46 protein-coding genes and 4 tRNA genes are annotated in these 54,400 nt (G+C 63.7%); 24 read left to right on the top strand and 26 right to left on the bottom strand.

The genetic code is table 11. From position 1 onward, the window contains the following. Positions 1-254 precede the first annotated feature (254 nt). Positions 255-1,004, top strand: coding sequence for a carbonic anhydrase family protein (locus MOV80_RS22045; protein WP_019101561.1), 750 nt, complete (start codon positions 255-257; stop codon positions 1,002-1,004). A gap of 28 nt (positions 1,005-1,032) precedes the next feature. Here the strand turns inward: MOV80_RS22045 and MOV80_RS22040 are convergent, their stop codons facing one another. Continuing rightward, entirely contained in the window at positions 1,033-1,524 is a 492-nt protein-coding gene (locus MOV80_RS22040) for a DUF523 domain-containing protein (RefSeq protein ID WP_043594189.1), read from the bottom strand. Next, positions 1,515-2,972 (bottom strand): PLP-dependent aminotransferase family protein, encoded by a 1,458-nt coding sequence (locus tag MOV80_RS22035; protein ID WP_043594187.1) that lies wholly within the window; start codon positions 2,970-2,972, stop codon positions 1,515-1,517. Before MOV80_RS22035 ends, MOV80_RS22040 begins: the two co-directional genes overlap by 10 nt. Before the next feature lie 91 nt (positions 2,973-3,063). Here MOV80_RS22035 and MOV80_RS22030 point away from each other — a divergent pair, with 91 nt between their 5' ends. The 3 genes from MOV80_RS22030 (at position 3,064) to MOV80_RS22020 (ending at position 5,717) form a co-directional block, all read left to right on the top strand. Further along, positions 3,064-3,447 carry a rhodanese-like domain-containing protein gene (locus tag MOV80_RS22030; protein ID WP_081575537.1) on the top strand — a complete coding sequence of 128 codons (384 nt, stop codon included), beginning with the start codon at positions 3,064-3,066 and terminating at the stop codon, positions 3,445-3,447. Positions 3,448-3,458: 11 nt separating this feature from the next. Then, positions 3,459-4,190, top strand: coding sequence for a GNAT family protein (locus tag MOV80_RS22025; protein WP_249605486.1), 732 nt, complete (start codon positions 3,459-3,461; stop codon positions 4,188-4,190). 78 nt (positions 4,191-4,268) lie between these two features. Continuing rightward, positions 4,269-5,717, top strand: coding sequence for a hypothetical protein (locus MOV80_RS22020; protein ID WP_019101566.1), 1,449 nt, complete (start codon positions 4,269-4,271; stop codon positions 5,715-5,717). 302 nt (positions 5,718-6,019) lie between these two features. On the opposite strand, the gene MOV80_RS22015 is transcribed toward MOV80_RS22020, so the two are convergent. The 6 genes from MOV80_RS22015 to MOV80_RS21990 all read right to left on the bottom strand — a co-directional run bounded on the left by MOV80_RS22015 (position 6,020) and on the right by MOV80_RS21990 (position 15,460). Continuing rightward, positions 6,020-7,480 (bottom strand): NAD-dependent succinate-semialdehyde dehydrogenase, encoded by a 1,461-nt coding sequence (locus MOV80_RS22015; RefSeq protein WP_043594184.1) that lies wholly within the window; start codon positions 7,478-7,480, stop codon positions 6,020-6,022. 63 nt (positions 7,481-7,543) lie between these two features. Then, positions 7,544-8,809: a 4-aminobutyrate--2-oxoglutarate transaminase gene (gabT, locus tag MOV80_RS22010; protein WP_107732869.1), complete on the bottom strand. Its 1,266-nt coding sequence runs from the start codon at positions 8,807-8,809 to the stop codon at positions 7,544-7,546. A gap of 506 nt (positions 8,810-9,315) precedes the next feature. Continuing rightward, positions 9,316-10,626, bottom strand: coding sequence for a TolC family outer membrane protein (locus tag MOV80_RS22005; RefSeq protein ID WP_043594180.1), 1,311 nt, complete (start codon positions 10,624-10,626; stop codon positions 9,316-9,318). A 50-nt stretch (positions 10,627-10,676) separates the two neighbouring features. Continuing rightward, a complete protein-coding gene (locus MOV80_RS22000) occupies positions 10,677-13,730 on the bottom strand; it encodes an efflux RND transporter permease subunit (protein ID WP_043594177.1) in 3,054 nt (1,017 codons plus the stop codon). A gap of 7 nt (positions 13,731-13,737) precedes the next feature. Continuing rightward, positions 13,738-14,802 (bottom strand): efflux RND transporter periplasmic adaptor subunit, encoded by a 1,065-nt coding sequence (locus tag MOV80_RS21995; protein ID WP_043594174.1) that lies wholly within the window; start codon positions 14,800-14,802, stop codon positions 13,738-13,740. A gap of 1 nt (position 14,803) precedes the next feature. Next, positions 14,804-15,460 (bottom strand): TetR/AcrR family transcriptional regulator, encoded by a 657-nt coding sequence (locus MOV80_RS21990; RefSeq protein WP_043594172.1) that lies wholly within the window; start codon positions 15,458-15,460, stop codon positions 14,804-14,806. A gap of 170 nt (positions 15,461-15,630) precedes the next feature. Between MOV80_RS21990 and argB the strand changes: the two genes are divergently transcribed. Together argB and MOV80_RS21980 are read left to right on the top strand one after the other, a co-directional pair. Further along, a complete protein-coding gene (gene argB, locus MOV80_RS21985; RefSeq protein WP_118266542.1) occupies positions 15,631-16,512 on the top strand; it encodes an acetylglutamate kinase in 882 nt (293 codons plus the stop codon). Between the two features lie 161 nt (positions 16,513-16,673). Next, positions 16,674-17,108 carry a CBS domain-containing protein gene (locus MOV80_RS21980; protein ID WP_019100867.1) on the top strand — a complete coding sequence of 145 codons (435 nt, stop codon included), beginning with the start codon at positions 16,674-16,676 and terminating at the stop codon, positions 17,106-17,108. A 169-nt stretch (positions 17,109-17,277) separates the two neighbouring features. Here the strand turns inward: MOV80_RS21980 and MOV80_RS21975 are convergent, their stop codons facing one another. Continuing rightward, complete coding sequence (locus MOV80_RS21975) at positions 17,278-18,045, bottom strand: IclR family transcriptional regulator (RefSeq protein WP_043594167.1); 768 nt, start codon at positions 18,043-18,045, stop codon at positions 17,278-17,280. A gap of 162 nt (positions 18,046-18,207) precedes the next feature. Here MOV80_RS21975 and MOV80_RS21970 point away from each other — a divergent pair, with 162 nt between their 5' ends. From MOV80_RS21970 to ylqF, 8 genes are all read left to right on the top strand, one after another. After that, positions 18,208-19,395, top strand: coding sequence for an acyl-CoA dehydrogenase (locus MOV80_RS21970; protein WP_043594164.1), 1,188 nt, complete (start codon positions 18,208-18,210; stop codon positions 19,393-19,395). A 109-nt stretch (positions 19,396-19,504) separates the two neighbouring features. Further along, positions 19,505-20,698, top strand: coding sequence for a CaiB/BaiF CoA-transferase family protein (locus MOV80_RS21965; RefSeq protein ID WP_118266544.1), 1,194 nt, complete (start codon positions 19,505-19,507; stop codon positions 20,696-20,698). A 214-nt stretch (positions 20,699-20,912) separates the two neighbouring features. Then, a complete protein-coding gene (locus MOV80_RS21960) occupies positions 20,913-23,144 on the top strand; it encodes a mechanosensitive ion channel domain-containing protein (RefSeq protein WP_162896973.1) in 2,232 nt (743 codons plus the stop codon). 101 nt (positions 23,145-23,245) lie between these two features. After that, positions 23,246-24,865 carry an electron transfer flavoprotein-ubiquinone oxidoreductase gene (locus tag MOV80_RS21955; RefSeq protein ID WP_118268586.1) on the top strand — a complete coding sequence of 540 codons (1,620 nt, stop codon included), beginning with the start codon at positions 23,246-23,248 and terminating at the stop codon, positions 24,863-24,865. A gap of 288 nt (positions 24,866-25,153) precedes the next feature. Continuing rightward, on the top strand, positions 25,154-25,723 hold the full coding sequence (locus MOV80_RS21950) for a hypothetical protein (RefSeq protein WP_019100861.1): 570 nt from the start codon (positions 25,154-25,156) through the stop codon (positions 25,721-25,723). A gap of 40 nt (positions 25,724-25,763) precedes the next feature. Next, positions 25,764-26,102 (top strand): DUF4870 domain-containing protein, encoded by a 339-nt coding sequence (locus tag MOV80_RS21945; RefSeq protein WP_039754276.1) that lies wholly within the window; start codon positions 25,764-25,766, stop codon positions 26,100-26,102. 246 nt (positions 26,103-26,348) lie between these two features. Continuing rightward, complete coding sequence (locus MOV80_RS21940; RefSeq protein WP_019100859.1) at positions 26,349-26,561, top strand: DUF3820 family protein; 213 nt, start codon at positions 26,349-26,351, stop codon at positions 26,559-26,561. Between the two features lie 4 nt (positions 26,562-26,565). Continuing rightward, positions 26,566-27,501 (top strand): ribosome biogenesis GTPase YlqF, encoded by a 936-nt coding sequence (gene ylqF, locus MOV80_RS21935; RefSeq protein ID WP_039754268.1) that lies wholly within the window; start codon positions 26,566-26,568, stop codon positions 27,499-27,501. 64 nt (positions 27,502-27,565) lie between these two features. On the opposite strand, the gene MOV80_RS21930 is transcribed toward ylqF, so the two are convergent. The 6 genes from MOV80_RS21930 to MOV80_RS21905 form a co-directional block, all read right to left on the bottom strand. Continuing rightward, positions 27,566-28,252 (bottom strand): response regulator transcription factor, encoded by a 687-nt coding sequence (locus tag MOV80_RS21930; protein ID WP_249605485.1) that lies wholly within the window; start codon positions 28,250-28,252, stop codon positions 27,566-27,568. Further along, on the bottom strand, positions 28,230-30,143 hold the full coding sequence (locus MOV80_RS21925) for an ATP-binding protein (RefSeq protein ID WP_043594159.1): 1,914 nt from the start codon (positions 30,141-30,143) through the stop codon (positions 28,230-28,232). Before MOV80_RS21925 ends, MOV80_RS21930 begins: the two co-directional genes overlap by 23 nt. 174 nt (positions 30,144-30,317) lie before the next feature. Further along, complete coding sequence (locus MOV80_RS21920; RefSeq protein ID WP_043594158.1) at positions 30,318-30,773, bottom strand: DUF3592 domain-containing protein; 456 nt, start codon at positions 30,771-30,773, stop codon at positions 30,318-30,320. Next, positions 30,770-31,288, bottom strand: coding sequence for a DUF3592 domain-containing protein (locus MOV80_RS21915; protein WP_081575527.1), 519 nt, complete (start codon positions 31,286-31,288; stop codon positions 30,770-30,772). The genes MOV80_RS21920 and MOV80_RS21915 overlap by 4 nt, the downstream gene beginning before the upstream one ends. Before the next feature lie 7 nt (positions 31,289-31,295). Beyond that, entirely contained in the window at positions 31,296-31,733 is a 438-nt protein-coding gene (gene ruvX, locus MOV80_RS21910; RefSeq protein WP_043594155.1) for a Holliday junction resolvase RuvX, read from the bottom strand. Continuing rightward, on the bottom strand, positions 31,717-32,280 hold the full coding sequence (locus tag MOV80_RS21905) for a YqgE/AlgH family protein (protein WP_043594153.1): 564 nt from the start codon (positions 32,278-32,280) through the stop codon (positions 31,717-31,719). The genes ruvX and MOV80_RS21905 overlap by 17 nt, the downstream gene beginning before the upstream one ends. 133 nt (positions 32,281-32,413) lie before the next feature. On the opposite strand from MOV80_RS21905, the gene smc reads away from it, so the two are divergent. From smc to MOV80_RS23575, 3 genes are all read left to right on the top strand, one after another. Beyond that, positions 32,414-35,899 (top strand): chromosome segregation protein SMC, encoded by a 3,486-nt coding sequence (smc, locus tag MOV80_RS21900; protein WP_118266548.1) that lies wholly within the window; start codon positions 32,414-32,416, stop codon positions 35,897-35,899. 284 nt (positions 35,900-36,183) lie between these two features. After that, entirely contained in the window at positions 36,184-37,560 is a 1,377-nt protein-coding gene (locus MOV80_RS21895) for a nitrite extrusion protein (RefSeq protein WP_019103189.1), read from the top strand. 386 nt (positions 37,561-37,946) lie between these two features. Next, on the top strand, positions 37,947-38,231 hold the full coding sequence (locus MOV80_RS23575) for an energy transducer TonB (RefSeq protein WP_161784633.1): 285 nt from the start codon (positions 37,947-37,949) through the stop codon (positions 38,229-38,231). Positions 38,232-38,336: 105 nt separating this feature from the next. Here the strand turns inward: MOV80_RS23575 and MOV80_RS21885 are convergent, their stop codons facing one another. Next, complete coding sequence (locus tag MOV80_RS21885) at positions 38,337-38,804, bottom strand: MarR family transcriptional regulator (protein WP_019103187.1); 468 nt, start codon at positions 38,802-38,804, stop codon at positions 38,337-38,339. A 275-nt stretch (positions 38,805-39,079) separates the two neighbouring features. Here MOV80_RS21885 and MOV80_RS21880 point away from each other — a divergent pair, with 275 nt between their 5' ends. The 6 genes from MOV80_RS21880 to MOV80_RS21855 all read left to right on the top strand — a co-directional run bounded on the left by MOV80_RS21880 (position 39,080) and on the right by MOV80_RS21855 (position 46,121). Continuing rightward, positions 39,080-39,373: a hypothetical protein gene (locus MOV80_RS21880; RefSeq protein WP_157222152.1), complete on the top strand. Its 294-nt coding sequence runs from the start codon at positions 39,080-39,082 to the stop codon at positions 39,371-39,373. Between the two features lie 13 nt (positions 39,374-39,386). After that, positions 39,387-40,565 (top strand): cell division protein ZipA C-terminal FtsZ-binding domain-containing protein, encoded by a 1,179-nt coding sequence (locus MOV80_RS21875; protein ID WP_019103186.1) that lies wholly within the window; start codon positions 39,387-39,389, stop codon positions 40,563-40,565. Between the two features lie 125 nt (positions 40,566-40,690). Further along, on the top strand, positions 40,691-43,111 hold the full coding sequence (gene ligA, locus MOV80_RS21870; RefSeq protein ID WP_118266550.1) for an NAD-dependent DNA ligase LigA: 2,421 nt from the start codon (positions 40,691-40,693) through the stop codon (positions 43,109-43,111). Between the two features lie 14 nt (positions 43,112-43,125). Beyond that, positions 43,126-44,550 (top strand): tetratricopeptide repeat-containing glycosyltransferase family protein, encoded by a 1,425-nt coding sequence (locus MOV80_RS21865; RefSeq protein ID WP_118266552.1) that lies wholly within the window; start codon positions 43,126-43,128, stop codon positions 44,548-44,550. A gap of 73 nt (positions 44,551-44,623) precedes the next feature. Next, positions 44,624-45,496 carry a UTP--glucose-1-phosphate uridylyltransferase GalU gene (gene galU, locus MOV80_RS21860; protein ID WP_039755999.1) on the top strand — a complete coding sequence of 291 codons (873 nt, stop codon included), beginning with the start codon at positions 44,624-44,626 and terminating at the stop codon, positions 45,494-45,496. Between the two features lie 82 nt (positions 45,497-45,578). Then, positions 45,579-46,121 (top strand): hypoxanthine-guanine phosphoribosyltransferase, encoded by a 543-nt coding sequence (locus MOV80_RS21855; RefSeq protein WP_019103182.1) that lies wholly within the window; start codon positions 45,579-45,581, stop codon positions 46,119-46,121. A 213-nt stretch (positions 46,122-46,334) separates the two neighbouring features. Here the strand turns inward: MOV80_RS21855 and MOV80_RS21850 are convergent, their stop codons facing one another. From MOV80_RS21850 to MOV80_RS21825, 6 genes are all read right to left on the bottom strand, one after another. Then, on the bottom strand, positions 46,335-47,150 hold the full coding sequence (locus tag MOV80_RS21850) for an ABC transporter ATP-binding protein (RefSeq protein ID WP_019103181.1): 816 nt from the start codon (positions 47,148-47,150) through the stop codon (positions 46,335-46,337). Further along, the gene (locus MOV80_RS21845) at positions 47,143-48,129 is read right to left on the bottom strand and encodes an iron ABC transporter permease (RefSeq protein ID WP_162896977.1); all 987 of its coding nucleotides are present in this window, start codon (positions 48,127-48,129) and stop codon (positions 47,143-47,145) included. Before MOV80_RS21845 ends, MOV80_RS21850 begins: the two co-directional genes overlap by 8 nt. Further along, complete coding sequence (locus MOV80_RS21840; protein ID WP_191186307.1) at positions 48,126-48,836, bottom strand: ABC transporter substrate-binding protein; 711 nt, start codon at positions 48,834-48,836, stop codon at positions 48,126-48,128. The genes MOV80_RS21845 and MOV80_RS21840 overlap by 4 nt, the downstream gene beginning before the upstream one ends. A 214-nt stretch (positions 48,837-49,050) precedes the next feature. Then, on the bottom strand, positions 49,051-50,094 hold the full coding sequence (locus MOV80_RS21835) for a ChuX/HutX family heme-like substrate-binding protein (RefSeq protein ID WP_118266557.1): 1,044 nt from the start codon (positions 50,092-50,094) through the stop codon (positions 49,051-49,053). 60 nt (positions 50,095-50,154) lie between these two features. Then, a complete protein-coding gene (locus tag MOV80_RS21830; protein ID WP_107732863.1) occupies positions 50,155-52,335 on the bottom strand; it encodes a TonB-dependent hemoglobin/transferrin/lactoferrin family receptor in 2,181 nt (726 codons plus the stop codon). A gap of 81 nt (positions 52,336-52,416) precedes the next feature. Next, a complete protein-coding gene (locus MOV80_RS21825) occupies positions 52,417-52,590 on the bottom strand; it encodes a hemin uptake protein HemP (protein ID WP_081555510.1) in 174 nt (57 codons plus the stop codon). Between the two features lie 163 nt (positions 52,591-52,753). On the opposite strand from MOV80_RS21825, the gene MOV80_RS21820 reads away from it, so the two are divergent. Further along, on the top strand, positions 52,754-53,440 hold the full coding sequence (locus MOV80_RS21820; protein ID WP_081575518.1) for a 4'-phosphopantetheinyl transferase superfamily protein: 687 nt from the start codon (positions 52,754-52,756) through the stop codon (positions 53,438-53,440). Between the two features lie 78 nt (positions 53,441-53,518). Here the strand turns inward: MOV80_RS21820 and MOV80_RS21815 are convergent. The 4 genes from MOV80_RS21815 to MOV80_RS21800 all read right to left on the bottom strand — a co-directional run bounded on the left by MOV80_RS21815 (position 53,519) and on the right by MOV80_RS21800 (position 53,842). Further along, positions 53,519-53,593: transfer RNA gene (locus MOV80_RS21815), tRNA-Glu, on the bottom strand. An 8-nt stretch (positions 53,594-53,601) separates the two neighbouring features. Continuing rightward, positions 53,602-53,678 (bottom strand) — tRNA-Arg (locus MOV80_RS21810). A gap of 3 nt (positions 53,679-53,681) precedes the next feature. Beyond that, positions 53,682-53,756: transfer RNA gene (locus MOV80_RS21805), tRNA-Glu, on the bottom strand. A gap of 9 nt (positions 53,757-53,765) precedes the next feature. Beyond that, positions 53,766-53,842: transfer RNA gene (locus tag MOV80_RS21800), tRNA-Arg, on the bottom strand. Between the last annotated feature and the right edge of the window lie 558 nt (positions 53,843-54,400).

Raw genomic sequence — 54,400 nt, 5'->3', positions numbered from 1 at the left:
AATGGGAGGCTTTCGTGCGTCTGAGGCAACTCGTCTGCGCCGGTTTCTTCCGTTTGTTTTCTCTATTTCCTTCTTTTCTTCTTCTTTTCTGTGTCCGGCAGCTGGCTGCGGGAGAGGGCTTTTCATCTCCATGTCCTAATTGCGTGTGCAGTGAACTAAGTCGCTAACTATCATCTAATTAGATAGTTACTAAATAAAATTAAAAAACTTTATACCACTGTACCTTTATGTCACTACACTAGGAAAGGACGCGAATGAGCGAGCATCTGTGTCGGGAAGTGAATTGCGGCGAGTCTATCGGCCGACGGACGGTGATGAAAACCGCCTTGGGCGCCGCGGCGCTATTTGCCATGGGTGCCGGCGGGGGCCTGAACGGCGTGGCGTATGCGGCGTCTTTGAGCAAGTCCCAGCGGGATGCGATGACGCCGGAGCAAGTGCTGGCGGAGATGGCGAAAGGCAATGAGCGCTTCCGAAGCGGCAAGCCGATGCAGCACGACTACCTGGCGCAAAAGCGTTCCAGCGCGGAGGGGCAGTACCCCTCCGCGGTGGTGCTCAGCTGCATAGATTCGCGCGCGCCGGCGGAAATCGTGATGGATGCGGGCATCGGCGAAACCTTTAATTCCCGGGTTGCCGGCAATGTGGTGAATGACGATTTGCTGGGTAGCATGGAGTTTGCTTGCGCGGTTGCCGGGGCCAAAGTAGTGCTGGTGATGGGGCATACCGCCTGTGGCGCCATCAAGGGGGCTATCGACCATGTGGAGCTGGGCAACCTGACGGGGTTGCTGGCGCGCATTCGGCCGGCGATTTCTCTGACCAAGTACGATGGCGAGCGCAGCAGCAAGAATGCGGAGTTTGTCGATGCGGTGGCACACAGCAATGTGTTGCATACCATCGATCAGATTCGCAAGCGCAGCGATGTGCTGGCCAAGTTGGAGAAAGAGGGCCGGATCAAGATCGCCGGCGCGATGTATCACTTGAGCGGCGGCCGCCTCGAGTTTCTGTAAAGGTCGTTCACGAGAGCGTCTAGGGGATTTAGTCCCCAGGCGCTTTCAGTAATTCTTCCATGTGGTCCTCCGAACAGACCTTGATGCCAGCCTGTCGCAACAGGCTGGCGGTCACGCCTTCCCCATTCTTGAGCTGGCCGGAAAATTCGCCGTCGTAGATGCGGAGCGTGCCGCATGAGGGGCTGTTGGCCTTCAACAGCGCTTGCCGGCAGCCATGGGCCTGAGCCAGGCGCAGGCTGGCCTGGGCTCCGCGCACAAAGGCGGCGCTGACATTTTCGCCGGCGGCGGTTTCAACCGTGGCCTGACCGCGCAGCGCGGCAGCGCCGTCGCCTCCGCGCAGCTCCGCCGCGGGCCTGGGCGTAGGTAGGCCGCCCATGCATTCTGGACAGGCGGGGATCAGGGTGAATTCCCGGCGCAATCGAGTCCAGGCATGTTCAGCCAGCGGTTTGGCTTGGCCATCGTAGCGTACGGGCTGCCCCAGCAGGCAGGCGCTGACCAGCAGCGTAGGTTTCACTTCCATCGCGTTTCCAATAGCGCCGCCAGCTTGAGCGCGGCGGCGTGAAGTTCCTGTTCTTCCACTCCGGCGTAGCCTAGCACTAATCCGTTGCGGTCCACCGGGCCGATGAAGTGCTTGGTCAAAGGACGCAGCCATAGTTGCTGCCGGGCGGCGGCGGCGCTGAGTTCCCATTCATCGAAGCCGGTCGGCAACTGAGCGACCAAGTGCAAGCCGGCCTCGCCGGCGGACAGCGGCAGCGCGTCGCCCAGCGCGCGCTGCAGAGTGCCGCGCAGCAGGTGTTGCCGCAATTGGTAGAGCTCGCGCATATGCTTGATATGGCGGGCGAAATGACCTTGTTCGATGAAGTCGGCCAGCGCGGCTTGCACCTGGTAATTGCCCTCCCGGTACAAACGCGCCTGGACGCGGCGGAACGGCTCCACCAGCGTTTCGGGCAGGATCAGGTAGCCCAGCCCCAGCGCGGGAAACATGACTTTGCTGAAGGTTCCGAGATAAATGACGCGCTCGCTGTCGGCCAGCCCTTGCAGGGAGGCGATGGGGTGGGTGGTGTAGCGGAATTCGCTATCGTAGTCGTCTTCTATGATCCAGCTGTCGTGTAGCTTGGCTAACTGAAGCAGCGCTAGTCGTCGTGCCAGCGACATGACGACGCCGGTTGGATATTGATGGGACGGGGTGATGTAAATCAGACGCGGAGGCGTGGCCTGATGCGCGGGCGTCGGGGCTATGCCTTGGGCGTCAACGGGAACCGGGACGATGTTCAGTTCCGCTGCTCGCAGCGCGGCCTGCGCGCCGCTGTAGCCGGGATCTTCCACCCAGGCGTCGTCGCCGGGGTCGGCCAATAGCCGGGCCAGCAGTTCCAGTCCTTGCTGCGCGCCTTGGGTGATGACGATTTGCTCCGGTTGGCAGCTCACCGAGCGCGATAGATACAGGTATTGGCTGAGGGAGCGCTTGAGTTCGGGCAGACCGCCGTCGTGGCGGTAGTGCAGATGGTCCAGCTGCGGGCGTTGGATATGGTTTTGCAGGCAGCGCTGCCATTGGGCGTGGGGGAATTGTTTCAGCTCTGGCGTCCCGGGGGCGAAGGCGCCAGCCAGCCCAGTGGGCAGCGTGCAGTGGCCCGAGACGCGCTGGCCGCGTTGCGACAGCCCCGGGTGTTGCTGAGCGCGCTGCGGCGGCGCGGAACGCGGGCTGAATAAGGCCGCGACATAAGTGCCTGAGCCGTGACGGCTTTCCAGATAGCCTTCGGCGCCCAGTTGTTCATAGGCGTTGAGAATGGTGTTGCGGCCCAGAGCCAGTTCCGCCGCCAGCGCGCGGCTGGCCGGCAAGGGCGCGCCGCCGGCCAACTGACCGGCGCGGATCAGTTCGCGCAATAAGCGGTACAGCTGGCGAGCCAGGCTTTCCGCGCCTTGACGTTGCAGCCGCTGGCGCAGGAAATCGATCAACCACTCGGTGGACAAAGTGGTTCCTCCATATTTTGCATGGTGGCACTGTTTGGGGTATGACTTGTCGCTTAGGCTAACAGCATTTACAAGGCCACAGGAGAAAAAAATGTTGAGTCAGCTGGATTTTTACGCCGCCAAGCTGGCGTACGAGATGGACGCCGCCGATGTCTGGAGTGCTTTGCAAGCCGGAGAAAAATTGGTGTTGATCGACGCGCGCGCGGAAGAGGCCTTCCTTAAGGAAACCCTGCCCGGCGCCGTGTCCGTGCCGCATAGAACCATGGACGAGGCAAGCACCGCGCATTTGCCCAGGGATGCGGTTCTGGTGTCGTTCTGCGATGGCATCGGTTGCAATGCGTCGACCAAAGGGGCCTTGAAACTGGCGCGTCTTGGTTTCAATGTGCGCGAATTGCAGGGCGGCCTGGATTGGTGGGTGCGCGACGGCTATGCAACCACGGCGCGAGCTGGCGTCTCCGTGTCCTGCGCATGCTGAAGGGGAAGGGGATGATTGAGGCGAGCATGGCGTCGGCGGGCACGGTCAACGCCTTGGGCCAGGCGGTGGGGCTGCCGGTGTCGGAGTGGCGCGAGGCGGCCTGGCCGCCTAAGACGGATCTGCGGGGGAAGTTCTGCCGGCTGGAACCGCTGCAGGCCGAGCGGCACGGCCCAGGCCTGTTCGCGTCGATGGGCGCGGACGCGGAGGGGCGCAACTGGACTTATCTGAGCTATGGCCCGTTTGCCGCTTACGCTGACTTCTCTGATTGGCTGGCCGAGCAGCAACGGCAGCGTGATCCGCACTTTTACGCGATTGTGGACGCTGTCAGCGGGGAGGCGCTGGGCGTAGCCGCCTATTTGCGCATTGACCCGAAGATGGGCTGCATCGAGGTGGGGCATCTGAATTTCTCTCCCTTGCTGCAGCGCAGGCCGGCGGCGACGGAAGCGATGTATCTATTGATGCGTCAGGCCTTCGCGCTGGGTTATCGCCGTTATGAATGGAAATGCGACGCCTTGAACCAGCCTTCACAGCGGGCGGCGCTAAGGCTGGGTTTCCGCTTCGAGGGTCTGTTCCGGCAGGCCATGGTTTACAAGGGGCGTAATCGCGATACCGCCTGGTTTTCCGTCCTGGATCATGAGTGGCCGGCATTGCGGCAGGGCTTCGAGAACTGGTTGTCCGCTGACAATTTCGACGCGGCGGGCGGGCAGCGTCAAACATTGGAGCAATGGAGGGGAGAGGATTGATTTGGCCAGCGGACTTCAAGCCGCCACGCTAGGCAGGTACAATGAGTATTTGATTTATTGAATAGATTCGCTTGCCAGATGAAATCCCTGCCGCGTAATGCCCGCATCAAGGGCGAGCCGTTTTTGCCCAACCGCTTCATTTTTGGTGATGCCGTTGACGATCAGGGCCTGGAAGGTTCCGAGTACCTGATTCACACCGAAGCGCCGGCTTTTGTTTGCCGTTTGCTTGGCGATGACGACACGGACTTTCCCGGACGCGATCGCGAAGGTCTGACTAGCGCCATGCTGTTCGACGAAGCGGACAATGTGACGGTCTATGTCTGCAATCTGCGTCTGCGTTTATTCGACTTCAACTTCAGCAATGAAGACGAAATGCCGACCGTGGGTCAGTTGCAGGCGATCTGCGACGAAGCGATGCAAGCTTATCAGCGTCTGCACAAGGCCTATGCCGACCGCGAGGCCGCGGGTCCGGTTCCGCGCGAGATGCGTACCGGCCCTACCGAGCCGCTGCCTCCGGCGGAGCGCGGTCGAGCGGTGAAGCAATTGGTGGAGCTGGCGCGCCGCGCGGTGGATCAGCCTATGGAGCGCGCGCAGCTGGCAGGCGAGGTGCAGATGGCGCTGGCGGCCGGCGACCAGGCCGTGTTCACCGAGTCGCAACTGGCGCTGTTGTCCCAACCGGCCGCGCGTCAGTTGCTGGTCAATTGCGCGCGCGACGCAATCGCTTTCCCCGAGGTGATGCGCAAGGATGGCTCGGTGGTGTCGTTCGAACTCTGGGCCTTGCCGTTCGCGTTTTCACGCGCCCAGGGCGGCGTGTGGTGGCATTTCCCTCAGCTGGAGCGGCTGGAAGTGGCGCTGGCGGATGCACTGGAGGTGCCGGAGCAGTCGATACTGTGGATTTCGCCCACCTTGTTCTCTCTGGAGATGCTGAACGAACGCGCCTGCCAAGACCTGGTGCAGTTGGCGCCGGTGATGGATGCGGGTTGCGATTTCGCGCCGCTGGATCCGGACTCCTCGCGCGCCACATACGAGGCGGCGCGCAAGACCAACGAGCCGCAACTGGTGCTGGCCTGGATTCCCTTCTTGGTGGAGCGCGGGGCTTTGCCGCCGGAGCAGGCGCGCCGTTTGGCGCGCAAGGCGCTGGATGCGGCGATGCCGCTGGTACAGCAGGCGGTGGGCGCCGAGATGGAATACGGCGAGGCCGAGCTGTTCGCGCCCTTGCCCTGGTGGGAGGCGGTGCAGACCGGTGTGCGAGCCTGGAACCGCAAGCGCCTGGGTGTGACCGCGGCCTTGCTGGCCGCGAGCGCGGGCGGGGTGCAAGAGCTGGAGGCTGTTGCGGAATATCAGCCGGAAATGCAGGGCTACGAAGTGGGCTTCCGCCTGCGCGGCCGAGAGGAAGTGGCGGCGCACGCGCCGTGGCTGGTGACGCCGGATGTGGCGCCTGAGCGCGACGAGGCCTGGCGGGATCTGGCTGAATGCCTGAAAGAGGCAGGGATTCCCCTGTCGGAGACCTTGGCCAAGTTCCACTAAGAGCGGCTAACAAAATTCCTGATGCTGCGTTGCGCCGACTTGCCGTACTCAAGTGCTGCCTGCGTCGGCGCGCCTTGCCTCAGCCGTGAAACTGATTTTTGTTAGCCGTACCTGTTCAATGTGTGCTGCGCTTCGGCGATGCGGCCTTGGAAGCTTCTTCAGAATGCTTGTGTACCGTGTGTACATTCCGCTTCTTCAGCGCTTGCTCTTGCTCGCGAGATTTTGAACAGGTTCTAAGCGCAGCGGTTGCGGCAATAAAAAACGGGCTGGATATCCAGCCCGTTTCGCATTGGCGGGGCGCTTTACTGGTCGATGCCGCCTAGCAGTACGTATTTGATTTCCAGATAGTCCTCGATGCCGTACTTGGAGCCTTCACGCCCCAGGCCGGATTGCTTGACGCCGCCGAAGGGCGCGGCCTCGTTGGACAGAATGCCGGTGTTGACCGCCACCATGCCGTATTCCAGACCTTCTGACACGCGGAAAATGCGGCCGATATCGCGGGCGTAGAAGTAGCTGGCCAGGCCGAACTCGGTGTCGTTGGCCATCCGGATCGCCTCTTCTTCGGAATGGAAGCGGAACAGCGGCGCCAGCGGTCCGAAGGTTTCCTCCTTGGCCACCTTCATTCGCGGCGTAACGTCGGTGATTACCGTCGGTTCGAAGAAGCTGTGACCCAGCGCGTGGCGCTTGCCGCCTGCCACCAGTCTGCCGCCCTTGGCCAGCGCGTCGGCGATGTGTTCTTCCACTTTGGCCACTGCGTTCATGTCTATCATCGGGCCTTGGGTGACGCCAGGCTCCAGGCCGTTGCCCACTTTGAGCTTGGCCACCGCGGCGGCGAACTTCTCTGCGAATGCGTCGTAGACGCCATCCTGCACCAGCAGACGGTTGGCGCAGACGCAGGTCTGGCCGGCGTTGCGGTATTTAGAGATGATGGCGCCTTCCACCGCGGCGTCGAGGTCGGCGTCGTCGAATACGATGAAAGGCGCGTTGCCGCCTAATTCCATCGACACTTTTTTGACGGTGTCCGCGCATTGAGCGATCAGCTTGCGGCCCACTTCGGTGGAGCCGGTGAAGGAGAATTTCTTTACCAAGTCGCTGCCGGTCAGCACCGCGCCGATTTCGCTGGAGCCGCCGGTGAGCACCGAGAACACGCCGGCGGGAATGCCCGCGCGTTCGGCAAGCACGGCCAGGGCCAGGGCCGAGAGCGGGGTCTGACTGGCCGGGCGCACCACCATTGGGCAGCCGGCGGCCAGCGCCGGGGCCGCTTTGCGCGTGATCATCGCATTGGGGAAGTTCCATGGCGTGATCGCTGCGGTGACGCCGATCGCTTCCTTGTTGACCAGGATGCGCTTGTCGGCGCCGGGAGAGGGGATGGTGTCGCCGTACAGGCGCTTGGCTTCTTCAGCGTACCACTCGATATAGGACGCGCCGTAGGCGATTTCGCCCTTGGCTTCCGAGAACGGCTTGCCCTGTTCGCTGGTGAGGATGACCGCCAGGTCGTCCTGATTCGCCATCACCAGATCGAACCAACGGCGCAGCAGGGCGGCGCGTTCTTTCGCCGGCTTGCGTTTCCAGAGAAGGAAGGCTTCAGCCGCGCCGGCCACGGCGCGCTCGGCCTCGGCCTTGCCCATTTTGGGCACGCTGGCGATAGTTTCGCCGGTGGCGGGGTTAGTGACGGGAATGGTTTCGCCGTTGTCGGCGTCTAGCCAGGCGCCGTTCACATAGCACTGCTGCTTCAGCAGCGCGGGGTCTTTCAAATTCAACATGGGTTCTCCAACGCAGAGATGTCGGACTAGGCCCGCGCCGGCGGCGCGGGCCCGGCGCGGCCTTTAAGCTTTGAGCGCGGCTTCCAGCTTGGCCAGGGCTTCTTCGAACACCGCGTCTTCTATGGTCAGCGGGAACAGGAAGCGCACCACATTGGCGTAGACGCCGCAGGTCAGCAGGATCAGGCCGGATTCCAAGGCCTTGGTCTGCACTTTCTTGGCGAAGTCCGGGTCGGGTTGCGGGCTGCCGGGCTGATTGAACTCCACCGCCAGCATCGCGCCCAGCCCGCGGACCTCGGCGATCTGCGGCACCGCGCTCTTCAGGCCGTGCAGTTTTTCCTTCAGCAGCTCGCCCAGGCGGTTGGCGCGGTCCAGCAGCTTTTCTTCGGCGATGACGTCGATCACCGCCAGCGCCGCGGCCACCGCCAGCGGGTTGCCGGCATAGGTCCCGCCCAGGCCGCCGGGGGCGGGAGCATCCATCAGCTCGGCCCGGCCGGTCAGCGCGGACAGCGGGAAACCGCCGGCCAGCGATTTGGCCATGGTGATCAGGTCGGCCTGCACCGGATAGTGCTCCATCGCGAACAGCTTGCCGGTGCGGGCGAAACCGGACTGCACTTCGTCGGCGATCAGCAGGATGCCGTGCTCGTCGCAAATCTTGCGCAGCCGGACCACCCACTCGCTGGGCGCGACGTAGAAACCGCCTTCGCCTTGCACCGGCTCAAAGATGATGGCGGCGACGCGTTTGGGGTCGACGTCGTACTTGAACAGCTTTTCCAGCCCGTTCAGGGAGTCTTCCACGGACACGCCGTGCAGCGCGTTGGGATAGGGAGCGTGATAGACGTCGCTGGGGAAGGGGCCGAAGCCCACTTTGTACGGGACCACCTTGCCGGTCAGCGCCATGCCCAGCAGGGTGCGGCCATGGAAGGCCCCGCCGAAGGCGATCACCCCGGCGCGGCCGGTGGCGGCGCGCGCCACTTTCACCGCGTTTTCCACTGCTTCGGCGCCGGTGGTGAACAGCGCGGTTTTCTTCGCGTGCTGGCCCGGCGTCAGTTGGTTCAGCCGCTCGGCAAGACGGATATAGGATTCGTAAGGGACAACTTGATAGCAGGTGTGACTGAACCGGGACAGCTGTTCGGCGACCGCGGCCTGTACTTTGTTATGCAGATGGCCGGTATTCAATACGCCAATGCCGCCGGCGAAATCGATATAGCGTTTACCGTCGGTATCCCAGACTTCGGCATTCTTGGCGCGCTCGGCAAAGAAGCCGCACATCACGCCCACGCCGCGCGGGGTGGCGTCGGCCTTGCGTTGCATCAAATCCTTATTGCTCATCTGCTATCTCCTCGACGTTGTGCGGCCGGCGCCGCGTATGGCGGGCCGCCGCGAATCGGTGTCGGAGCGATGCCGGTCTATCGTGGCGCCGGCTGGCCGCTCCGTGGCTTGGCTTTCATTATTCTTGTCTGACCGTCTCAGCACCTGTTTACGATCTGTTGCGCGTTGGCGGAATAGTTTAGACAAGGGCGTTAAAAACGGTTTCGAAATGCGTACATTCCGCTCTCTTAGCCGCAATGCCTTGTCTCGCCCACGCTCGCGATATCGTAAGCACGTTCTCAGGCATTCTATGTTTGTGTTTAGCAAAAAGCTACACGCGCACTAAAAAATTAAACACCTGTTGCGCGGATGCCAGCGGAGGAGCGTGGAAGGGGCGGGGAGACGGCGGCCATGCCTGTTGGCATGGCTGCGGAGAACCTAAGCCAAGGCGCGCCGACGCAGGCAGTACTTGAGTACGGCAAGTCGGCGCGCAGCATCAGGGGTTTGTTAGCCACTCTTAGCGGGGGTTAACGGCGGATGACGGCGTTGAGCTTGCTCAGTACCTCGCTATCCAATTGGCCGGCGGCCTGGGACAGCGACAGCCGCGCGATCAGATACTCATACTTGGCGGTGGCCAGGCTGGTGAGCGTCGAGTAGTAAGCCTGTTCGGCTTGCAGCAGGTCGATATTGGTGCGGATGCCCACTTCCTTGCCCAGGCGGGTGGACTCCACCTTGCTCTTGGCGGAGATCAGCAATTGCTCCTGAGCGCGCACCAGAGCCGCGCCGTTTGTAACGCCCAGGAAGGTGCGGCGCACGTCTTCGCGCACTTGGCGGCGGACGGCTTCCAGCTTGTCTTTGGCGGACTCCTGCTGCGCCGCCGCCTCGCGCACTTGCGAGTTGATGCCGCCGCCGGCGAACAAGGGCAGGGTGATGCCGACGCCTATGCTGCTGCCGCGGGTGTGGGGCTGCTGCATCGGGGCGCGGGTCTGGGTATCGCTGTAGCCGGCGGTCAGGCTGATCACCGGCAGGTGGCCGCCTTTTTTCTCGGTGACGTTCTTGCCGGCGATTTCCAGCGTTTGCTCGGCGGCCTTGATGCTCAGGCTGTTGCGCAGGGCGATCCCGATCCAGGCTTCCAGGGTAGCCGGCGTCGGCAGTTCCAGCGGCAGCTTGTCCAACACCGGTTGAATGGTTTTGGGGTCCAGCCCGGTGATGCGGCGCAGATTGTTCTCCGCCAATTCCAGGCTGTTGATCGCCTTGATTTCCTGTGCCACCGCGCCGTCGTAGCCGGCTTGGGCTTCGTGGGTGTCGGTGATGGTGGCGGTGCCCACTTCGAAGGCGGTCTTGGCTTGTTCCAATTGTTGCTGGAACGTTTTCTTGCTGGCGCTGGTGGCGGACAGGGTGTCCTTGGCCAGCAGCACGTTGAAATAAGCTTGGGAGGTATCCAGGATCAGCTGTTGTTCAGCTGCGCCGTAGCTGGTTTCCGCTTGCTGAGTGGCCAGCTTGCCTTTTTGGTAGCCGGTGTATTTGCTGACATCGAACAGCGGCTGTTGCAAGTTGACGCCGTAGGTGGTGGAGTCGTAACCGCCTTGGCCCGCGGGTGCGATTGGATTGGTGTAATTGTAATTGGCGGTGGCGCCCACCTGGGGCATCAGCAGGGCGCGGCCTTGCGTCGCTTTTTCCCGGCCGGCGTCGAGGTCGGAGCGCGCGGCGGCGAAGTCGGCGTTGTAGTCGCGGGCGGCGCGCCAGGCTTCAACCAGGTCGAAGGCGTGGGCCGGCAGGGCGAAACCCAGCAGCAACAGGCTGCCCAGCAGGGGCAATCGGAATCGGGTCTTGTTCATTTGTGTTTATATGCTCGGTTTGTTTTGTCTTGTCGCGCGGCAAGGGGCCGTCAGGCCTGGGGCCGCCGTACCTTGAACCATTGCGCGTACAGCGCCGGCAGGAACAGCAGGGTCAGTACCGTGGCCACCAGCAGCCCGCCCATGATGGCCACGGCCATCGGTCCCCAGAACGTGCTGCGGCTCAGTGGGATCATCGCCAGGATGGCCGCCAATGCCGTCAGCATGATAGGCCTAAAACGTCTAATTGTGGAGCCGACAATAGCGTGCCAGGGATCGATGCCGTCGCGAATGTCGTGTTCGATCTGGTCAACTAGAATAACCGAGTTGCGCATGATCATGCCGGACAGCGCGATGACCCCCAGCATGGCGACGAAGCCGAACGGCGCGCTGAAAGCGATCAGGGTCAGCGTCACGCCTATCATGCCCAGCGGCGCGGTCAGCAGCACCATGATGCTGCGCTGCACGCTGTGCAGCTGCAACATCAGCAGGGTTACCACCACCACCAGCATCAACGGCGCCACCGCCGCAATGGCTTTTTGCGATTTGGCGCTGGATTCCATGCTGCCGCCGGTTTCGATGTGATAGCCCAGCGGCAGCGTCTGCTCCAGCGCTTGCATCTTGGGCAGCAACTGCCGGGAGATGTCCGCGCCCTGGGCGCCTTCCGCCGGATCCGCGCTCACCGTGATGGCGGGCAGGCGGTTGCGCCGCCAGATGATGCTTTCTTCCGGCTGATATTCGATGTGTCCGATCTGCGATACCGGCACAAAGCGGCCGCTGCCGGTTTGTATCATCAAGTTGCCGAGGCCGGCGACATTCTTGCGTTCGTCCGGATTGAGCCGCGCGACGATGGCGATGGCCTGGTCGCCTTCGCGGAAGCTGGTCACGGTGGCACCGGAAATCAGCATCTGCAATTGCTGCGACAATTGCTGAGAGGACAGGCCGAGCGCGCGCGCCTTGTCCTGATCAATGCGGATGCGCAGGGCCTTCACCTGCTCGCCCCAGTTGATGTTGACCTGGCGGGTGGACGGATGCGCACGCATCAGCGCTTCCACCTGGGCGGCGATGGCGCGCACCTTGACGTGGTCCTCGCCCATCACCCGGAATTGCACCGCGTAGCCCACCGGCGGACCGTTCTCCAGCCGGGTCACCCGGCCGCGGACATTGGGGAAGTCGTTGTCGAATAGCTTTTCCAGCCGTTTCTTCACGTCTTCGCGCACATGTTCGTCCCGGGTCATCAACATCAGCTGCGCGTAGTTCAAGTGTTGCAGCTGCTGATCCAGCGGCAGATAGAAACGCGGGCTGCCGCTGCCCACGTAGCTGGTGACGCTGACGATGTCCGGGTCGCGTTTGAGCAGGGCCTCCAGTTTTTCTACTTCGCGTTCGGTGGCCTGATGGCTGGCGCCGCGCGGCAGCCACATGTCCACCATTAGTTCGGGTCTGTTGGACGAGGGGAAGAACTGTTGAGCCACCAGCAGCTTGAAGGCGAGCAGGGACAGCACGAAGGCGGCCAGAGTCAGCGCGATCACGGTCTTGCGACGTTCCAGGCACCATTCCACCACTTGTCGGAAGCGGCGGTAGAACGGTTTGTCGTAAACATCGTGCGCCTCGTGGTGCTGGAGGTTTTCCGGCAACAGCTTGTAGCCCAGGTAGGGGGTGAACACCACCGCGACGATCCAGGACAGCACCAGCGCGATGCCGACCACGGCGAACAGGCTGAACACGTATTCGCCGGCGTTGGACTTGGCGATGCCCACGGGCAGGAAAGTGGCGGCGGTGATCAGGGTGCCGGTCAGCATGGGGAAGGCGGTGCTGGTGTAGGCGAAGGTGGCGGCCTGAAACTTGCTCCAGCCTTGTTCCAGCTTCAGTGCCATCATTTCCACCGCGATGATGGCATCGTCCACCAGCAGCCCCAGAGCGATGATCAAGGAACCCAGCGAGATACGCTGCAGGTCGATATTGAAGAAATACATGGCCAGAAAAGTCATCGCCAGCACCAGCGGTATGGACAGCGCCACCACGATGCCGGTGCGCAGGCCCAGGCTGAAGAAGCTGACGGCCAGCACGATGACCACGGCCTCCACCAGCGAACGCATGAATTCGCCAACCGCGTTCTTGACCACCTTGGGCTGGTCGGAAACCGAATGGATTTCCAGGCCCACCGGCATTTTGGACTGGATCTGCAGCATGGCGGCATCCAGGTTTTTGCCTAGGCGCAGCACGTCGCCGCCGCCCTTCATGGTGATGGCCATGCCCAGTACCGGCTTGCCGTTGAAGCGCATGGTGCTTAGAGGCGGATCAATGTAGCCGCGTTTGACCGAGGCGATGTCGCCCAAGCGAAAGGTTTTGCCGTTGACGGTGACCGGAGTGGCGGCGATGGCCTCCACGCTGGCGTAGTTGCCGGTGGGGCGGACCCAGATGCGGTCGCTGGCGGTTTCGAACACGCCGGACGGCGTCATCGCGTTTTGTTGTTGCAAGGCTTTCCAGATTGCGCCGGTATCCAGCCCCAGCGAAGCCAGCTTGGCGGTGGACAGGTCCACGTAGACGCGTTGCTCCTGCACGCCCAGCAGGCTGACCTTGGCCACGTCCGGCACGCGCAGGATCTCGCGCTTGGCGTCCTCCAGGTATTGGCGCACTTCCTCGTAGCTGAAGCCGTCGCCGGCGAAGGCGTAGATGTTGCCGAAGGTATCGCCGAACTCGTCGTTGAAGAACGGTCCCTGGACTTCCGCGGGCAGGGTGGCGCGGATATCGCCTATCTTCTTGCGCACCTGGTACCACAGTTGCTGCACGTTCTTGGGCGGCACGTCTTCGCGCACCGAAATCAGCAGCAGGCTCTCGCCCGGTTTGGTATAGCTTTGGACGTAGTCAATCTCGCCCATCTCCTGCAGCTTTTCCTCCAGCTTGTTGGTGACCTGCTGTTCCATCTCCAATGTGCCGGCGCCGGGCCAGTAAGCTTGCACCAGCATGGCCTTGAAGGTGAATTCCGGGTCTTCCTTCTGGCCCAGCTGGGTGTAGGCCCAGACTCCGGCCAGCATCAGCATCACCATCAGGTAGCGCACCAAGGACTGGTGACGCAGCGCCCATTCCGAGAGATTCAGTTTTTTCATGACCGTCTCAGTGCTCCAACAGTTTCACGGCCTGGCCGTCGCGCAGCAGGTGGATGCCGGCGGTGACGATTTTGTCGCCAGGCCGCACGCCCTGGGACAGGGTGGCGGAGTCGGCGTCCACGCGGCTGACCGTCACCGCGCGGCGAGCGACCTTGCCGTTGGGGGCGATCAGCCAGACATAGTGCTTGCCCTGTTCGTCCAGCAAGGCGGTCAGCGGCAGGCGCATCTGCGCGTCCGCGGCGTTAGGCAAGGCGACGCTGGCGGTCATTCCCAATTGCAGGCGGCTGGAGTCGCCGCTGATGGCGACGCGCGCGGCGTAAGTGCGGGTAGCGGGATCGGCGTCGGCCGCCAGCTCGCGCAGCGTGCCCGACATCGGCGCGCCGCCGTTCCATAGAGTCACCAGGAATTGGCCGGCGCGGCGTACCTTGTCCAGTGCGTTCTCCGGCACTTGGACCGCGACCTCGCGCGCGCCGTCCTGCGACAGTCTAGCCATGGCCTGGCCGGCGGCCACCACCAGGCCGGGCTCGGCGACCATCTGGCTCAGCACGCCGTCGGCGTCCGCCACCAAGCTGGTGTAGCCGGTTTGATTGCGGCTAGCGGCGAGCTGCGCCTTGGCTTGATCCACCTTGGCTCGGGCGGCGTTGACCGCGTTCTGTTGCCCGTCCACCTGCGCCTGGCTGACGAACTGCTTGGCTAGCAGTTCGCGGTAGCGTTTCAGGTTCAGCTCTTGTTGGCCCAGGTCGGATTGCGCGGCGGCCAACTGAGCTTGTTTGGCCGACAGGTCCAGCGCGTAGTCGCTGGGGTCCAGCCGAGCCAGCACCTGACCTTTTTTTACCCGGTCGCCGCTATTGGCCAGCTTGGCCACCACTTTGCCGGCCACGCGGAAGGCCAGATTGGTCTCGTGACGGGCGCGGATTTCGCCGGAGTAGCTATCGCCTTGTTGCTGGGCGGTGGCGCCCGCCACCACGTAACGGACGGGGCGAGGCGCTTCCGGAGGCGCCTCCGGTTTGCCGCAGGCGGCGAGGGTCAGACTGACGATGCCTAGCCAGAGGCAGTGAGCGGCAGTTTTCATGTCAATTCTCGTAGGTTGGATTCTTCAGGCCTTGCAGCACCAACTGCAAGGCTTCGCTCAGGTGCGCGCGGGAGTATTGATGCGAGTAGCCGCAGACATCGGGCACCACCTTGGCGAAGGAGTGGGCCCAGGTCATCGCCATCACCAGGGGGGCCAGCAGAGCGTCGCTGCTGCTGGCGATGGGCAGGACGCGGAATTCGCCGCTGTCCATGCCGCGGCGCAGGATGTGCTCGATCATGCTCAAACAGGGGGAAATCACTTCCGTGGTGTAGAAGCGCGCCAGTTCCGGGAAATTGGTGGCTTCGGCTATGGCCAGCTTGCACAGGCCGGCGGCCGGCGTGGCGCCCACTTCATCCCACCACTTGAGCAGGAGGATTTGTAGCAGCTCGCCCACCGGTCCCGTGTGTTGCTGTTCTAGTTCGACGAAGGCGCTGAGCCGGCTGGATAGATGGTGGCGCACCATGGCTTTGAAGATCTCTTCCTTATTTTGGAAGTACAGATAAGGCGTGCCCTTGGTCACGCCGGCGGCGCGGGCGATGTCTTCCATCTTGGTGGCGCTGAAGCCTCTTTCTACGAACAGGGTCAGCGCGGCGTCCAGGATTTCGCTGGGGCGGGCGTCTTTTTTGCGCTGCCAGCGTGAGGCGGGGACTTGTGCCATTGGGATATAGATGAATATCGGTTCATTAATGAGTTGGAATGTATTGCAGAATGCCGTTGTTCTGCAATTAATAAATTACAGTTCATTAACCGGCTTGATTAAAATGCAACAGATCAGACCATCAGGTCAGAACCGTCATATCGCCGGCCCGGCAACGGCCCGGCGCAACCATGGAGAACGCCGTGCCGACCGATGCAGCAGAAAAAGCCCTGATTCTTGCCGAAGCCCTGCCCTATATCCGCCGTTTCGCCGGCAAGACCCTTGTCATCAAGTACGGCGGCAACGCCATGACCGACGCGGCTTTGAAAGAGGGTTTCGCCAAGGACGTGGTTTTGCTCAAGCTGGTGGGCATCAACCCGGTAGTGGTGCATGGAGGCGGCCCGCAGATCAACGAACTGTTGAACCGCGTAGGCAAGCAAGGCGAGTTCATTCAGGGCATGCGCGTGACCGACTCGGACACCATGGATTTGGTGGAAATGGTGCTGGGCGGCCTGGTGAACAAGGAAATCGTCTCGCTGATCAACAAGCACGGCGGCAAGGCCGTTGGCCTGACCGGCAAGGACGGCCACTTCATCCGCGCCAGCAAGATGTATCTGAAATCCGAAACCGACGACGAGATCGACATCGGCCAGGTGGGTGAAATCTCCGGCATCGATCCGTCGCTGGTGTCTTTGCTGGACAGCCAGGATTTCATCCCGGTGGTGGCGCCCATAGGCGTCGGCGAAGACGGCGAAGCCTACAATATCAACGCCGACCTGGTAGCCGGCAAGCTGGCGGAGACTCTGAGCGCGGAAAAGCTGGTGTTGATGACCAATACCCCGGGCGTGCTGGACAAGAACGGCAAGCTGTTGACCGGCTTGTCCGCGCAGCAAGTGGACGGCTTGTTCGCCGACGGCACCATACATGGCGGCATGCTGCCCAAGATCAGCTCGGCGCTGGACGCGGCGCGCAACGGCGTCAACGCGGTGCACATCATCGATGGCCGCGTGCCGCACGCGCTGTTGCTGGAGATCCTGACCGACGCGGGCGTCGGCACCATGATCCGGGCCTGACGAGCCGCGAGGTCTCGACCTGGGGATGGCCGGCAGGCTTGCGTGCTTACCGAGGCGCCGCAGCCTGCGCTATAGTGGATTGGTAGGCGCTCGTCCGCGTCGTCTGGCGGTGGGAGAGGGCCACGGGAACGGCCGGATTGCCGGTTTGAAAGGGGACATGCATGCAAACGGTAAGACAGTTGTTGGACAGCAAGCCAAACCGCGCCTTGGTCTATGTGAACCCGGAGAGCACGGTGTTCCAGGCTTTGCAGGTGATGGCGGAAAACGACATTGGAGCGGTGCTGGTGATGGAGGAGGGCGGCATCGTCGGCATCTTCTCCGAGCGCGATTACGCGCGGCGCATCGTATTACAGGGACGCACTTCCGCCGGCACCAAGGTGCGCGACATCATGACCAGCCGCGTGGTCTACGTGACGCCCAGCCAGACGCTGGACGACTGTATGGGCCTGATGACGGAAAAGCGCATACGCCACCTGCCGGTGCTGGAAGGCAGCGATGTGATGGGCATGTTGTCCATTGGCGACTTGGTCCGCGCCACCATCGAGGAGCAGGAGCAGGTGATCAATCACCTGGTCCATTACATCCAGTCCGCTTGAACCCGGCGAACGGTCTCGCGCGCTTAGAACGTGTTTACGATCTCGCGAGCTAAGGCGGGACAAGGCGAAAACGGCTGAGAAAGCGGAGTGTACACACGGTACATGAGCATTTCGAAGCCGTACTCACCGTGCAACGCTCCACGACGCACAGCCAATCGTAAACAGGTTCTTAGCCCAGCGGTGCCAGCCGCTGACGCAAGGCCTTCAAGGCCGGCGCGATGCGTTCGCGCATCGCGCTTTCGTGCAAGGCGAAGGCCGGGCCGCTGGCGTTCAGCGCCATCGCCGGCTGGCCGGGCACGGCCAAGTGCACGCCCACCGCCATCACATCCGGTTCGTACTCTCCAAAGGACGCGGAATAGCCTTGGTGCAGATAGTCTTGGCGGGCCTCCTCCAAGCGCGTGCTGATTTCCCCCCATTCCGCGCCGTAGCGCGCGGCCAGCACCGGCTGCAGCTTGAGTTGCTCAGTCTCCGGCAAGCCGGCGTAATAAGCGCGGCCTATGGCGGTGGTGGCCAGCGGTACCCGAGAGCCCACGGTCAGCTGCACCGAGATGCGCGCCGGGCTGCGGCAGGTCTCCAGATAGACCATATCGCTGCCGTCGCGCAGCGCCAGGCTGATGGACATGCCCTGTTCCAGCGCGAACTCGCGCATCAGCGGTCCGGCGATCTGGCGGATGTCGTAGCTGGCCAGGACAGTGGAGCCCAAAGCCAGCACAGCCAGCCCTAGCCGGTAGTGGCCGCTGGCCTCGTCCTGGGCCAGATAGCCCAGCCGGGTTAAGGTGTAGCTCAAACGCGACACTGTTGATTTGGGCAGGCCGGTGCGTTTGGCCAGCTCCTGGTTGGACAGCGCCAGCTCGCCAGGGCGAAACGCCGCCAGTACTTCCAGCCCGCGCGCCAGCGCGGTGACGAACAACCGGTCCTTATCTGTTTCCAAATCCATTGCATCCATCTTGTTTGGTGAGCCTCCGCTTGGGTTGCGCGCTGCGGGCGGGCGTCGAGTTTCGCAAAAACGCTTTACATCCGTCCAGACGGCGATTAGTCTATTCTGCAATGTGAAACCAAATTCCGCAATGCGGAACAAGTTAACGCGGAGACAGAACTTATGGCAGCCCCTTCCAGTCGCGCGCCGTTCAGTTGGGACGATCCTTTGCTTTTGGCGGAATGCCTGAGCGAAGAAGAACGCATGGTGCAGCAGAGCGCCCATGACTACTGTCAGGACAAGCTGTTTCCGCGGGTGTTGAGCGCCAACCGCGAAGAACGCTTCGACCGCGAAATCATCAACGAGATGGGCGAGCTCGGCCTGCTGGGTTGCACTATCGAAGGTTATGGCTGCGCAGGCCTCAGCCACGTGGCCTACGGCCTGGTGGCGCGCGAGGTGGAGCGGGTGGATTCCGGCTATCGTTCGGCGATGAGCGTGCAATCCAGCCTGGTGATGCACCCGATCTGGGCTTACGGCTCGGACGCGCAGAAAGACAAATACCTGCCGCGATTGGCCAGCGGCGAATGGCTGGGCTGTTTTGGCCTGACCGAGCCAGACTCCGGCTCGGACCCGGCCAGCATGAAGACGCGGGCGCGCAAAGTGGATGGCGGCTATCTGCTCAACGGCAGCAAGATGTGGATCACCAACAGTCCGCAGGCCGATGTGTTTGTGGTTTGGGCCAAGGACGACGAGGACGAAATCCGCGGCTTCGTGTTGGAAAAAGGCATGGCGGGTCTATCCGCGCCCAAGATCCACGGCAAGTTTTCGCTGCGCGCCTCCATCACCGGCGAGATCGTGATGGACGATGTGCTGGTGCCGGAAGACGCCATCCTGCCGGGCGTCAAGGGCTTGAAAGGGCCGTTTGGCTGCCTGAACAAGGCGCGCTACGGCATCGCCTGGGGGGCGCTGGGCGCCGCCGAATTCTGCTGGCACGCGGCGCGTCAGTACACGCTGGACCGCAAGCAGTTTGGCCGCCCGCTGGCCGCCAACCAACTGATCCAGCTGAAGCTGGCCAATATGCAGACTGAAATCGCGCTGGGCCTGCACGCCGCGCTGCGCGTGGGACGTTTGATGGACGAGGGCAAGGCCGCGCCGGAAATGATCTCGCTGATCAAGCGCAACAACTGCGGCAAGGCGCTGGACATCGCCCGGCTGTCGCGCGACATGCATGGCGGCAACGGCATCGCCGACGAATTCCACGTAATCCGCCATGTGATGAATCTGGAGGCGGTCAACACTTACGAAGGCACGCACGATGTGCATGCCTTGATTCTGGGCCGAGCCCAGACCGGTATTCAGGCGTTCGCCTGATAAGCCGGCGCGGCCGGGAGGCCGGCCGCGCCGTTATTCCTGTCTGTCCTTGGAGGCCCGGCTTGCCGGGCCGCTTTTTTTCGATGGACCGATGTATCGGGAGACGCAGATGACGGGCGCGCTGGAAGGCATCAAGGTATTGGATTTGTCCAGGGTATTGGCCGGGCCGTGGACCGGCCAGTTGCTGGCCGATCTGGGCGCGGAAGTGATCAAGGTGGAGCGCCCGGGCTGCGGCGACGATACCCGGCAATGGGCGCCACCCAGCCTGCCGGACGGCACCGCCGCCTATTTTCTGTGCGCCAACCGCGGCAAGAAATCGCTGACCGTGGACATCGCCAAGCCGGAGGGGCAGGAGATCGTCCGCCGGCTGGCCGCCGACGCCGACGTGCTGATCGAAAACTACAAGGTGGGCGGGCTGGCCAAGTACGGGCTGGACTACGCCAGCCTGGCCGAACTCAACCCGCGGCTGGTGTACTGCTCGGTCACCGGCTTCGGTCAGGACGGACCGTACGCGCAGATGGCCGGCTACGACTACATCGTGCAGGGCATGTCCGGGTTGATGAGCATTACCGGTCCGGCCGACGGCGAACCCCACAAGGTGGGGGTGGCGGTCACCGATCTGTTCACCGGGCTCTACGCCGCCAACGCGATTCAGGCCGCCTTGTGGGCGAGGCAAGGCAGCGGCCGCGGTCAGCATATCGACATGGCTTTGTTCGACTGCGCGCTGGCGATGCTGGCCAACGTCAACATGAACTGGCTGGTGGGCGGCGGGGTGCCGCCGCGCCTGGGCAACGCCCATCCCAATATCGTGCCCTATCAGGTGTTCAAGTGCGCCGGCGACGGCCACTTCATCCTGGCCTGCGGCAACGACCGGCAGTTCCGCTCGGTGTGCGAACTGATTGGCCGCCCGGAATTGGCCGACGATCCCCGCTTCGCCAGCAATCCGCAGCGCGTCGCGCACCGGGACGTGTTGGTGCCCTTCTTGACCGCCGGCTTCTTGGCCCAGCCGCGCGATGCCTGGCTGGCGCAACTGGACCAGGCGGGCGTCCCCTGCGGGCCGATCAACACCGTGGACGAGGCCTTCGCCGACCCGCAAATCCGGCACCGGCGGATGCAGATTGAACTGCCGGGTTTGGACGGCGAGGCGGTGCCTCTGGTGGCCTGCCCGATCAAACTGTCGGACACGCCGCCTCAATATCGCGACGCGCCGCCCCGGCTGGGGCAGCACACCGACGCCTTGCTGGAGCAGGCCGGTTACGACGCCGAGGCTATCGCCCGTTTGCGCGGCGCGGGCGTGATCTGATGCATTGAAATGCTTTTGGCATTTTTGGCGTCTGGGTGTCGCGCGCGGATTCGTGCGAAAATGCGCCGTCGAGTTGCCGCCGGCGGTCTGCGCCAGGGCAAGGTCCACCGTCATGTTGAATGAAATGCCTAGCGTGAAGAGCCGCTTCATTTTCGCCTGTTGTCTGCTTGCCGGGTTTTTGTCGAGCTCCGCGGCTTACGCGGCTCTGCCGACAATGCCCAAGCCCGCGGCGAAGCAGGCGGCTTCGGCGCCCGCTGTCAGCCTGACGGACAAGCTGGCCGAGGCGCAGCAGGCGCTGGATCAATTGGAAACCATCAAGCTGGACAAGCTGCCGGCCGGCGTGACGCCGGGAGAGCTGTTGTTTCGTCGTGCCTTGCTGGAGCGTCTGGTGGCGTCCTACGCCTGGCAGCTGGATCTCGCGGGCGAACGCGATCAGCGGCTGAGGCAGCAAGCCGAGGCCGAGGAGGCTTTACGGAACTGGAGCGGCTTCGCGCAAGCCGGCCCTTATCCGGTGTCCTTGGTGGAAGGCTTGCGCAGCCGCTTGCAGACTGGAGGCTGGGAGAAAGAGACCCAGCAGGCTCAGCAACTGATGCTGTCGCAGATGCAGGAGGCGATGCGCAACAGCCTCAAGCTTAATGAAGTGAGCTTGCGCCAGGCGCGGGAACAGTTGGAGGGCGCGGCGGCCGGAGAGGCCGAGGCGCTGCGCTGGAAGATGGACGGCGCGCGTTGGCGTCGCGACATCAGCGCGTCGGAGTTGCTGCAGTTCGATGCCTTGGGACAGGTGCTGCGCATCCGCCAACAAACGTTGCAGGCGCAGCTGGAGCTCTGGCGCAAGCAACTGGACGGCATCGGCAAACAGGTCCGCTTTCAGCCGGCCGAGCTGGACGGGGTGCAACGGCGGCTGGGAGAGGAACGCCTGCGGCTGGAGCGGGAAATGGGCGCGCATGAGCAGCGCCGCCGCCGGGTTAAGGCCGAGTTGGAGGAGTTGGAGAGGCAGCTGGCCGCGTTGAAGCTTAAAAAGGACGCGCCGGCGCAGGCTGCCCTGCTACAGGATTTGACCCAGCGCACAGTCGAGCAACGCCAGGCTCTGGACAATAGCGACCTCGCGGTGCAACTGACGCGCATCCGACAAGAGGCCAACTCACAGGAAGGCGGCATTTGGGAATACCGCTACCAGCTGTACGCCGGCAAGGCGGCCAACCTGGCCGAAGTGGCCAGCGCCAGCCGCCAGGCCGGCGAGGAGTTGGGCGCGGTGCGCGACTATCTGCAAAAAGAGGCCGAGCTGACGATGGCCAAGATGGCGGACGTGCAGCATGAGATCGGTCTGGACCGCGGCAGCGGCCACGCGCTGGCCATGCTGCAACTGCTGCGCCAGCGGCTGGACATCGTCAACGCCGCTCAGCAGCCGGTGCAGGCGGCTTTGACCGGCATTCTGCTGCTGCAGCAGGAGTTCGATGTCGGCGCGCCGGCGGAGGGCACGCCGCAGGAGGTGTCCCGTCGGCTAAGCGAGCGCGTGTTGCAGGCGTCGCGGGCGCTGTGGAATTATGAGCTGTTCAGCGCCGACGACAGCGTGGAAATCAACGGCCAGAAAGTGCAGGCCACCCGCAGCGTGACCATCGGCAAGAGTCTGGGCGCCATCCTGGTGCTGCTGATAGGCTACGCCGCCAGCACTGCGTTGCTGCGCGCTTTGCGGCGCTTGGCCACGCATCGCTTGGGCGTGAGCGAAGCCGCCGCCAATATCTGGTGGCGTTGGAGTTATGTCTGCGTGATCGCTCTGCTGGTGGTGTTCGCGCTTAATCTGGTCAAGATTCCGCTGACGGTGTTCGCCTTCCTGGGCGGCGCCTTGGCGATCGGCATCGGCTTCGGCACTCAGAACCTGCTGAAGAACCTGATCAGCGGCGTGATGCTGCTGGTGGAACGGCCGCTGAAAGTGGGCGATTTCGTTCAGGTCGGCGGCATCAGCGGCACCGTCAGCAGCATAGGGCTGCGCTCTTCGGTGGTGCGCGCCGGCGACGGCATCGAAACGCTGATCCCCAACTCCACCTTCGTGGAGAGCGCGGTGACCAACTGGACGTACAGCAACCGGCGAATTCGCCGGAAAATAGCCATCGGCGTGGCTTACGGCAGCCCGCCGCGCGAGGTGTGCAATCTGTTGCTGGCGGAGGCGGAGCGTCATGGCCTGGTGCTCAAGGAACCGCCGCCTCGGGTGCTGTTCAGCAACTTCGGCGTCGACGCGCTGGAGTTTGAACTGGAATACTGGCTGGACATCGGCGACGCCGACTCCGTGCAGGTGGCCAGCGACTTGCGCCACATGATAGACGGCGCGCTGGCCAAGGCCGGCATCGAGCTGCCTTTTCCGCAGCGCGATGTGCATTTGCAACAGGGCGAGCCCTTACAGATTGAAGTCAGACGCGCGGGCGACGGTCGGGCGTCTGACAGTTTTTAAACGGTTGTTTGATTTTTGATCGCGCGCCATGCAACATGCATGCGGTAGCGGGGCTTTTGAACCCGGCGCGCGATTAAGGAGATGCAGTGGAACGCGATTACATGGAATACGATGTGGTGATCGTCGGCGGCGGCCCCTCCGGGCTGACCGCGGCGATTCGCCTGAAGCAACTGGCGGCGGAGCAGGGCCGGGAGGTCAGCGTCTGTCTATTGGAGAAGGGCTCGGAAATCGGCGCGCACATCTTGTCCGGCGCGGTGATCGAACCGCGAGTGCTCAATGAGCTGATTCCGGACTGGAAGGAAAAAGGCGCGCCGCTGAACACCGAGGCCAAGTCCGACCGCTTCCTGCTGCTGACTGAGACCGAATCCATCCAGCTGCCGACGCCGCCGCAGATGCACAACCACGGCAACTACATCGTCAGCCTCGGCAATTTCTGTCGCTGGCTCGGCCAGCAGGCCGAGGAACTGGGCGTGGAAATCTACCCCGGCTTCGCCGCCGCCGAAGTGCTTTATCACGAGGACGGCTCGGTCAAGGGCGTGGCCACCGGCGACATGGGCATCGGCAAGGACGGCGAAAAGACCGACGCCTGGCAGCCCGGCATGGAGCTATGGGCCAAGCAGACCATCTTCGCCGAAGGCTGTAGGGGCTCGTTGACCAAGGCCTTGTTTGAGCGTTTCCGCCTGCACGACGGCGCCGATCCGCAAACCTACGGCATCGGCATCAAGGAGTTGTGGGAAGTGAAGCCGGAACTGCACCAGCCGGGCAGCATCACCCATACCGTGGGCTGGCCGGTGGACACGGCCACCTACGGCGGCTCCTTCATGTACCACTTGGAGAACAACCAAGTGGTGGTGGGCTTCGTCATCGGCCTGGATTACCAGAACCCCTACCTGTCGCCGTTCGAGGAATTCCAGCGCTTCAAGACCCATCCGGCCATCCGCAAGGTGTTCGAGGGTGGCCGCCGCCTGTCCTACGGCGCGCGCGCGCTGACCGAGGGCGGCTTGCAAAGCCTGCCGCGCCTGACTTTCCCCGGCGGCTTGCTGGTGGGCGACACCGCCGGCTTCCTCAACGTGCCCAAGATCAAGGGCACGCACACCGCGATGCAGTCGGCGATGCTGGCGGCGGAAGCGGTGTTCGAACTGCTGGGCCAGGAGCAGCCCGCGCGCGAAGCCAGCGCCTATAGCGAGAAGTTCAAGCAGAGCTGGCTGCATGAGGAGTTGCACCGAGTGCGCAATATCCGGCCGTCGTTCCGCTGGGGCCTGTGGCCGGCGATGATTTATTCGGCGCTGGACACCTTCCTGTTCCGCGGCAAGGCACCGTGGACGCTGCGCCATCACCAGGCCGACCATCAAAGCCTGAAGCCGGCCGACGAGTGCGCGCCCATCGCCTATCCCAAGCCGGACGGGGTGCTGACCTTCGACCGCCTGTCCTCGGTGTTCATCTCCAACACCAATCACGGCGAGGACCAGCCGCCGCATTTGAAGCTGAAGGACGCCAGCGTGCCGGTGGCGTTCAATCTGGCCAAGTACGATGCGCCGGAACAGCGTTACTGCCCGGCCGGCGTTTACGAAATCGTCGGCCGCGAAGAAGGCGAGCCGCGCTTGCAGATCAATGCGCAGAACTGCGTGCATTGCAAGACCTGCGACATCAAGGACCCAAGCCAGAACATCGTCTGGACCACGCCGGAAGGCGGCGGCGGCCCCAACTATCCCAATATGTAAACGGGATGATTTGGCGAAACCCCGGAGCGCGCTCCGGGGTTTTTCTTGACAAGCCGGGCCGATTATTGGCAGCATGGACGACATGACTCAATCTTTCGCCTTCTTCAACAGCTATTTTTATTGGTACCGCACACCGGCGGCGCCAAGGGATGGCTGTGAACTGAAAGATTGATCCAGCACTAGTAAAGATTCCCGATAAATGCCGCCGCGCTACCGGCGGCATTTGTTTTTCCTCCCCGAAATACATGACCTCCGGAAGCCAGGCCAGACCCCTAGGAGGTCCGTTCCATGAATGAAGTCAGCGATGCCGCGCAAATCGCGCGCCAGTCTTGGTCCCTGCTATGTCCTTGCGACGCCGTGCCGGTGAGAGTGTTGACCGACGGCGAACGCTACGCCAACCATCCGGCGCCGGACGCCGCGTGGATGGCCGCCGCGCGACGCGACGGCGGCGTGCTGGAAAGCCGCTTGCCGCAACTGCGCGCGATGGCCATGCTGCTGGCGGCGCAACGCTGGCGCGAACGGAGCGGGGAGACCTCGGCGCGGCTGGCCGACGCCGCGGATTGGCTGGCGGCGCGCATTCTGCTGCTGGGTCTCAGCCATGTGTTGGTGACGGCGGAGAGCTTTTCCCTGCTGGATCTGGCGAACCGTCGCTGCCGCGCGTGGTCGGAACAGACCGGCCAGCCGTTTGCGCCGGCGCTGCCCATCCTGGTGGCGGACGCCGGCGGCGAATCCTGCCTGCAAGCCTGGAGCCGCAGCGCCGAAGTGGCGCTGGCTTTGGCCGGCGGCAGAGCGGAGGCGGCGTTGACGCGGCATTGCGAGCAGCGCTTGCAAGCGCTGCTGGCTAGGGTATCTTGTTAATTGTTTCGCATGAAATTTAAGCCGGGGAGGCATGATGTCGATGGACGTGATTACGCAAGAAGACGAACGCAAACTGAATAATCTGACCCTTGTGGTCTATATCCTGCAGGCAATCAGCCTGTTTGTCGGCCTGACAGGTTTGGTGGCGGTGATCATCAACTACGTCAAGCGCGACGATGTGCGCGGCACGCGCTATGAGAGCCATTTCAACTGGCAGATCCGCACTTTCTGGTGGGCCTTGCTCGGCACTGTGCTGGGCGTGGCGCTGGCCTGGATCCTGGTGGGCTTCGTGATCCTGGGCGTCACTTGGGTGTGGTACGTCTACCGCATCGTGCGCGGTTTCCTGAATTTCAACGACGGCAAGCCGATGCCGGAGTAAAGCGGTAAAAAAGACGGGCGCGGACATGGATGATGCCCGGCGCCCGCAAGGGTTCTGCGCGAACCGGAAAATGGGCGGCGAACGCCGCTGGTTTTTGAAGGCCGCCTACATGCTAAACCCCGTGCCTGCTCGTCCCCAGTTAAACCGCGCCCGCGTTTGCGCCATGTCAAGCCGGAGCCGGGCAACGGGCATGGTCAGAGCGCCGCGGTTTTGGCACAATGCGCAACTTGCTTGAAGGGAGCCGCAATGCAAGCCGATGATTTGCAAAGCCTGGTGACCCGGGCCATGCCGTTTGGCAAACACAAGGGCACGCTGATCTGCGATCTGCCCGGCAACTATCTGAACTGGTTCGCCCGCGAAGGATTTCCCCCCGGCGAAATTGGCCGCCTGCTGCAATTGATGCAGGAGCTGGACCATAATGGTCTAACCTATCTACTTGATCCGATAAGAAAGCGCTAGAAGCATGGCAATCCAATGGTTCCCCGGCCATATGAACAAGGCCCGCAAGGATGTGGCCGAGCGATTGAAAGACATCGACGTGGTCATTGAAATGCTGGACGCGCGGCTGCCGGCTTCCAGCGCCAATCCCATGCTGGCGCGCATGGCCAAGGGCAAGCCGCGGCTGATGATTCTGAACAAGCAGGATCTGGCCGACGCCGCCGCCACTTTGCAGTGGCTGGAATGGTATCGCGCCAAGAAGAACACCCAGGCGCTGGGCATGGACGCCGGCGAACGCGCTCCCGCTCAGAAGCTGGTGGCGGCCTGCCGCGAGCTGGCGCCGACGCGCGGCGGCCTGGAAAAGCCGCTGCGGGTGTTGATCTGCGGCATCCCCAACGTTGGCAAATCCACGCTGATCAACAGCATGAGCAGCCGCAAGGTGGCCAAGACCGGCAATATGCCGGGCGTTACCAAGAACGAACAGCGCATCATTCTGGCCGACGACGTGGAGTTGTTCGACACCCCGGGCATGCTGTGGCCCAAGATCGAGGTGGAAGAGGGCGGCTACAATTTGGCGGCCAGCGGCGCGGTGGGCCGCAATGCGATGGACGAGGAGGAAGTGGCGTTGGAGCTACTCAAGTATCTGCTCCAGCACTATGCGCCGGAATTGACGGCGCGCTACAAGCTGGACGACATCGCCGGCCAGCAGGACTGGCAGGTGCTGGAAATGATAGGCCGCAAGCGCGGCGCGGTGCAGTCCGGCGGCAAGATCAATGTGCAAAAGGCGGCTGAGATCGTGCTGACCGATTTTCGCGACGGCAATATCGGCCGCATCACGCTGGAACGCCCGGCCGAATGGCTGGCGTGGGAAAAGCGGGCCAAGGAGTTGGCGGCCATCCGGGCCGCCGAGCGCGAAGCCAGGCAACAGGAGAGAGACAGCAAGAAATCCGGCAGCCGTTGAGCCGGCGTCCATTCTCACCCCGCCCATGCGCGGCCCGATTCCGGGCCGCGTTTTATTTGCCTGCTCAAAGCGGCTGGCAGGGCTCGCTGAACCCATAGCCCACGCCCCGGGCCGCCAGGATAGGATTGTGCTGCGGCGCGATGCCGCTGAGTTTGCGCCGCAGCCGGCTGATCAAGGTTTCCAGCCGGCGCTCATCGTAGTGTAGGTAATTGGCGCCCAGCGCTTCCGCCAATTCGCGGCGGTGCGCCGGTTCCGGCGCGCGCCGCAGCATTGCGCTCAGCACTTGGTGCTCCGCGTGGGTCAGGTGCAACTGCTGGCCGTTGGGCGCGGTCAGCATGCGATTGGCGGCGTGGTAGCGCCACCCGTCGGCGCGTTCCGCCGCGTCGCCTTCCAGCCGCCGCAGCACGCTGGCCAGCGTGGCCAGCAGTTCCGCCAGCGGCGTGGGCTTGACCAGATAGGCGTCGGCGCCTTGCTGCAAGCCTTGAACCTTGTCGTCCAGCGCGCCGCGCGCGGTGAGCATGACTTGTCCCAGGCCGGGGTGGCTGGCGCGCAGCCTCCGGCTGAGCGCCATGCCGTCGATATCGGGCAAGCCCAGATCCAGAATCAGCAAGCGGCAGGGATGCTCGGCCAAGTGCCGCTCCAACTCCTGGCCGCAAGCCAGGCCGGTGGCTTGAAAGCCACAGCGTTTGAGCTGGAACAGCAACTCTTCGCGCAGGTCCGGATTGTCTTCAAGCAAGGCTATATGCGTCATGAGCGGCTTTCGGTAGATACAAGATGAAACTAGCGCCGTGTGGCCAGTCAGGGTCCAGGCCCAGTTCGCCGCCGTGCTGAACGGCGATGCGCCGCGCCAGATGGAGGCCTAGCCCCAGGCCGGGACGGTTGCTGGTCTCCGCTAGCCGAGTGAAACGCTGGAAAATAGCTTCTTCCTGGCCCGGTGCGATGCCGGGGCCGTGGTCGCTGATCTGCCAGACGACGCGGTCGGCTTGGCGGCGGATGCCGATTTGAATGGGGGTGTCCGGGTGCGCGTATTTCAGGGCGTTTTCCATCAGGTTCTGCAACAGCACCGACAGCAGCTGCGCGTCTCCGTAGAGCGGCATGCGCTCTTGGCCGATTTGCAGCTGGAACCGCCGCTGCTCATCCGCGTCCAGCTGTTCCAGGCTGTGGCGGGTCAGTTCCAGCAAGTCCAGCGATTGCGCGTGCAGTCTGGCGTCGCTCACATCGGCTCGGCCGTGTTGTTCGGCCAGCCGCATCAATTCCTGCATCCGCAGCAGCGCGCGCTGAATGCGCTCGTGGCGGGCCTGACGCTGTGCGAGCACGGTCGGCTCCGGCGCGTCCTCCTCCAGTAGACGCAAGCTGCTGCTGGCGGCGTCAATGATGGCCACCGGGGTGCGGATTTCATGGGTGATCATCGCCAGCAGATCGGTCTGCTCCTCGCGCGCCTCCCGCTGGCGCAGGCTATCGGCCTGGGCCTGGCTGGCCTGGTGCAGCGCCTCGATGCGTTCGCGCTCCAGCGTGCGCATGCGCAGGAACAGACCGATGTAGAGCAGGGTGATGGGTGGCAGGTCGGCCAGCCGGCCGTATTCCTGGATCCAGGATTGATAGGGGATATGCCCCAGGTGCAATAGCAGCGCGGGGATATTGAGCGCCAGATTGGTGGGCAGGTGCAGCGCGATCAGGCGGTCGCCGCTATCGTTGCGTTGCCATAGACGCCAGCAGACCGGCAAGGTCAGCAGATTGATGAAGATGACGGCGTAGAGCGTGACCGGAATGCTGTAAGCGAGGCCAAAGGGCCAGAACAAGGCGCACAGCACGGTGGCGGCGCCGGCGGCGGCCTGCAGCTGGTATAGCCGGTAGGTGCGGGGGTAGTCGCGCTTCAGTTCCAGCAGATGGGCGAAATAGGCGCAGCCCAGCATGACGGCGGCGCCCAGGCCGACGTAATTGCACAGCAGCGCGATCTGGGGCTGTTCCGGAAACAGCAGCAGGCGTGCCATGCCGTCGGTGGCGAATCGATGGCAGGCCACCGCCAGGATGTAGCCGAACAGCTTGGCGTGCTGCGCTTGGCGGGTGATCAGCCAGGCCGCCAGCGCGATCAGCACCATGGTGAGCATATAGCCGTAAATCAGGCCCAGTTGCAGCAGGCGCTCGTTGTGGTGGGCGACCAGATCCGGCTCGCTCCACAGGCGCGGCTGCGCGTTCAGAGCCAGGGACTGGATCTTGACGAACACGGTCTGTTCGCTCGGCTGCAGGGAAAAGCTGGCGGCCATCAACGGCAGCTCCATCGCGGACATCGGCCGCCAGGAGCCGATGTCCTGTCTTCGCCAGCCGCCGTCTGGCAGGGGTTGGAATAAGCTTAAGCGGGCCAAATAGCTGGGGATCAGCTCCAGCCAGGGCCGTGGCGGCACATCATGTAGCTGGAGCCGCAGCCAGCAGGTGTCGTGGCCGTAGCCGCGCGCCAGTTTGCCGTCGGGCAGCGGCTGGAAACGCGCTTGCCAGCCGGGGCTGGATATTTGATTGATGCCGAGACTGGCGTCGGCGCTGCAAAAGGCGCCGGCGTCCCGCTCGCTGAAGGTCTGGAAGCCGGCATGAGCGGCGCCGCCCATTAACAGCAGGCACAGCAAGAGTATCGACAGCGCGCGTGTCATCGGGGCAATGGCTCGAAATCCGGGATTGGGGCGACATTGTGACGGCAATGTCATTTTTTGTCAGTGCTTACGCCAAAAATTAAAACAGCCACCGTTAGCGTAATAAATAATGACTTTGTAATGACATGTCCGGGTGGACAGTTTTAGCAGTGAGTAGGGGGTGAGAGGTCGGTTTTAACGCAGCAGCAGCCATAGGCCGATAAGGACCACGAGCGCGCCCACGGCTTGCGCCAACCACGCCGACCAGTGCTTGCCCGGCTCCAGGCAAGCCTCTTCGGGATTTTGCGGGTCGTAGAACACTTGTACGACCTGACCCGCCGGGTAGCGCTGAACGATTTCGAGCGCTTGTTGATCGCTGCTGCCGTAGCCGGGATTGGGGAAGCGCAGCCGCTCGGCGCGGTGGATACGGCCGGCCACGTGGTATTCATAGCGTACGACGGCGCGGTATTCCCTGCGATCCGAGCTGTCGCCGCCGCGCGCATGGCGCCAGTCCACTTCGCTGGAGACTATCTTGCCGACGACGCTGGGCCAGGCGGAGGCTTGCTGGGCTTTGACGGACTGCTGCCAAAGATAGACGGAAACGGCCAAGCCGATGGCGATGACCAGCAGGGCGATGACTTTTTCGCTCATGGGGCGCGGATGCCTCGGTGAACGCGCCGGCGCGGCAGCGGCAGCTTGGCCCGCAGCCGATACAGCAGCGCCCAGCCGAACAGCGCGCTCAGCGCCGCCAGGATGAATTTGGCGCTGCCGATATCGCTGTCCCCGCCCTTGATCAGCACGGACTCAGCGGGGCTGCGCGGATTGTAGTAGACGGTGATCGCCTTGCCGGCGGGAAAGCGCCGCGTCAGGTCGTCGGCGTTGCTGCGGTCGCCGGGCAGGGCGTTGTCGACGGCGAACAGCCGGTCGCTGTGGTAGACCTGGCCGCGCACCGTGTACAGGTATTGCACATGGGGCTGCCAGTAAAGTTGATCGGGGTGTTCGGTGCTGGACACCACCAGCATGCGGCTGCTCTCCACGTGGCCCGGCGCGTTGCGCCATTCGCGTAATTGATGGCTGGGTGTCAGCAAGACCGCGATCAAGCCCAGAAGGCTGGCGAGAAAGGCCAGCATCAGCGCGCTAACCCGGGCTTGCGGCGAGAATTTCATGATGGGGTCAGACGGCTTGTCCGGGGTGCTCGAACCAGGTCAGCAGAATGGCCTGGGCCGCTACCTGATCCAGCGCCGGCTTCTGCTTGCGGCCGCGCACGCCGGCTTCTTCAAGCATGGATTCGGCCACCACCGAGGTCAGCCGTTCGTCCACCAGCCACACCGGCAGACCGTAGCGGCCCTTGAGCCGGTTGGCGAAGCGGCGCGCCAGTTGCGTCATCTGGTGTTCAGTGCCGTCGATGTGCATCGGCAGCCCCACCACCAGCTGCGCCGGCCGCCATTCCGCGATTAAAGCGGCGATGGCGGCGAAGCGGGCGTCGTTGATTTCCGTGTCTATGGTGATGAGCGGGTGGGGAATGCCGAGCAGGGTGTCCCCGACGGCGACGCCAATGCGGCGCTCGCCGAAGTCGAATGCCAAGGCGCAACCTTCAGGCATGGCCGACATCCGTGGACAATAGGGAAGGATCGAAGCCCAGCAGCGCCATCGCGGCGTCGTAGCGCTCCTCGCAGGGCAGGCCGAAGATGATGTCCGGCTGCGCCGGCACCGTCAGCCAACCGTTGTCGGCGATCTCCTGCTCCAGCTGACCGGCGCTCCAGCCGGAATAACCCAGCGTGATCAGCATGCGGTCCGGCTGCTTGTGGTTTTCGGACACCGCCATCAGCACGTCCTTGGATGTGGTCAGCGCGATGTCGTCGGTGACCAGCAGGCTGGATTGCCAATTGCCCACCGGCATGTGCAGCACAAAGCCCCGGTCCGGCTGCACCGGGCCGCCGAAGTAAATCGGCTCGGCGCGGAGCGAGTCGCCGTCCAGCGGCAGATCGATTTGATCGAACAACTGCGCCATGGCGATGCCGGAAGGCTTGTTGACGATCAGGCCCATGGCGCCGTGCTCGCCATGCTCGCAGACGAAGACCAGCGAGCGAGAGAACAGCGGGTCCGCCATATTGGGCATGGCGATCAAGAATTGATTGGACAACGATAGCGGTTCCATGCGGCCATTATGGCATAAGTGGGCTGTCTGGGTAGATGCGGCTGCGCGACGCGCAACAGGTCCGCGCGCGACGCGCGGCCGGCGCGGGCAACTGCTAAAATGCCGATTTTCGCCCAGCCATTGCGAGGACATCTTGCGTCTCACCCACATCAAGCTTGCCGGTTTCAAGTCATTCGTCGATCCCACCAGCATTGCCGTGCCCGGTCAACTGGTGGCGGTGATCGGCCCCAATGGCTGCGGCAAGTCCAATGTGATAGACGCGGTGCGCTGGGTGCTGGGCGAGTCCTCGGCCAAGCAACTGCGCGGCGAATCGATGCAGGACGTGATCTTCAACGGCTCGTCCACGCGCAAGCCGGTTAGCCGCGCTTCGGTTGAACTGGTGTTCGACAACGGCGACGGCGCGCTCACCGGCGCATGGGGTCAGTACGCGGAGGTGGCGATCAAGCGGGTGCTGACCCGCCAGGGCGAATCCAGCTACTTCATCAACAACCAGCAAGTGCGCCGCCGCGACATCACGGATCTTTTCCTAGGCACCGGGGTGGGCGCGCGCGGTTACGCGGTGATTGAGCAGGGCATGATCTCCCGCATCATCGAGGCGCGGCCGGAAGAACTGCGCGCCTATCTGGAAGAAGCCGCCGGCGTGTCCAAGTACAAGGAGCGCCGCCGCGAAACTGAACACCGCATCGCGGACACCCGCGCCAATCTGGAACGCATCGCCGACTTGCGACAAGAGCTGGAGCGGCAGGTAGAGCGCTTGTCCGAACAGGCGGAGGTGGCAGCCCAATACCACGATCTGCGCGGCGCGCTGACCCATAAGCAAAACCTGCTGGCTCTGGCGCGACGGGAAGAGGCCGCGCGCAACGAGGCGGCGGCGCGCGGGGAACTGGCGCGCATTGAAACCGAAGAAGCGGCGCTGGAAGCGGCGGTCACCCATGTGGAGGCCGAGTCCGAAACCGTTCGCGAAAGCCATTTCGCCGCCAGCGACGAAGTGCACGAGGCGCAGCAGCGCTTGTTCGAGGCCAACGCCCAACTGGCGCGGCTGGAAGAGGCGCAGCGCCACCGAGAGCAAAACCGCGCCCGCGTCGACCGAGAGCTGAGTGCCGTGCGCACCGAGCGTCAGGTGCTGGCCGAAAGCCGCGGCCAAGTGAAGGCTGAGCTGGACGACTGGCTGCCGCGGCGCGAAGAAGCGCAGATGAGGCTGGAAGAGGCGCAAATGACGCTGGAAGACGGCGCCGACGAATTACCCACCGCCGAGGCGGAATACCGCGCGATAGAGCAGCAGTTGAACGGGCTGACCGCGCAGCAGGCCAAGCTCAGCCGGGATCGAGACCTGGCGCGCCAGAACGGCGAGCATGAGCGTCGCAATCTGGAGCAGCTGTCCGGCCGCGAAGACGCGTTGCGCCGAGAACTGAGCGATTTGAATCTGCCGGACCAAGAGCGGCAGCAAGCCGCCGCCGCCGAAGTGGAACGCGCGCGCGGCGCGCTGGAGACGGTGCGAGGCCGGCTGGTGGCCGACGAGGCCAAGCAGGCGGACCTGGCCGCCGAGCGCGAAAAACTGGACGAACAACTGGCCGCGCTGCGCGGCGAACAGGCGCGGGCCGAGGCCGAGGCCGCCGCGCTGGCCGGAATGCTGGCGCGCGAGGCGGCCAGCGAGCAATTGGACGGCTGGCTGCAGCGCCGGGGCCTGGCCGAGGCGCCGCAGTTGTGGCAGAGCCTGCAGGTGGAGCCTAAATGGCAGCCGGCGCTGGAAGCGGCGCTGGGCGAACGCCTGGCTGCGCGCGCCGCCGCGCTGTCCGGCGAATTGCCACCGGCGGCGCTGGCGTTGGCGGACGGCGCGACGGCACGCGACTGGGAAGCGGAGCGCTCGTGGCCGACGCTGTTGCAACAGGTGCGAGCCGCCCACCCCTTCCAGGCCGCCTTGCAAGACTGGCTGGCCGGCGTCTACTTGGCCGGATCGTTGGACGAGGCACTGGCCTTGCGCGAACAATTGCCGACCGGCGCTTGCCTGCTGACGCCGGAAGGCCACCGCGTTTACGCCGCCAGCCTGTGCCTGCACGCCGAAGCCGGCGGCGACGGGCTGATGGCGCGCAAGGCGTTGTTGGAGGCGGCCCAGGCGCGCTTGGAGACCTTGTCGCCGGAAATCGACGCCTTGCAGCGGCGCCGCGAATCATTGCAAAGCCGCGGCGGCATGCTGGCCGAGGCGGTGCGGGCGCAAAAGGGCGCGTTGACCCGTTTGGAGGCGGAGCTGAACGCGGCGACCCTGGAGCACGTCAAGCTGGACCAGGCCGCGCGCCAGGGCGCGGCGCGGCTGGCGGCGATCGAGGCCGAGCGCCGGCGCATCGCCGAAGAGGGCGAATTGGCGCGCCAGAGCATCGCCGAAGCCGAAATGCTGGGCGAAGAGACGGCGTTGACGCTGGAAGAACTCACGGTGCAATTGGAAGACATGCGAGTCGACCGGCTCAATGCCGAGACGGGGTTGCAGTTGGCGCGCAACAAGACGCGCGACGCCGAGCGCATGCTGCACGAGATCAAGCTGGAAATGAGCACCGCCGAGCAGAAGGTGGCGGAGCTGACGCGGAGAGGCCGCGAACTGGATGAGCGCGATCAGCAACTGGCCGAGCGTTTGGAGACTCTAGCCGAGGAAGCCGAGGCGGTGGAGGAGGCGGTGCCCGAAGAGGCCTTGCAACTGGCCTTGGCCGAACGCGAACAGCGCGAGCACAGCCTGGGCGCGGTGCGTGACCGGCTCAACGGCCTGACCGAGAAGCTGCGCGAATTGACCCAGCAACAACAGCAAGCCAACGCCGCTTTGCCGGCGCTGCGCGAAGCGCGCTCGGACTGGTTGCTCAAGCACCAGGAGGCGAGGCTGGCGATGGAGCGTTTCGCCGAAGAACTGGCCAGCGCCGGCGCCGACGAAGCCGCGCTGATGGCCGATCTGAGCGAGTCGGTGAAGCCGAACGCGCTGGCCGCCGAGATCGCGCGGCTGGCGCGCGCGCTGGAAGGCCTAGGCGCGGTCAACCTGGCCGCGCTGGAAGAACTGGATGAGGCCCGGAAGCGCGGCGACTACCTGGCCAATCAGTCCGAGGACCTGAATCAGGCGATGGCCACGCTGGAGGAGGCCATCGCCAAGATAGACGGCGAAACCCGCGAGATGCTGCAAGCCACTTACGATGCGGTCAACACCAAGATGCGGGAGTTTTTCCCCACGCTGTTTGGCGGCGGCCGCGCCGAGCTGGTGCTGACCGGCGAGGACTTGCTGGACGCCGGCGTGCAGATCATCGCCCAGCCGCCGGGCAAGAAGAACAGCACGATTCACCTGCTGTCCGGCGGAGAAAAGGCGCTGACTGCGATGAGCCTGGTGTTCTCGCTGTTCTCGCTGAACCCAGCGCCGTTCTGCCTGCTGGACGAGGTGGACGCGCCGCTGGATGACGCCAATACCAGCCGTTTCTGCGATCTGGTCAAGCAGATGTCGGAGCGAACCCAGTTTCTCTATATTTCTCATAACCGCCTGACCATGGAAATGGCCGAACAACTGGTGGGCGTGACCATGCAGGAACAGGGCGTCAGCCGCATTGTGGCGGTGGACATCGTGGAAGCGTTGAAAATGCGGGAAACCGCCTGAGAATCTGTTCAAAGTCTGCGGCGCTTCGTGAAGCGTTGCACGGTGAGTGCAAGTTCAAAATGCTCATGTACCACTTGACCATTGCGCTTTCTTTAGCCGCTTTCGCCTTGTCTCACTCTAGTTGGCGAGGCTTTGAACAGGCTCGAAGGCTCGAGCTGCCCGCAGACTGTTTTCATTAGTTTCGGTTTGACGGCGCGCAAACTGTAGCGCGCGCGCGAATGGCATACTGCGCAGCTTCCCGGCGGCAGCGGCCGCCGGACGATATCATTGCTGGATGAATAGGCATGACCGTAAGCATCAAGCGTTGGGAACCTGAAAACCCTATTTTCTGGCTGCGCCGCGGGCGGCGCATCGCCAATCGCAATCTCTGGCTGTCCATCCTGTCGCTGCACCTGAACTTCAATATCTGGATGATGTGGAGCATGGTGGTGGTCAACCTGCCGGCGGTCGGGTTCGCGCTCAGCAATCAGCAGCAGTTCCTGCTGGTGTCGATTCCGCCGCTGGTCGGCGCCTTGATGAGGCTGTTGTACTCATGGATATGGAGCTGGGTGGGCGGCGGCCTGTGGCTGGGCATTTCCACCTTGCTGCTCTTGCTGCCGGCTTTGGGCGTGGCCACGGTGGTGCAGGATATTTCGACGCCGTTTCCCATGCTGTTGCTGGTGTCCGGCTTGTGCGGCATCGGCGGCGGCGCTAGCGCTTCTCATCTGTCCAATACCAGCTTTTTCTTTCCCAAGGCGGCCAAAGGGCTGGCGATGGGGTTGAACGCGGGGTTGGGAAATCTGGGCGTGTCGGTGGCGCAATTGGCGATCCCGGTGGTGATTCTGCTGCCCTTGTTCGGCGCGGCCGGCGGGCCGCAGATCTGGGGCGTTGGCGGCGCCGTGCACCCGGTGTGGCTGCAGAACGCCGGGTATCTGTGGCTGCCCTTCATCGTCGTCATCGCGCTGGCCTGCTTACTGTACGCGCATGATCTGCCCAAGCTGCGCATCACGCCGCATGATCAGCTGGACGCGATGCGCGATCCGCACACTTGGTATATCTGCCTGCTGTACATGGGCAGCTACGGCACTTTCCTCGGCTTCGCCGCCGCCTTTCCTCTGCTGGCGCGCAATATGTTCCCGCTGATCGATGTCACGCCCTACGCCTTTATCGGGCCCATGGTCTGCGCCTTGTCGCGGCCGCTGGGCGGCTGGATGGGCGACCACATCGGCGGCGGCATCGCCACCATGCTCAGCAACGGGGTGATGGCGCTGGCCACCGTCGGCGTTTATCTGAGCATGCCTTCCGCCGGCAACGGCGGTTCGTTCTGGCTGTTCCTCGCCATGTTTCAGTTGATTTTCTTCGCCGCGGGCGTGGGCAACGGTTCGTCTTTTCAATTGGCGCCCAAGGTTTTTCTGTTGCAGGCGGGCCAGCGGGCCAAGGCCGCGGGCCTGGACGTTGCGGAAGCCTACGCGCGCGGTGGGCGGCGCGGCGCGTCGGCGATGAATGTCAGTTCGGTGATGGCGGCGTTCGGCGGCTTCGTGATTCCCAAATCCTTCGGCAGCGCGCTGGCCGCCTTCGGTAGTTTCCTGCCGGCTTTCGGCATGTTCTTTGTGTTTTATCTGGTGTCCATGCTGGTGGCCTGGTGGCATTACAGCCGGCCGGGCAGCCGGATGCGCTGCTGAGGCGAAAGATGGGCGCGCGCCCGGTTTGTTGGGCTTTGTTGGCGTCGTTGGCGCTGCATGCCTTGCTATTGTTCGCTTGGCAAGGCCGTCCGCCTCAGCCAAGCGTGGCCGCGTTGACGCTGAGACTGGCGCAGCCCGCGGGCGGACCTGAGCCCGTTATCGCTCAAAATGCGGCCAAGACCGGGAATCAGGCCGGCAACAAGGTTGAAAATAAAGCGGCGGCCAGGCCAAGCTCCAAGCCAAGCGCCCGTTTTGCGGCGCCTCCGCTTTTACCTGAGGCCGGCCTGGCCGGGCCGGCGACAAGCGCCGTTGAGTCCGCCGGCGACAGTGGTGCGAAGAGCGGGGCCGCCGCGCGGTCGGGGGGCGGCGGCACATCGCAGGGCGGCGTGGACAGCGTGGCATTGTACCGCGCGGAATATCTGAACAATCCGCAGCCGGAATACCCGGAACGCTCACGGGAAAACGGCGAGCAGGGTACGGTTTTACTGCGGGTGAGCGTTAGCGCCGCCGGCCGCGCCGGCGAGGTGACGGTGGCCGTCAGCAGCGGTTATCCGCGGCTGGACCGAGCGGCCAAGACCACGGTGGAGCGTTGGCGCTTCGCGCCGGCCAAACGCAATGGCCAGGCGGTGGATTCGGTGTTGATGGTGCCGGTGCGTTTTCAAAGCCCTTGAGCCGCGGGCGCGGCCGGAATTGAAAATGCAATGGCGGCGAGGGCGCGGGCCGCATCGCGGGGCCGCGTCTCGCCGCCGGGTAAAGGGCGGTGACGCCTGGAGATGCTAAGCCGTGACTTCTTCCTGCTCCTCCAGCGCCAGGCTGAAGCCTTCGCGCAGGCGGCCCAGTTCCTGGCAGAAGCCGGACAGGTCGTGTTCGCCAAAGCGTTTGAAGGCGATCTGCATATAGTCGATATGAGCGGGGAAGGCCTGATCGAACAGACGTTCGCCGTGCTGGGTCAAGGAAACGAACACGCTGCGGCGATCGTTTGGCTGCATGGTGCGGGTAACCAGACCCTTGTCTTCCAGCCGGTCAATGACGCCGGTCAGCGTCCCTTTGGTGATCAACGTGCGGTCGGACAGCTCCTTGCAATTCATGCCCTTGCTATGGCCCAGGGTGGCGACCACGTCGAATTGCGGCGGAGTCAGGCCCAGCTGACGAATGTGCTGGCTGGCAAACTGTTCGAATGCCTGGTAGGTGCGCGCCAGCTCGTGGACCACCGGAAGGAAACTGGCTTGAGAAGTGTTTTTCATCGATCTATCCCTTGCTTTCCTAAGCAGTGTTTAAGACGATTTGGAATCATTCATTTGCATGAACACGAAATATTCTGGCACGAGATATTTCAGAGCGCCCCTGTCAGAAATGTCATCTGCCGGACCTTTCGGCACTGAAAATGACGTTCCGCTTCCATTTGGCCCGCTTGCGGCGGGCCGATTCGCGACGTACAACGGTTGGCTGGAGCCGTTCTACGCGGTCTGATGGAACCAGCAGGGGCGATTCGGCATCCAATTCAGGTTGAGAACCCGGTTTGAAGCGCCAAATTGCCCGCATCAGCTATCGCCCCGGCTTGATTTACGCTGGCGGCAAGGCATTTACGTCTAAATTGCCGCCAAATGATGCGCAAGCTGAGGCTTTCGTTATAATAACCGTGGTCTATCGCCGTTCTCGACTGGCCGAAACGCCAGATTCGAACGGTTTTGTTGCCGAATACTTAAAGGGAGGCTGTCGGCCCGGCTATTGCCGAAAGACGCCGCATCGCGCATTGAGAGATGCGTCGGCGCGCGGCGAGGAGGCTGCCGACGGCTTCGATTATTCGCCTTAATGCGGACTGGCTGATGAGCGAATTACAGATTGGTGTATTGATACTGGGCGGCGCGGTGATCGCTCTGGTGTACGGATTCAATGCTTTTCAGGAATGGCGTTTTCGCAAGAAGACTCGCCAGGCCTTCACGCGCGGCCACGACGACGTGCTGCTGGACGTACCCAAGAACAATGTGCGCGACGGCGTGAAGCAGGACCGGATGGAACCGGTGCTGGTGGACGCCTCGCCGGAGCCGGACGACTACGCCGCCGCTTACTTTGAGCCGCAAATCCCCGTGGAGCAGGCGCGAGCCGAGCCTGACCGGCCGCGCGAGGCGGTCTTCGACGCGGTGCCGGTGGTGGAGGAAGAGGACGAGGCTCCGCAGATGGACTCCGCCGATCACCAGGCGCTGGTGGTGGCGATGCTGGACCCGTCTTTGGATTTCATCGCCGAGGTGGTGTTCCATGCGCCGCACGAGCTGGCGGCGATCCCGCGTTTCAACGTGGGCAAGCGCACCCAATTGATAGGCCGCACGGAAAAAGGCCTGTGGAAGCCGGCCGAAGCCCTGCCTGGAACCCGTTACAAGCAGATCAACGTCAGCATGCAGATGGTGGATCGCAGCGGTGCGGTGACTGAGCAGGAACTGGCCGGTTTCTGCCAACAAGTATCGCGTTTCGCCGAGGAGCACGACGCCGCGGTCAGTTTCCCGCAGCGTCAGCAGAAGCTGGTGGCGGCGCGCGAGCTGGACCGTTTCTGCGCCGACGTGGACGTGCTGATCGGCATCAACATCGTGCCGCAGGGGCCGATAGAAGGCACCCGGCTGCGCAGTTTCGCCGAGGCCGCCGGCCTGCAACTGGAGCCGGACGGCGCTTTCCATTACCTGGCGGACTCCGGCAACACCCTGTATTCGCTGATGGCGGCCGACCAGATGCCGTTCACCTTCCACACGCTGCTGGACAAATCCTTCCCGGCGCTGACTCTGTTGTTCGACGTGCCGCGCGTGGCCGGCGGGGTCGAGGTGTTCGACCGGGCCGTGTATTTCGCGCGCCAGTTGGCGCAGGAGTTCGACGCCCAACTGGTGGACGACAACCGCCGTCCGCTGTCCGACGCCGGCCTGACCCGCATTCGCGACCAATTGCTGCACATCTACGGCAGCATGGACGACCGCGGCATCGCCCCCGGCAGCGTGGCCGCCTTGCGGCTGTTTGCCTGACCGGCCGCAAGCCCCGGTGTCTCCTTGCTGTCCAGCCGCTACACTGGGGTAATCGGCCCGCTCGATAATCTTCCGTTTCCAAGGCCGGCGCCACGCCGGCTTTTTCTGTTTGAGTCCGACTGAACATGACCACCCTCACCCCGCAACAGCGCGTAGCCGAACTGCATCAACTGCTGAACCGCTACGGCCACGAATACTATGTGCTGGACGCGCCCACGGTGCCGGACGCCGAATACGACCGCCTGTTCCGGGAGCTGCAGCAGCTGGAACAGGAGCACCCGGAACTGGCGAGCGCGGATTCGCCTACCCGACGCGTCGGCGGCGCGCCGCTGGACGAGTTCCAGCAAGTGACCCACAGCGTGCCCATGCTGTCGCTGTCCAACGCGTTTTCCGATATGCAACTGAGCGAGCGGGAACTGCGCCATGAGGAACTGCTGCAGTTCGATGAGCGGGTGCGCAAGGGCCTGGACGCCGCGGAGGTGGAGTACGCAACAGAGCCCAAGTTCGACGGCCTGGCGATCTCTTTGCTCTACCGCGACGGCGTGCTGGTCCAGGCTGCGACTCGCGGAGACGGCGTGACGGGCGAAAACGTCACCGAGAACATCCGTACCGTGCGCGCGATTCCGCTGCGTTTGCCGGCAGGGGCCGCCGTGCCCAGCCTGCTGGAAGTGCGCGGCGAAGTGTTGATGCTGAAACAGGACTTCGACAAGCTCAACGCCGAGCAGGCGGCGCGCGGCGACAAGACCTTCGCCAATCCGCGCAACGCCGCCGCTGGCAGCCTGCGTCAGCTGGATTCGCGCATCACTGCTCAGCGCCGCTTGTCTTTCTTCGCCTATTCCATCGCTCAGGTGGAAGGCGAGGACTGGCCGGCCAGCCACAGCGCTGAAATGGCCTGGTTGCGCGAGCTGGGCTTCCCGGTGGTGGCCGAGGATTTGCGGCCGGTGGTGCGCGGCGTGGATGGCTTGATCGCCTATTACGAACAGGTGAGGCAGCGACGTCCCGGCCTGCCTTTCGATATCGACGGCGTGGTGTACAAGGTCAACCAGCGCGCCTTGCAGGATGAACTGGGCTTTGTGTCGCGCGCGCCGCGCTGGGCCATCGCCCACAAGTTTCCGGCCGAGGAGGCGCTGACTCAAGTTGAGGCGATCGAGGAGCAAGTGGGGCGCACCGGCGCCATCACCCCGGTGGCGCGCTTGAAGCCGGTGTTCGTCGGCGGCGTCACCGTCACCAACGCTACCCTGCACAATGAGGACGAGGCGCGGCGCAAGGATGTGCGCGTCGGCGATACCGTGATTGTGCGCCGCGCCGGCGACGTGATCCCCGAGGTGGTGTCCGTGGTGCTGGAGCGCCGGCCAATGCAGCCGGCAGCCGGAGGCGATCTGTTCAGCGCCGGCGAAACGCCGCAATACCCCGCCTATCGTTTGCCGGCGGTCTGTCCGGTCTGCGGCAGCCACGTGGTGCGCGAAGAGGGCGAGGCGGTGGCGCGCTGCTCCGGCGGCTTGTCCTGCCGCGCCCAGCGCAGCCAGGCGATTCAACACTTCGCCGGCCGCCGCATGATGGATATCGACGGTCTTGGCGAACGCTATATCGACAAGCTGGTGGAGTACGACTATGTGCGCGGCGTGGCCGATCTGTATCGGCTGACGCTGGAAGACTTGCTGGAGATGAAGCGCCGCGCCGATGAGGACGAAGGCGTGACTCCGGAAACCGTCAAGGCGGGCAAGGTGGCTAGCAAGTGGGCGGAAAACCTGATCGAGGCGATCGCCGCCAGCCGACGGCCGCCGCTGGCGAGGCTGTTATTCGCGCTGGGCATCCGCCATGTGGGCGAATCCACCGCCAAAACCTTGGCCGATTGGCTGGGGACGATGAGCTTGATCCGCCGTTCGCCGGCGGCCTTGTTCGCGGCGTTGCCGGATATTGGCGGCGTGGTGGCGGAATCGCTGGCGGACTTTTTCGCCGAAGCCAATAACGAAGCCGCACTGGACGAGTTGTTGAGTCATGTCGCCCCGGCCGACGAGCACGCGCCGTCCCCGCGCCTGGCCGAGCGCCTACAGCCGGCCGTGTTGCTGGCGCGGCTGGACATTCCGCGTTTGACCGAGGTGCGCAGCCAGCAATTGGCGGGGCAGATAGACGGCCTGGCCGCCTTGGCCGAACGCGAGCGGCGCGCGCTGCTGGATCTGGAGTTGCCGGCCGAGGTGATCAACGCGCTGGCCGACTGGCTTGATTTGCCGGGCAAGCGCGACAGCCTGCGCGCGCTGGCCGCCTTGGTTGACGAGATCCTGGCGGCGCTGCCGGCGCAAGCCGCGGCGGCTGGGGTGCTGGAAGGCAAGACCCTGGTGCTGACCGGCACGCTGCCGACCTTGAGCCGGGATCAGGCCAAGGAGTTGATAGAAGCCGCCGGCGGCAAGGTATCCGGCAGCGTCTCCAAGAAAACCCATTACGTCGTCGCGGGAGCGGAGGCCGGCAGCAAGCTGGCCAAGGCGGAAGAACTGGGCGTGGCGATTTTGGACGAGGCCGGCTTGCAAGCCTTGCTGGCCGGAGAGTAAGCCAAGGAGCGGATATGGCGGACCAAGCCTTTGAACAAGGCAATCAATTCGCGGCGGAAGGCCGCTGGCGCGAGGCGGAGCAGGCGTTTGATCAATGTCTGAGGCGGAACGCCAAGGATTGGCAGGCGCTGGCCAACCGCGCCAACGCCCGCCTGCGCCAAGGCGACAGCGCGCGCGCGCTGGACGACTACCTGGCCGCCGCCGCGCTCAATCCGCAGTCCGTCAACATCAAATGCAATCTGGCTGTGCTGCTCAAGGAATTGGGCGAATTGGAGCTGGCGGAGGCGCTGTTGCGCGAGGCGCTGGCGGCGGAGCCCGAGCATGTGGACGCTTGGAGCAACCTGGGCGTGGTTTTGCAGCACCGCTTGCAATATCAGGAAGCCATCGCCTGCCATTTGCGCGCCATCGAGCTGGCCGGAGTCAGTCCGGCGCGATGCAACAACCTGGGCTATGCCTGCACCTGCGCCTTATTGCTGGACGACGCCATCGCTGTGCTGCAAGGCGGTCTGGAACTGGACCCGGACGACGCCAATCTGCGTTTCAGCCTGTCCATCGCGCTATTGCTGGCCGGCCGCTACGCCGAGGCCTGGCCGTATTACGAGGCGCGCTGGGAGGCCATTCTGCAGCCGCGCCACCACGATCGGCGCTGGCAAGGCCAAGCGCTGGGCGCATCCACCTTGCTGCTCTGGGCGGAACAGGGCTTGGGCGACAGCCTCCAGATGGCGCGTTTCCTGCCGCGGTTGCGAGCCGAGCACCCGAGGGCGCGCCTGCTATTGGCCTGCCCCAAAACCTTCCACCGCCTGTTCGCTCAATTCGATGGCGTGGAATTGTTGGAGCCGGAGGCCGCGCCGGTGTTCGATTGCCAACTGCCGCTGATGTCCTTGCCGGGCGTGTTGGGCATCACCTTGGACAATCTGCCCGCTCAGCCTTATCTGGCGGCGGTGCCGGCGGCAAGCATCCCGCCGTGCCGCGGCGGCCGGCCGCGCGTCGGCGTGGTGTGGGAGAGCGGACAATGGGGCGTGGGCAAGGCCGATCATTGGCGTCGCCACAAATCGGTGCCGCCGGAAGAGTTCGCCGCGCTGTGCCGGCTGCCCGGCATTGATTTTGTGTCCCTGCAGCCGGGCGAGCCGCCTTCGGCTTTGCAAGCTTTGTTGGCCACGCCGGCCTTGAGCGATTTCGCCGACACCGCCGCCTGGGTGGCGGAGCTGGATCTGGTGATCACCGTGGACACCGCCGTCGCCCACCTGGCCGGGGCGATGGGCAAGCCGGTTTGGGTGTTGATGCGCGCGGAAAGCGCGCCCTTCTTCCTGGCCGCCGGCGAGCGAGCCCCGTGGTACGAGTCGATGCGGGTCTGGCGTCAGGCGGAAGCCGGCGTTTGGGGGCCGGTGCTGGAAAACGCGGCTCAGGCGCTGGCGCGGCGTTTTCCCGCCGGTTTGTGAGGCCGGGACTTTCACCCGCGGGCCGGGGCGCGGTAGAATGCGCGCCTGTCAACGCTTGTTAACGAGAATGGGCATGAAAAAAATCACGAAAGCGGTCTTTCCCGTCGCCGGCCTGGGCACCCGCTTCCTGCCGGCCACCAAGGCCAGCCCCAAGGAAATGCTGCCGGTGGTGGACAAACCGCTGATCCAGTACGCGGTGGAAGAGGCGATTGCCGCGGGCATGACCGAGTTGATTTTCATCACCGGCCGCAACAAGCGTTCGATTGAAGACCATTTCGACAAGGCTTACGAGCTGGAAACCGAACTGGAAAACAAGAATAAGCAGAAGCTGCTGGAAACCGTTCAGGGCATTATTCCGCCGTCGGTGTCTTGCATCTTCATCCGTCAGACCGAGGCGCTTGGTTTGGGCCACGCGGTGCTGTGCGCGCGGCCGGTGGTGGGTAACGAGCCGTTCGCGGTGATCCTGGCCGACGACCTGATCGAAGGCGCGCCGGGCGCGATGGAGCAGATGGTCAAGCTGTTCGATGAAACCCATGCTTCGGTGCTGGGAGTCGAAACCGTGGCGCCTGAGGAAACCAGTTCCTACGGCATCGTCAAGGTGGCGCCGGACGCGCGCGGCCATCAGCAAGTTGAGCACATCGTGGAAAAGCCGCGTCCGGAAGTGGCGCCGTCCAATCTGGCGGTGGTGGGCCGTTACATCCTGACCCCGCGCATCTTCGACAAGCTGGTCAACACCACGGCCGGCGCTGGCGGCGAAATCCAGCTGACCGACGGCATCGCGGCGCTGATGAAGGACGAGCCGGTGTTGGCGCTGCCGTTCAAGGGCGTGCGTTACGACTGCGGCTCCAAGCTGGGCTATCTTAAAGCCACGGTCAATTACGGTTTGCAGCATCATGAGGTGGGCGTCGAGTTCGCAGCCTATCTGCGCTCGCTGGCCAAGAACTAATCGTTTTTTCAATCACGCCGCTCCTGTTTTTTTGATGATATGGGCAAGAGCGGCGTTTGCGTGTGTGAATCAAGGAGTCATCATGCCCAATATTGCCGAGGCCCGTGGCCTGATCAACAGCTCCGACGTGCTGTTTACCGCCGAGGAAGTCAGCGCGGCCGTTGACCGCATGGCGGTGGAAATCACCGAGGAACTGGGCGAAACCTATCCGCTGGTCTTGTCCGTGATGGGCGGCGCCGTGGTGTTTACCGGCCAGTTGCTGCCGCGCCTGGCTTTCCCGCTGGACTTTGACTACGTTCACGTGTCTCGCTACGGCGACAAGACCCAGGGCGGCGAGCTGGTGTGGAAACAAGCGCCCAAGGAAGACGTGCGCGACCGCGTGGTGCTGGTGCTGGACGATATCCTGGACGAAGGCCACACCATGGCGGCGATCCGCGACAAAGTGATGGCCATGGGCGCCAAGGCCTTCTACAGCGGCGTGTTCGCCAACAAGCTGATCAGCAAGGAAAAGCCGATGCTGGCGGACTTCGTCGGCCTGGACGTGCCGGACCGCTACGTGTTCGGTTACGGCATGGACGTGCGCGGCGCCTGGCGCAATCTGCCGGCGATCTACGCGTTGAAATAAGCGCGGCCAGATCGCGAAAAACCCCCGGCTCGCACAAGCAAGCCGGGGGTTTTTATTTTTGGACTTGGTCTCAGAGTCTGTTCAAAGTTTCGCGAACTAGGGCGAGACAAGGCGAAAACCGCTGAGGAAGCGGAATGGTTGGGTGCATGAGCATTTTGAGCTTGTACTCACCGTGCAACGCTTCACGAAGCGCAGCAGACTTTGAACAAGTTCTCAGGCCCCGGCAGCCAGCGCCGCGGGCTTCTGCGCCTGCGCCAAGGCGGCGTTGACCTGCCAGTCGTTGCCGTTGCGCTGCAAACGCACTGGCCAGCGGTAGACCGCCAGCAGCCGCTCCGGCGTCAGCACCTGTTCCGGCGCGCCCGCCACCACCAGCCGGCCCTGTTCCAGCAAGGCCACGTGGTCGGCGTAGCTGGCGGCCAGCGCCAGATCGTGCAGCACCTGCACCACGGTGCGGCCCTGGCGGGACAGCTCCAGCAGCAGTTGTTGCAAGCGGTGCTGGTGGCGCAGGTCCAGGTGATTGGTGGGCTCGTCCAGCAGCAGCACCGGCGCTTGCTGCGCCAAGGCGCGGGCGATGGCCGCGCGCTGGCGTTCGCCGCCGGATAATTGATCCAACCGTTTGTCGGCGTAATCGTCCAGCTCCACCGTGCCCAGCGCGTCCGCCACCGCGCTTTTGTCCTCAACCCGCGGGCGAGAGAAAGCGCCGAGGTAGGGCACGCGGCCCAGCATTACGAACTCGCGCACCGTCAGCGGAATGCCGGAGGGAATGTGCTGAGGCACCCAGGCGATGCGGCGGGCGCGCACCGCCGGCTCCATGCGGCCGACGCACTGGCCGGCCAGGCGCACCGCGCCGGCGCTGGGCGTGTCCAGGCCGGCCAGCAGCCGCATCAAGGTGGTTTTGCCGGCGCCGTTGGGGCCTAGCAGCGCGCTGACCCGGCCGGTGGGCAAATCCAAGTTGATGTCGTCCAGAATCCGCTTGCCGCCGATGTCGCAGGCCAGCTGGCGCACGCACAGGGTTGTGGTTTCAGCCATTGATCAGACTCCTTTGTTGTCGCCGGAACAGCCATACAAAGAACGGCGGGCCGGCGAATGCCGCCATCAGGCCCACAGGCAGATCAATGGGCCAGGCGATGGTGCGCGCCAGCGTGTCCACCGCCAGCAGGAACAAGGCGCCGGCCCAGGCCGACAGCAGGATCAGCCTGCGGCGGCAGCCGCCCATCAGCAGGGCCAGCGCGTTGGGGATCATCATGCCGACGAAGCCGATCACTCCGGACAGCGCCACCGCGCCGCCGGTGGCCAGCGCCGCGCCGACGGCGGTGAGCCGGCGGGTGCGACGCACGTCGATGCCCAGGGATTGGGCGGCGTCTTCGCCCAGCAGCAGGCAGTCCAGATCGCGGCCCACCGCAATCAGGATCAGCAAGCCCAGGGCGGCTACGCCCAGGCAGGCCAGCAGCCGTTCCGACGAAGCGGAGGACAGATTGCCGGCCAGCCAGCTGGTGGCGGCGCGCAGGGTCAGGTCGTCGGACATGAAAATCATCAGGCTGGTGACCGCGCCGCAGAAGGCGCCCACCACCAAGCCCATCAACAGCAGACCGGCCAGGCCGCCGCGGACCAGCCGCGACAGCAACAGGATCAGCCAGGTGGCCAGTAGGCCGCCGCCAAAGGCGGCCAGCGGCAAGGACAGGCCGGCGGCGCCGACGGCCAGCATGCCGACCACCGCCAGCGCCGCGCCGCTGGAGGTGCCTATCAGGCCGGGGTCGGCCAGCGGATTGCGAAACAGGGCTTGCAGCGCCGCGCCGCTGGCGGCCAGCGCCGCGCCCACGCCCAGCGCCGCGGCGATGCGCGGCAGCCGCAGTTGGGTCAGGAGCGGATCGCTGAAGTCCGGCCAGGCCAGGCCGTTGCCGCCGCTGGACAAGGCCAACAGCGGCAGCAGCAGGCTGGCGGCGATCAGGCCCAGCAACAAGCAGCGGCCGCGGTGGGGCGTGACAGCGTCCAGGGGCAGCGCGCTCACATTTTCACCATCTGATCGACTACCGCCGGGCTGTTCAGGCCCACCATCATCGCGTCCTTGGCCGGCAGCAGGTAGATGCGGCCTTGTTTTCCGGCCGGCGTGGAAGCGATTTCCGGCCGTTTGGAGAAGGCTTCCTTGCCGCCGTGCACCGCGCCGGTGTGGCTGCCCAGAATGATCACGTCCGGCCGCAGGCTCTGCCAGGCGTCGCGCGCCATCGGCTTGAAGCCGGACAACTGGCTGGCGACGTTGACGCCGCCGGCGGCGCGGATCAGGGTGTCGGCGGCGGTGTCGCGGCCGGCCACCAGTTGGCCGTCGTAGCTGACCAAGTAGCGCACGCCGCGCGCCGGGCGCGGCGTCATCTCGCGCTGCCAGCGGCTGGCCAGTTGCTGGGCGTGGGCGTCGCGGCCCAAGAGTTGTCCCACTTTGCGGATCGCGTCGGCGAAATCCGCGCCGTCCTCGCGGCGCGTCACTTCCTCGGCGCGCACCTGCAATTGGCGCAGCTGGGCCCACACCGTGGGTGGTTGCGCCTCGGCGCTGCCCAACACCAGAGTGGGTTTGAGCCGGGCGATGGTTTCGGCGTTCAGCGCGCGGGAAAAGCCCACCACTTGCGCCTGGGCCAAAGCCGGCGCTTTGCTGGAACGGTCGCGGCCGACGACTTCCTTGCCGGCGTCCAGCGCCACTACGATATCGGCGATGTCGGGGGTCATCACCACGATGCGTTGCGTGGGAAGCCTCGAAACACCTGCTGTGCGGTTCGATAGCTGCGTTGCTCCGTGCTCGCTCCCTCGCTGTACCGTTTGTACTATCTCGGTCGCTGCGCGCGGTGCGCCTTGCTCTCGAACGGCTCGCGACGGTTTTTCGAGGTTCCCTGCCCAGACGGGCAAAGCGGCAGCCAGGCCCAGCAGGGCGGCGAAGGCGAATTTAGGCGACATCGGCGCGCTCCAGTACCGGCAGTTCGCCCAGCAGCTTGATCCATTCCACGCGTTCCGCTTGGCCTGGCTTGCGTTCGCCAAAGAAAGTGGCCAGCGACAGGCCCTGGTCGTCGAACAGTTCCAGCGAGGTCACCACGCCGTGGTCGCCCGGCTTGCGGGTGACCCAAGCCTCGGCAATCAGATCGGTGCGCAGATGCAGGTTGAAGTGAGAGTCCAGCACATTGAGCCAGTTGCCGACGATCTGCACATTGCGCACCGGGCCGGTGTGGATCTGGATCATGCCGCGGTTGCCGGCGAATACCATGATGGGGGCTTCGATATGGGCGGCGCGGCGCAGCAATTGCTCCACCGCTTCCGGCAGCACGCGCCAGGCCTGGCCTTCAGGCGCCAGGCGAAAGCCTTGTTGACGGGACACGCCCCAGCGGCGCAGGAAGGGGTGGAAGGCGTGCACGTCTTTAAGGCTCCGCCACTCCTGCTGGAAGCCGGCCTTGTCGATGGCCTCGTCGTCCAGCTCCGCCGCTTCGGCTTCCGGCGGATCTACGCGCAGCACGGTCTTGGGCGCGGCGAAGCTCTCCACCAGGCGCTGATAGGCGGCCACGTCGCTATTGGCGGTCAGATAGATTTTGTGCACCGCTTCGCCGAAGCGGTCGAAGAATTGTAGGCTGCGCTGTTCGCCGCGCGCGCCGGCCGTGGTGACCGCGAAGGCGTGCTGCCAATGGAACAGGAAAATGCGCAGGTCGATGACCGGGTTGATGGCCAGGCCGATCTTGCCGTCGATCTGCACATTGTGGTAATCGCCGGTGGTTTCATGCACGCAAGCGTGATTGCGCGTTAGCGCCATCACCGGGCCCAGGTGGCCGATCTGGCTCAAGATGTCGTTCCAATGCGGCCGCAGGGCCTGGCTCGCCGGATCGGCGGCCACCAGCTCGGCTTCGCTGACGCCCAGCGCGTCGGCGGCGTCGCGCACGCGCAGTTTCGGCTGGCTGGCTTTCAGGATTTGGTAACGATCCCACAGCTGGCTGAAGTCGGTCATATTCGGATTCTCCTTGGAACGATCAAAAACGGGCGCCCGCGATGGGGCGGGCGCTCGCGGTTAGAAGGTGTATTCGACGCTGGCGCTGACGTTGCGGCCAGGCTGGGTGAACAGGTCCAGCGCGCGGTCGCTGCTGGTCTTGCCGCGCACGTCGGCGGCTTTCCAGTATTTCTGGTCGAAGACGTTGAACACGCCGGCGCGCAGCGTGGTGTTCTTGGCCGGCTTCCAGTAAGCGGTCAGGTCCAGCACCGCGTAGCCGGGCGCTTTGAACGGGGTGGTGCTTTGGCCGCGTGCTTCTTCAGGACGCAGGTTGGGAAGGCGAGTATTGGCGCGGGCCAGTTTCAGCAAGGCCTCGCCGCCGAAGTTCGCCTGGTCATAGCGCAGGCCCAGCGTGGCGTTCAGCGGGCTGATGCTGGCCAAGGGCTCGTTCGTTTGCTTGTTCTGGCCATGGGTGTAGGCGATGGAGGCCATCGCGCGCCAGCTCGGCGCGAATCGCCAGGCGGCGCGGCCTTCCACGCCCTTGATATCGACTTTGCCGACATTCTGGTACTGGTAGGTGTCAAAGCCATCAATCATGCCCAGTCCAACTCGATCAATGAAGTCCTGGTAGCGGTTGGCATAGGCGGTGACGCCGAAGTCAAAGTCCGTCCACTGGCCCTTAAGTCCCAGTTCAACGCCGCGACTGGTTTCCGATTTCAGGTTGGGATTGGGAATGACCTGGTATTTGTAGCTGCCAGCTGTATTGGAGAAAGCCATATTGGCATCATCGAACGGCGGCGCGCGGAAGCCGGAGGAGAACTGCAGGAAGCCGGTATAATGATCGGCGAAGGGCAGGCTCAGGCCCAGCTTGGGCGAGAAGGCGCCGTCCTTGAAGGTGGGCACCTGATAGTTGTTGGGGTTGCCGTTGGCGAAGGCCTGGTCCGGCTGTGGCGTCATCTTGTAGTGATCCCAGCGCAGCGACGGCGAGGCCACCAGGCCGTTGCCGAACTTGATCTCATCCTGGACAAACAGGCCGATGCGCTCGGAACGGCTGTCCGGGAAGGTCTTGTTGGGGAAGGTATCGGTTCCCACGACATTGCTGCTGCTGCCATTTGTGTTGAACAAGGTCTTCATTCGCGGCCGGCTGGTGTCGCTGCGGCTCAAGTCCGCGCCCCACAGCAGCTGGTGCTCGGCGGAGAGGGCCTGGAAGTTGTGCTCGGCCTCCAGGGTCAGGCCGTAGCTGTCTTGAGTGAAGCCGTAGTCGGAGAAGATGCGCTGGCCGTTGCTGCGCCATTCGGTGTTGGTGTCCGCGTTGTCCAGCTTCTGGTAATAGGCTTTCACCGCCAGGCGGTCGAAGGCGCCCAGCTGTTTACCCTCCCAGGCCAGCGACACACGGTCGCGCTGGGTTCTGTCCTCTGATTCATTTTTGCGTACCGTCGAGGTCAAGGTGTTCAGCAGATTGGTATTAGCATCGCGCCGATAGTGTTCCAGCGTCAGCTCCAGCCGCTGATTGGCGGCAGGCTTGAAGCCCAGCTTGGCCAGCACGTTGTCGCTGTCCCAGCTTTGCGGATTCGGCTTGGTGCGCAGCGTGCCGCTGCTGTCGTTATTGCCCTGATTATCGGTTTCATGGCCGTTGCGGTGGGTGTAGAGCACCATCAGATCGCTGCGCTCGCCCTTGATGCCCACGCCGGCGCTGCTGCCCCAGCCGTTGTCGGCGGTGCCGCCAAAGCCCTTGACGCTGCCGCCCACGCCTTGCTCCTCCGGGACGAAATCGTCCACGGTCTTGGTGCGGTAGCCCACCACGCCGCCGATGGCGTCGGAGCCGTACAGGCTGGAGGTGGGGCCCTTGACGATGTCGATGGCGCGCAGGGTTTCCAGTTCCACGTAGTCGCGGCCGGAAACGGCGCCGTTATTGCTGCCGCCGCCGGCATAGGACTCCGGCAGGCGGATGCCGTCGATCAGCATCAGGATGCGGTTGCCGTCTATGCCGCGGATGGTGTAGCCGGCGTTGCCGCGGCGCGCCGGATCGGTGGCCACTTCCACGCCGGGTTCGTATTTGACCGCGTCGGCGATGTCGCGCACCAGTTGATCGTCCAGTTTGTGGCGCGAGATCACGCTGGCGTTGGGGGCGGTTTCCGCCAGCGGTTTGCTGCTGCGGTGAGCGGTGACCTGAACGGTCTCCAGTTCCGCCGGCGTTGCCGCCAGCGCGGGCCAGGCTGCGGCCAGGCTCAAAACCAAGGGGGTGGCGCGAAATATGGCCATGGAAACTCCAAACTTCCTAAGGTTGGGTGCTTCCGCTGGCTGGCTGATTTTGGCTGGCTTGCGGTGTGTGTGGTCTGGGACCTATTTGATCAGGATGAGCTTGCCGTTGCGGGTCAACTGCAAGCGGTACATCTCGCCCTGATGTTCGATCAGGATTTCCTTGCCTTTGGCGAACAGCTCGCAGCTGCGCAGCACTGGCGACAGGCTGGCAGCGCCGGTTCCGGAGCCGGACTTGGAGGCGGTGTGGGCTTGCATGAATTTATCCATGGCCAAATGGTAACGATTCTCATTATCGAATTCAAGCTGGACAAGGCCGCGAGGCGAACGAAAAGGGCGGGCCTGTGGCGCGGGGGTCACAAAACGGCATGGCCGAGCCGGCGCAGGCCGGGGATAATGGCGGTTTTGCGCGGAGAGGCGGATGGAACTGAACGCTTTGATCAAGCCCTTGCCTTGCCCGGCGGGCGCGCCGCAGGCTTTGCGGCTGTACCGCGTGGGGCTGGATGTGGATTGGCCGGTGGACGAGGCGCTGCTGGCGGGCTTGAGTCAGGACGAGCGCAAGCGTTGCCTGCGCTATCTGCGTACCATCAATCAGCTGCAGTTCGCTCTGACCCGGCTGGCTTTGCGGCGGCTGTTGGCGCAAGAGACCGGCCTGGCGCCGGACGCGCTGGTGTTTGAGCTGGGAGAGCACGGCAAGCCAGTCTTGGCTTGGCCTGGAGCGCCTGTCTTCAATGTGTCTCACTCCGGCGCTTACGCGCTGATCGCCATCGCGCGCGGCGGGCAAGTGGGGGTGGACATCGAAACGGTGCAGCCCATGCGCGACGTGCCGGCGCTGGCGGAGCAGACCCTGCTGCCGGGGGAGCTGGAGCTATGTGGGCACGGCCGGGACGTGGGGGCTTTCTTTCAGTTGTGGACCATCAAGGAGGCGGTGCTGAAAGCCTGGGGGGTGGGTATTGCCCAGCATCTGTCCGCGTTCGAGGCCTTGGAACTGACGAACAAGGAGCTGCCGTTGCGGATGGCCGCGCCTGAGCGCTGGCCGGCGACAAGAGCCTGGGCGCTGGAGGCACCGGAGGGGTATAGGGCGACGCTGGCTTGGGCGGAAGGGTAAGGCGGGGCGGCCGGATGGCCGCCTGGCGGAAACAACAAAAAGCCCGTCATGTTGCCATGACGGGCTTCTTGAGAAAGCTGGCGTCCCCACGGGGAATCGAACCCCGGCTACCGCCGTGAAAGGGCGGTGTTCTAACCGCTAAACTATAGGGACTTAAATTGTGGCGCACCCGGAGCGATTCGAACGCCCGACCCTCTGGTTCGTAGCCAGATACTCTATCCAACTGAGCTACGGGTGCTAGTGGCGTCCCCACGGGGAATCGAACCCCGGCTACCGCCGTGAAAGGGCGGTGTTCTAACCGCTAAACTATAGGGACACTAAGTTGTGGCGCACCCGGAGCGATTCGAACGCCCGACCCTCTGGTTCGTAGCCAGATACTCTATCCAACTGAGCTACGGGTGCGCTGTTTCGCGAGACGTTGTGTCTTGCGAGAAGCGGAATAATATAGATCCGGCTTTTTAGTGTCAATCACTTTTGGGAAAAAATTATAAGGGTGCCGTTTTGCCGATAGCCGCTGTCGCGTCACACCAACATGACATTTGGTTTTTCGTAGCCGCTACTAATGCTAATGGATACTGCTGTACCTCTTGTGGAAGATAATATTGAAGCCGCTCTCATTGGCATGACGGCTTCGAAGGAAGTGCGGAGTATCGGTAGTCACTGCTTGTTGTTGTGATCGTGCGATATCTGCGATCAAAACAGGGCTGATGCGAGGAAGTAGGGCTTTGTCCTTACTTTTTAGAACCTGTTTATGGCCTGCTGCGCGTCGGCGATATGGCGTTGAAACCTGCTTCGAAATGTTCACGTACCGTATGTACATTCCTCTTTTTCAGCTGCTTTCACCTTAGCTCGCTAGATCGTAAACACGTTCTTAGTACCTGAAGCTTATGTCGTGAATGGTTCATTTTTCCTGTTATGTGGTCATGTTTTTAGTACATTGGTCTAAATTTTTTCGTTTTT

Origin of the sequence: Chromobacterium sp. IRSSSOUMB001, assembly GCF_023507765.1 — a bacterium.
Classification (GTDB): domain Bacteria; phylum Pseudomonadota; class Gammaproteobacteria; order Burkholderiales; family Chromobacteriaceae; genus Chromobacterium; species Chromobacterium haemolyticum.
The sequence above is the reverse complement of the archived record's forward strand: the minus strand, read 5'-3'. Positions and strand labels throughout refer to the sequence as shown.

Excerpts from the sequence above, each read along its gene's own strand:
- MOV80_RS21925 (WP_043594159.1), bottom strand. The coding sequence starts at position 30,143 with ATGACACGCGCGCTGTCGATACTCTTGCTGTGCCTGCTGTTAATGGGC.
- MOV80_RS21980 (WP_019100867.1), top strand. The coding sequence starts at position 16,674 with ATGCAAACGGTAAGACAGTTGTTGGACAGCAAGCCAAACCGCGCCTTG.
- MOV80_RS21920 (WP_043594158.1), bottom strand. The coding sequence starts at position 30,773 with ATGAGCGAAAAAGTCATCGCCCTGCTGGTCATCGCCATCGGCTTGGCC.
- MOV80_RS21855 (WP_019103182.1), top strand. The coding sequence starts at position 45,579 with ATGCCCAATATTGCCGAGGCCCGTGGCCTGATCAACAGCTCCGACGTG.
- MOV80_RS22015 (WP_043594184.1), bottom strand. The coding sequence starts at position 7,480 with ATGTTGAATTTGAAAGACCCCGCGCTGCTGAAGCAGCAGTGCTATGTG.
- MOV80_RS21840 (WP_191186307.1), bottom strand. The coding sequence starts at position 48,836 with ATGACCCCCGACATCGCCGATATCGTAGTGGCGCTGGACGCCGGCAAG.
- MOV80_RS21875 (WP_019103186.1), top strand. The coding sequence starts at position 39,387 with ATGAGCGAATTACAGATTGGTGTATTGATACTGGGCGGCGCGGTGATC.
- MOV80_RS21895 (WP_019103189.1), top strand. The coding sequence starts at position 36,184 with ATGACCGTAAGCATCAAGCGTTGGGAACCTGAAAACCCTATTTTCTGG.
- MOV80_RS22045 (WP_019101561.1), top strand. The coding sequence starts at position 255 with ATGAGCGAGCATCTGTGTCGGGAAGTGAATTGCGGCGAGTCTATCGGC.
- MOV80_RS22000 (WP_043594177.1), bottom strand. The coding sequence starts at position 13,730 with ATGAAAAAACTGAATCTCTCGGAATGGGCGCTGCGTCACCAGTCCTTG.
- galU (WP_039755999.1), top strand. The coding sequence starts at position 44,624 with ATGAAAAAAATCACGAAAGCGGTCTTTCCCGTCGCCGGCCTGGGCACC.
- MOV80_RS22040 (WP_043594189.1), bottom strand. The coding sequence starts at position 1,524 with ATGGAAGTGAAACCTACGCTGCTGGTCAGCGCCTGCCTGCTGGGGCAG.
- MOV80_RS21975 (WP_043594167.1), bottom strand. The coding sequence starts at position 18,045 with ATGGATTTGGAAACAGATAAGGACCGGTTGTTCGTCACCGCGCTGGCG.
- MOV80_RS21825 (WP_081555510.1), bottom strand. The coding sequence starts at position 52,590 with ATGCAAGCCCACACCGCCTCCAAGTCCGGCTCCGGAACCGGCGCTGCC.
- MOV80_RS22005 (WP_043594180.1), bottom strand. The coding sequence starts at position 10,626 with ATGAACAAGACCCGATTCCGATTGCCCCTGCTGGGCAGCCTGTTGCTG.
- MOV80_RS21970 (WP_043594164.1), top strand. The coding sequence starts at position 18,208 with ATGGCAGCCCCTTCCAGTCGCGCGCCGTTCAGTTGGGACGATCCTTTG.
- MOV80_RS21885 (WP_019103187.1), bottom strand. The coding sequence starts at position 38,804 with ATGAAAAACACTTCTCAAGCCAGTTTCCTTCCGGTGGTCCACGAGCTG.
- MOV80_RS21850 (WP_019103181.1), bottom strand. The coding sequence starts at position 47,150 with ATGGCTGAAACCACAACCCTGTGCGTGCGCCAGCTGGCCTGCGACATC.
- MOV80_RS21865 (WP_118266552.1), top strand. The coding sequence starts at position 43,126 with ATGGCGGACCAAGCCTTTGAACAAGGCAATCAATTCGCGGCGGAAGGC.
- MOV80_RS21835 (WP_118266557.1), bottom strand. The coding sequence starts at position 50,094 with ATGACCGACTTCAGCCAGCTGTGGGATCGTTACCAAATCCTGAAAGCC.
- MOV80_RS22025 (WP_249605486.1), top strand. The coding sequence starts at position 3,459 with ATGATTGAGGCGAGCATGGCGTCGGCGGGCACGGTCAACGCCTTGGGC.
- MOV80_RS21915 (WP_081575527.1), bottom strand. The coding sequence starts at position 31,288 with ATGAAATTCTCGCCGCAAGCCCGGGTTAGCGCGCTGATGCTGGCCTTT.
- ruvX (WP_043594155.1), bottom strand. The coding sequence starts at position 31,733 with ATGTCGGCCATGCCTGAAGGTTGCGCCTTGGCATTCGACTTCGGCGAG.
- MOV80_RS21945 (WP_039754276.1), top strand. The coding sequence starts at position 25,764 with ATGGACGTGATTACGCAAGAAGACGAACGCAAACTGAATAATCTGACC.
- MOV80_RS21990 (WP_043594172.1), bottom strand. The coding sequence starts at position 15,460 with ATGGCACAAGTCCCCGCCTCACGCTGGCAGCGCAAAAAAGACGCCCGC.
- MOV80_RS21950 (WP_019100861.1), top strand. The coding sequence starts at position 25,154 with ATGAATGAAGTCAGCGATGCCGCGCAAATCGCGCGCCAGTCTTGGTCC.
- MOV80_RS22030 (WP_081575537.1), top strand. The coding sequence starts at position 3,064 with ATGTTGAGTCAGCTGGATTTTTACGCCGCCAAGCTGGCGTACGAGATG.
- argB (WP_118266542.1), top strand. The coding sequence starts at position 15,631 with ATGGAGAACGCCGTGCCGACCGATGCAGCAGAAAAAGCCCTGATTCTT.
- MOV80_RS21905 (WP_043594153.1), bottom strand. The coding sequence starts at position 32,280 with ATGGAACCGCTATCGTTGTCCAATCAATTCTTGATCGCCATGCCCAAT.
- MOV80_RS21965 (WP_118266544.1), top strand. The coding sequence starts at position 19,505 with ATGACGGGCGCGCTGGAAGGCATCAAGGTATTGGATTTGTCCAGGGTA.
- ylqF (WP_039754268.1), top strand. The coding sequence starts at position 26,566 with ATGGCAATCCAATGGTTCCCCGGCCATATGAACAAGGCCCGCAAGGAT.
- MOV80_RS21930 (WP_249605485.1), bottom strand. The coding sequence starts at position 28,252 with ATGACGCATATAGCCTTGCTTGAAGACAATCCGGACCTGCGCGAAGAG.
- ligA (WP_118266550.1), top strand. The coding sequence starts at position 40,691 with ATGACCACCCTCACCCCGCAACAGCGCGTAGCCGAACTGCATCAACTG.
- MOV80_RS21940 (WP_019100859.1), top strand. The coding sequence starts at position 26,349 with ATGCAAGCCGATGATTTGCAAAGCCTGGTGACCCGGGCCATGCCGTTT.
- MOV80_RS22020 (WP_019101566.1), top strand. The coding sequence starts at position 4,269 with ATGAAATCCCTGCCGCGTAATGCCCGCATCAAGGGCGAGCCGTTTTTG.
- gabT (WP_107732869.1), bottom strand. The coding sequence starts at position 8,809 with ATGAGCAATAAGGATTTGATGCAACGCAAGGCCGACGCCACCCCGCGC.
- MOV80_RS21995 (WP_043594174.1), bottom strand. The coding sequence starts at position 14,802 with ATGAAAACTGCCGCTCACTGCCTCTGGCTAGGCATCGTCAGTCTGACC.
- MOV80_RS21830 (WP_107732863.1), bottom strand. The coding sequence starts at position 52,335 with ATGGCCATATTTCGCGCCACCCCCTTGGTTTTGAGCCTGGCCGCAGCC.
- MOV80_RS21820 (WP_081575518.1), top strand. The coding sequence starts at position 52,754 with ATGGAACTGAACGCTTTGATCAAGCCCTTGCCTTGCCCGGCGGGCGCG.
- MOV80_RS21960 (WP_162896973.1), top strand. The coding sequence starts at position 20,913 with ATGCCCAAGCCCGCGGCGAAGCAGGCGGCTTCGGCGCCCGCTGTCAGC.
- MOV80_RS21955 (WP_118268586.1), top strand. The coding sequence starts at position 23,246 with ATGGAATACGATGTGGTGATCGTCGGCGGCGGCCCCTCCGGGCTGACC.